The 57,671-nt window shown below is 65.1% G+C and carries 49 protein-coding genes, 1 tRNA gene and 2 pseudogenes (2 of these 52 only partly in view); 34 read left to right on the forward strand and 18 right to left on the reverse strand.

Annotation, left to right across the window (positions count from 1 at the left end; all coding sequences use genetic code 11):
• The 4 genes from QW887_RS28015 to QW887_RS28030 all read left to right on the forward strand — a co-directional run.
• Positions 1 to 54 carry the 3' end of a DUF2855 family protein gene (locus tag QW887_RS28015; RefSeq protein WP_316195526.1) on the forward strand. 1,038 nt of this gene lie to the left of the window's left edge, so the window shows 54 of its 1,092 coding nt (coding positions 1,039-1,092); its start codon lies beyond the left edge, outside the window; its stop codon occupies positions 52 to 54.
• A gap of 75 nt (positions 55 to 129) precedes the next feature.
• Positions 130 to 1,101: a peptidyl-alpha-hydroxyglycine alpha-amidating lyase family protein gene (locus QW887_RS28020; RefSeq protein WP_316176016.1), complete on the forward strand. Its 972-nt coding sequence runs from the start codon at positions 130 to 132 to the stop codon at positions 1,099 to 1,101.
• A gap of 222 nt (positions 1,102 to 1,323) precedes the next feature.
• Positions 1,324 to 1,881 (forward strand): HNH endonuclease, encoded by a 558-nt coding sequence (locus QW887_RS28025; protein WP_006610584.1) that lies wholly within the window; start codon positions 1,324 to 1,326, stop codon positions 1,879 to 1,881.
• A gap of 248 nt (positions 1,882 to 2,129) precedes the next feature.
• Positions 2,130 to 4,091 carry a putative bifunctional diguanylate cyclase/phosphodiesterase gene (locus tag QW887_RS28030; protein WP_316195528.1) on the forward strand — a complete coding sequence of 654 codons (1,962 nt, stop codon included), beginning with the start codon at positions 2,130 to 2,132 and terminating at the stop codon, positions 4,089 to 4,091.
• Between the two features lie 20 nt (positions 4,092 to 4,111).
• Here QW887_RS28030 and QW887_RS28035 read toward each other — a convergent pair whose 3' ends face one another.
• Entirely contained in the window at positions 4,112 to 5,407 is a 1,296-nt protein-coding gene (locus QW887_RS28035) for an MgtC/SapB family protein (protein ID WP_316195529.1), read from the reverse strand.
• An 82-nt stretch (positions 5,408 to 5,489) separates the two neighbouring features.
• Positions 5,490 to 6,701 (reverse strand): APC family permease, encoded by a 1,212-nt coding sequence (locus tag QW887_RS28040; protein ID WP_316171819.1) that lies wholly within the window; start codon positions 6,699 to 6,701, stop codon positions 5,490 to 5,492.
• 863 nt (positions 6,702 to 7,564) lie between these two features.
• On the opposite strand from QW887_RS28040, the gene QW887_RS28045 reads away from it, so the two are divergent.
• The 5 genes from QW887_RS28045 to QW887_RS28065 all read left to right on the forward strand — a co-directional run bounded on the left by QW887_RS28045 (position 7,565) and on the right by QW887_RS28065 (position 12,811).
• Positions 7,565 to 8,548 (forward strand): phosphotransferase enzyme family protein, encoded by a 984-nt coding sequence (locus QW887_RS28045; RefSeq protein ID WP_316195531.1) that lies wholly within the window; start codon positions 7,565 to 7,567, stop codon positions 8,546 to 8,548.
• A gap of 177 nt (positions 8,549 to 8,725) precedes the next feature.
• Positions 8,726 to 9,178, forward strand: coding sequence for a hypothetical protein (locus tag QW887_RS28050; protein WP_316187765.1), 453 nt, complete (start codon positions 8,726 to 8,728; stop codon positions 9,176 to 9,178).
• Between the two features lie 448 nt (positions 9,179 to 9,626).
• Positions 9,627 to 10,766, forward strand: a complete 1,140-nt coding sequence (locus tag QW887_RS28055) for an RNA ligase RtcB family protein (protein ID WP_316195533.1) — start codon at positions 9,627 to 9,629, stop codon at positions 10,764 to 10,766.
• Positions 10,763 to 11,386 (forward strand): peptide chain release factor H, encoded by a 624-nt coding sequence (prfH, locus tag QW887_RS28060; protein ID WP_316195534.1) that lies wholly within the window; start codon positions 10,763 to 10,765, stop codon positions 11,384 to 11,386. Before QW887_RS28055 ends, prfH begins: the two co-directional genes overlap by 4 nt.
• Before the next feature lie 165 nt (positions 11,387 to 11,551).
• A complete protein-coding gene (locus QW887_RS28065; RefSeq protein WP_316176291.1) occupies positions 11,552 to 12,811 on the forward strand; it encodes an Hsp70 family protein in 1,260 nt (419 codons plus the stop codon).
• Positions 12,812 to 12,817: 6 nt separating this feature from the next.
• Here the strand turns inward: QW887_RS28065 and QW887_RS28070 are convergent, their stop codons facing one another.
• Both QW887_RS28070 and QW887_RS28075 read right to left on the reverse strand, forming a co-directional pair.
• Positions 12,818 to 14,314 (reverse strand): hypothetical protein, encoded by a 1,497-nt coding sequence (locus QW887_RS28070; RefSeq protein ID WP_315716207.1) that lies wholly within the window; start codon positions 14,312 to 14,314, stop codon positions 12,818 to 12,820.
• The gene (locus tag QW887_RS28075) at positions 14,311 to 15,822 is read right to left on the reverse strand and encodes a hypothetical protein (RefSeq protein ID WP_316176292.1); all 1,512 of its coding nucleotides are present in this window, start codon (positions 15,820 to 15,822) and stop codon (positions 14,311 to 14,313) included. The genes QW887_RS28070 and QW887_RS28075 overlap by 4 nt, the downstream gene beginning before the upstream one ends.
• Positions 15,823 to 16,146: 324 nt before the next feature.
• Between QW887_RS28075 and QW887_RS28080 the strand changes: the two genes are divergently transcribed.
• The gene (locus tag QW887_RS28080) at positions 16,147 to 16,719 is read left to right on the forward strand and encodes a GNAT family N-acetyltransferase (RefSeq protein ID WP_315754349.1); all 573 of its coding nucleotides are present in this window, start codon (positions 16,147 to 16,149) and stop codon (positions 16,717 to 16,719) included.
• Between the two features lie 11 nt (positions 16,720 to 16,730).
• Here the strand turns inward: QW887_RS28080 and QW887_RS28085 are convergent, their stop codons facing one another.
• On the reverse strand, positions 16,731 to 17,780 hold the full coding sequence (locus tag QW887_RS28085; protein WP_316171823.1) for an alpha/beta hydrolase: 1,050 nt from the start codon (positions 17,778 to 17,780) through the stop codon (positions 16,731 to 16,733).
• A gap of 146 nt (positions 17,781 to 17,926) precedes the next feature.
• On the opposite strand from QW887_RS28085, the gene QW887_RS28090 reads away from it, so the two are divergent.
• Both QW887_RS28090 and QW887_RS28095 read left to right on the forward strand, forming a co-directional pair.
• Positions 17,927 to 19,474, forward strand: coding sequence for a winged helix-turn-helix domain-containing protein (locus QW887_RS28090; protein ID WP_316195579.1), 1,548 nt, complete (start codon positions 17,927 to 17,929; stop codon positions 19,472 to 19,474).
• Positions 19,475 to 19,634: 160 nt separating this feature from the next.
• On the forward strand, positions 19,635 to 19,805 hold the full coding sequence (locus tag QW887_RS28095) for a Flp family type IVb pilin (protein WP_284418181.1): 171 nt from the start codon (positions 19,635 to 19,637) through the stop codon (positions 19,803 to 19,805).
• 136 nt (positions 19,806 to 19,941) lie between these two features.
• Here the strand turns inward: QW887_RS28095 and QW887_RS28100 are convergent, their stop codons facing one another.
• Positions 19,942 to 20,346: a four-helix bundle copper-binding protein gene (locus QW887_RS28100; protein ID WP_316176293.1), complete on the reverse strand. Its 405-nt coding sequence runs from the start codon at positions 20,344 to 20,346 to the stop codon at positions 19,942 to 19,944.
• Positions 20,347 to 20,696: 350 nt separating this feature from the next.
• Between QW887_RS28100 and QW887_RS28105 the strand changes: the two genes are divergently transcribed.
• From QW887_RS28105 to QW887_RS28130, 6 genes are all read left to right on the forward strand, one after another.
• Positions 20,697 to 22,214, forward strand: a complete 1,518-nt coding sequence (locus QW887_RS28105; RefSeq protein WP_315754342.1) for an AMP-binding protein — start codon at positions 20,697 to 20,699, stop codon at positions 22,212 to 22,214.
• Positions 22,215 to 22,283: 69 nt separating this feature from the next.
• Positions 22,284 to 23,729: an FAD-binding oxidoreductase gene (locus QW887_RS28110; protein WP_316176294.1), complete on the forward strand. Its 1,446-nt coding sequence runs from the start codon at positions 22,284 to 22,286 to the stop codon at positions 23,727 to 23,729.
• A complete protein-coding gene (locus tag QW887_RS28115; protein WP_315716214.1) occupies positions 23,726 to 24,169 on the forward strand; it encodes a DUF4383 domain-containing protein in 444 nt (147 codons plus the stop codon). Before QW887_RS28110 ends, QW887_RS28115 begins: the two co-directional genes overlap by 4 nt.
• Positions 24,166 to 25,269, forward strand: coding sequence for a hypothetical protein (locus QW887_RS28120; RefSeq protein ID WP_315754338.1), 1,104 nt, complete (start codon positions 24,166 to 24,168; stop codon positions 25,267 to 25,269). The genes QW887_RS28115 and QW887_RS28120 overlap by 4 nt, the downstream gene beginning before the upstream one ends.
• On the forward strand, positions 25,253 to 25,558 hold the full coding sequence (locus QW887_RS28125; protein ID WP_315754336.1) for a hypothetical protein: 306 nt from the start codon (positions 25,253 to 25,255) through the stop codon (positions 25,556 to 25,558). Before QW887_RS28120 ends, QW887_RS28125 begins: the two co-directional genes overlap by 17 nt.
• Before the next feature lie 157 nt (positions 25,559 to 25,715).
• Positions 25,716 to 26,687 carry a S1C family serine protease gene (locus QW887_RS28130; protein WP_315716217.1) on the forward strand — a complete coding sequence of 324 codons (972 nt, stop codon included), beginning with the start codon at positions 25,716 to 25,718 and terminating at the stop codon, positions 26,685 to 26,687.
• Positions 26,688 to 26,706: 19 nt separating this feature from the next.
• On the opposite strand, the gene QW887_RS28135 is transcribed toward QW887_RS28130, so the two are convergent.
• The gene (locus QW887_RS28135) at positions 26,707 to 28,638 is read right to left on the reverse strand and encodes a calcium-binding protein (RefSeq protein WP_316176295.1); all 1,932 of its coding nucleotides are present in this window, start codon (positions 28,636 to 28,638) and stop codon (positions 26,707 to 26,709) included.
• A 343-nt stretch (positions 28,639 to 28,981) separates the two neighbouring features.
• Here QW887_RS28135 and QW887_RS28140 point away from each other — a divergent pair, with 343 nt between their 5' ends.
• The 4 genes from QW887_RS28140 (at position 28,982) to QW887_RS28155 (ending at position 32,678) form a co-directional block, all read left to right on the forward strand.
• Positions 28,982 to 30,049, forward strand: a complete 1,068-nt coding sequence (locus tag QW887_RS28140) for a phospholipase (protein WP_315716219.1) — start codon at positions 28,982 to 28,984, stop codon at positions 30,047 to 30,049.
• 140 nt (positions 30,050 to 30,189) lie between these two features.
• Positions 30,190 to 31,554, forward strand: coding sequence for a hypothetical protein (locus QW887_RS28145; RefSeq protein ID WP_410052236.1), 1,365 nt, complete (start codon positions 30,190 to 30,192; stop codon positions 31,552 to 31,554).
• Positions 31,555 to 31,558: 4 nt separating this feature from the next.
• Positions 31,559 to 32,380 (forward strand): hypothetical protein, encoded by an 822-nt coding sequence (locus tag QW887_RS28150; RefSeq protein ID WP_315754330.1) that lies wholly within the window; start codon positions 31,559 to 31,561, stop codon positions 32,378 to 32,380.
• A 91-nt stretch (positions 32,381 to 32,471) separates the two neighbouring features.
• A complete protein-coding gene (locus QW887_RS28155) occupies positions 32,472 to 32,678 on the forward strand; it encodes a hypothetical protein (RefSeq protein WP_172111383.1) in 207 nt (68 codons plus the stop codon).
• A gap of 64 nt (positions 32,679 to 32,742) precedes the next feature.
• On the opposite strand, the gene QW887_RS28160 is transcribed toward QW887_RS28155, so the two are convergent.
• The 3 genes from QW887_RS28160 to QW887_RS28170 all read right to left on the reverse strand — a co-directional run bounded on the left by QW887_RS28160 (position 32,743) and on the right by QW887_RS28170 (position 34,892).
• Positions 32,743 to 33,405 (reverse strand): DsbA family protein, encoded by a 663-nt coding sequence (locus tag QW887_RS28160; RefSeq protein ID WP_315716222.1) that lies wholly within the window; start codon positions 33,403 to 33,405, stop codon positions 32,743 to 32,745.
• A 5-nt stretch (positions 33,406 to 33,410) separates the two neighbouring features.
• On the reverse strand, positions 33,411 to 34,196 hold the full coding sequence (locus QW887_RS28165; RefSeq protein ID WP_315716223.1) for a sulfite exporter TauE/SafE family protein: 786 nt from the start codon (positions 34,194 to 34,196) through the stop codon (positions 33,411 to 33,413).
• A gap of 201 nt (positions 34,197 to 34,397) precedes the next feature.
• Positions 34,398 to 34,892: a hypothetical protein gene (locus QW887_RS28170; RefSeq protein ID WP_315716224.1), complete on the reverse strand. Its 495-nt coding sequence runs from the start codon at positions 34,890 to 34,892 to the stop codon at positions 34,398 to 34,400.
• Here QW887_RS28170 and QW887_RS28175 point away from each other — a divergent pair.
• Entirely contained in the window at positions 34,871 to 35,395 is a 525-nt protein-coding gene (locus tag QW887_RS28175) for a PsiF family protein (protein ID WP_315826595.1), read from the forward strand. The two genes, QW887_RS28170 and QW887_RS28175, sit on opposite strands and share 22 nt — an antisense overlap.
• A gap of 83 nt (positions 35,396 to 35,478) precedes the next feature.
• Positions 35,479 to 36,564 carry an AbrB family transcriptional regulator gene (locus QW887_RS28180; RefSeq protein ID WP_316195538.1) on the forward strand — a complete coding sequence of 362 codons (1,086 nt, stop codon included), beginning with the start codon at positions 35,479 to 35,481 and terminating at the stop codon, positions 36,562 to 36,564.
• Here the strand turns inward: QW887_RS28180 and QW887_RS28185 are convergent.
• A complete protein-coding gene (locus QW887_RS28185) occupies positions 36,561 to 37,094 on the reverse strand; it encodes a disulfide bond formation protein B (RefSeq protein WP_316195540.1) in 534 nt (177 codons plus the stop codon). The two genes, QW887_RS28180 and QW887_RS28185, sit on opposite strands and share 4 nt — an antisense overlap.
• 173 nt (positions 37,095 to 37,267) lie before the next feature.
• Between QW887_RS28185 and QW887_RS28190 the strand changes: the two genes are divergently transcribed.
• From QW887_RS28190 to QW887_RS28215, 5 genes and pseudogenes are all read left to right on the forward strand, one after another.
• A tRNA-Leu gene (locus QW887_RS28190) sits at positions 37,268 to 37,352 on the forward strand.
• Between the two features lie 222 nt (positions 37,353 to 37,574).
• A complete protein-coding gene (locus tag QW887_RS28195) occupies positions 37,575 to 38,945 on the forward strand; it encodes a tyrosine-type recombinase/integrase (protein ID WP_315754324.1) in 1,371 nt (456 codons plus the stop codon).
• A gap of 143 nt (positions 38,946 to 39,088) precedes the next feature.
• A complete protein-coding gene (locus QW887_RS28200; protein WP_316176300.1) occupies positions 39,089 to 39,556 on the forward strand; it encodes a hypothetical protein in 468 nt (155 codons plus the stop codon).
• A 563-nt stretch (positions 39,557 to 40,119) separates the two neighbouring features.
• Positions 40,120 to 40,632: a hypothetical protein gene (locus QW887_RS34965; RefSeq protein WP_410052625.1), complete on the forward strand. Its 513-nt coding sequence runs from the start codon at positions 40,120 to 40,122 to the stop codon at positions 40,630 to 40,632.
• Positions 40,629 to 42,039 (forward strand): annotated as a pseudogene (locus tag QW887_RS28215) (mannose-1-phosphate guanylyltransferase/mannose-6-phosphate isomerase). The gene QW887_RS34965 and the pseudogene QW887_RS28215 overlap by 4 nt, the downstream one beginning before the upstream one ends.
• A 319-nt stretch (positions 42,040 to 42,358) precedes the next feature.
• Here the strand turns inward: QW887_RS28215 and QW887_RS28220 are convergent.
• Positions 42,359 to 43,104, reverse strand: a protein-coding gene (locus QW887_RS28220; protein ID WP_316176301.1) for an IS5 family transposase whose coding sequence is annotated in 2 segments (ribosomal slippage) — positions 42,359 to 42,801 and positions 42,801 to 43,104 — 747 coding nt in all. Because the reading frame shifts where the segments join, the coding sequence is not laid out codon by codon here.
• Positions 43,105 to 43,164: 60 nt separating this feature from the next.
• Here QW887_RS28220 and QW887_RS28225 point away from each other — a divergent pair.
• Together QW887_RS28225 and QW887_RS28230 are read left to right on the forward strand one after the other, a co-directional pair.
• The gene (locus tag QW887_RS28225) at positions 43,165 to 43,410 is read left to right on the forward strand and encodes a hypothetical protein (protein ID WP_316165546.1); all 246 of its coding nucleotides are present in this window, start codon (positions 43,165 to 43,167) and stop codon (positions 43,408 to 43,410) included.
• A 60-nt stretch (positions 43,411 to 43,470) separates the two neighbouring features.
• Positions 43,471 to 43,953 (forward strand): A24 family peptidase, encoded by a 483-nt coding sequence (locus QW887_RS28230; RefSeq protein ID WP_316176302.1) that lies wholly within the window; start codon positions 43,471 to 43,473, stop codon positions 43,951 to 43,953.
• Between the two features lie 295 nt (positions 43,954 to 44,248).
• Here QW887_RS28230 and QW887_RS28235 read toward each other — a convergent pair whose 3' ends face one another.
• Positions 44,249 to 44,695, reverse strand: a complete 447-nt coding sequence (locus tag QW887_RS28235) for a hypothetical protein (RefSeq protein ID WP_316176303.1) — start codon at positions 44,693 to 44,695, stop codon at positions 44,249 to 44,251.
• A 1,235-nt stretch (positions 44,696 to 45,930) separates the two neighbouring features.
• On the opposite strand from QW887_RS28235, the gene QW887_RS28240 reads away from it, so the two are divergent.
• From QW887_RS28240 to QW887_RS28250, 3 genes and pseudogenes are all read left to right on the forward strand, one after another.
• Positions 45,931 to 50,406, forward strand: a complete 4,476-nt coding sequence (locus QW887_RS28240) for an RHS repeat-associated core domain-containing protein (protein WP_316195544.1) — start codon at positions 45,931 to 45,933, stop codon at positions 50,404 to 50,406.
• Positions 50,393 to 50,875 (forward strand): hypothetical protein, encoded by a 483-nt coding sequence (locus tag QW887_RS28245; protein WP_316176305.1) that lies wholly within the window; start codon positions 50,393 to 50,395, stop codon positions 50,873 to 50,875. Before QW887_RS28240 ends, QW887_RS28245 begins: the two co-directional genes overlap by 14 nt.
• A gap of 142 nt (positions 50,876 to 51,017) precedes the next feature.
• Positions 51,018 to 52,206: pseudogene (locus tag QW887_RS28250) on the forward strand (IS3 family transposase).
• Positions 52,207 to 52,705: 499 nt separating this feature from the next.
• Here the strand turns inward: QW887_RS28250 and QW887_RS28255 are convergent.
• The 5 genes from QW887_RS28255 to QW887_RS28275 form a co-directional block, all read right to left on the reverse strand.
• Complete coding sequence (locus QW887_RS28255; protein WP_316176019.1) at positions 52,706 to 53,485, reverse strand: type II secretion system protein GspK; 780 nt, start codon at positions 53,483 to 53,485, stop codon at positions 52,706 to 52,708.
• Between the two features lie 279 nt (positions 53,486 to 53,764).
• Positions 53,765 to 54,121, reverse strand: coding sequence for a hypothetical protein (locus tag QW887_RS28260; protein ID WP_316195547.1), 357 nt, complete (start codon positions 54,119 to 54,121; stop codon positions 53,765 to 53,767).
• Positions 54,122 to 54,279: 158 nt separating this feature from the next.
• Positions 54,280 to 54,849, reverse strand: a complete 570-nt coding sequence (gene gspM / locus QW887_RS28265) for a type II secretion system protein GspM (protein WP_315759577.1) — start codon at positions 54,847 to 54,849, stop codon at positions 54,280 to 54,282.
• Positions 54,846 to 55,961, reverse strand: coding sequence for a PilN domain-containing protein (locus QW887_RS28270; RefSeq protein ID WP_315759576.1), 1,116 nt, complete (start codon positions 55,959 to 55,961; stop codon positions 54,846 to 54,848). Before QW887_RS28270 ends, gspM begins: the two co-directional genes overlap by 4 nt.
• Positions 55,962 to 56,004: 43 nt before the next feature.
• Positions 56,005 to 57,671 carry the 3' portion of a GspE/PulE family protein gene (locus QW887_RS28275; protein ID WP_315759584.1) on the reverse strand. The gene runs 100 nt beyond the window's last position, so the window shows 1,667 of its 1,767 coding nt (coding positions 101-1,767); its start codon lies beyond the right edge, outside the window; it ends in the stop codon at positions 56,005 to 56,007.

Consider the following 57,671-nt stretch of genomic DNA (forward strand, 5'->3'; position numbering starts at 1 on the left):
TTGCAAGGTCATATTCCGCCGCATGAGGGCCACATGCTGACGATGGCGACGTAAGCAGGTTTTCACCCGCGACCAAACCCGTGTAGCGTTGCCCGGACCGAGGTTGCGCAGAGGCAGGGAGGCGAGGCGATGTCCATTCTCGGAACGGGCAACTACAGCTATCGCGTCGTCAAGGACTGGGCCAAGCTGCCCGAGGGCTGGGCGCTCACCGACGTCGCCTCGGTTGCCGTTGACAGCAAGGATCGCGTCTACGCCTTCAATCGCGGCGCCCATCCGATGATCGTGTTCGACCGCGACGGCAATTTCATCCAGAGCTGGGGCGAGGGCCTGTTCAGCCGCGCCCACGGCTTGTCGATCGACAGCGAGGACAATCTCTACTGCACCGACGATGGCGACCACACCGTGCGCAAATGCACGGATGACGGCAAGGTGCTGCTGACCATCGGCCTGCCCGAGCGTCCGACGCCGTTCATGAGCGGCGAGCCGTTCAACCGCTGCACCCACACCGCGCTGTCGCCCTCGGGCGAGATCTACGTTTCCGACGGCTACGGCAATGCGCGGGTCCACAAATACACACCCGACGGCCGGCTGATCCGCAGCTGGGGCGAGCCCGGCTCCGATCCCGGCCAGTTCAACATCGTTCACAACATCGCGACCGATGCCGACGGTTTTGTCTACGTCGCCGATCGCGAGAACCACCGCATCCAGATCTTCGACGGCGACGGCCGCTACGAGACGCAGTGGAACAATCTGCATCGGCCCTGCGCGCTGTGCGCCTGCGGCGCGGGGCGCAAGACCTTCATCATCGGCGAGCTCGGCCCCGGCATGCCGGTCAACCTCAACGTTCCCAATCTCGGACCGCGGCTGACCATCACCGACGCCACCGGCCAGCGCATCGCCCGGCTCGGCGGCGAGCACGGTCCGGGCCTGGAAACCGGCCGCTTCCTGGCCCCGCACGGCCTCGCCATCGACAGCCGCGGCGACATCTATGTCGGCGAGGTCGGCGTCACCAACTGGAGCACGAGCTTCCCGGACCGCCCGATGCCGGACGAGGTCAGGATCCACCGCTGCCTGCAGAAGCTGGAGCGGGTCCCGGGCTGACCTTGGTCGTCCTGCTGGTCGTCGTCGCGCCGGAAGACATGCAACTGATTTGCAGTGCGGCGATCGGGCGCTCTGCCACGGTTCTGACGCGCTTTGGACGGCAGCTCCAAAGGCGGGAGAAGCCATGTCAAGCCATTCTTGGGGCTTCACAATCCCGTCACGCTGCATGTAGTATGTCAGGGCATGCTGCTTCGCAGCCGTTATGGAGGCCAGGAGCGTTACTTGAACGCACATGTCTCGCAAGGCGGTTGGCCGGTGTTGGTGCTGAACGCGGACTTCCGGCCGCTGAGTTACTACCCGCTGTCTCTCTGGTCGTGGCAAGACGCGATCAAGGCGGTGTTTCTCGATCGCGTCAACATTGTCGAATACTACGACCGCGCGATCCGAAGTCCGTCCTTCGAAATCCAGCTGCCCAGCGTGGTTTCGCTGAAATCCTTCGTAAAGCCGTCGACGCATCCGGCCTTCACCCGCTTCAACGTCTTCCTCCGCGACCGCTTCGCCTGCCAGTACTGCCACTCCGGCGACGACCTGACCTTCGATCACGTCATCCCCCGCAGCAAGGGTGGCCAGACCACCTGGGAGAACGTCGTGGCCGCCTGCTCGCCCTGCAATCTGAAGAAGGGCAATCTGACGCCACAGCAGGCCAAGATGTTCCCCAAGCAGGCGCCCTATGCGCCAACCGTCCACCAGCTCCATCGCAACGGCCGGCTGTTCCCGCCGAACTACCTGCACGACAGCTGGCTCGACTATCTCTATTGGGACACCGAGCTCGATCCGTAGCGGATCGGCCCGTTGTCGGTGTTGATGCTGGACATCGCCCCGGCGGCGGCGACATGCTGCTCTCGCTGGAGTCTGCGAACGCCCGGCCGCCAGATCCGCAGGCCGAATGGCCCGGCCGTCCGGCCATATATCGGACTGGATTAACTCCACTTTAGGTCCCTGTTCAGCATGCTCGCGCGTTGCCGCATGGGCCGCCGCCATGGCTGCCCGCTTCCGTCACCGATCCAGCAGGGCCGTCCGTTCCGCGCATGCAGACCGCAACCACCGAGTGCAAAGCGGCGGCGCTCGCGAAAGCCCAGGCAGCCAGCTCGCTGCAGAACATTTCCCTCACGATGTTCGCCAATGTGGCGATCGCAACGTCGCTGGCGCTGCTGCTGTATCTCAGGGAGGGCGGCACCCTCATCTTCTGGTGGCTGGGCGCAGCCATCGTCTTCGCCGCGTTCCGCGCCGGATGGGTGTCGTACCTGAAATCGTCCGGACGGATCGAGCGCGATCCACAGCGCGTGCTGCGCAATCTCACCATCATGGCTTTCGCCAGCGGCGTGCTGTGGGCGATCGTCCCGATCGCGCTGCCGGCCTTCTCCCACGCGCACAACGTCAACGACGTCGTCTTCATCATGGCCGGCACCACCACCGGAGCCATCATCCAGAGTCTCGCCTATTCGAGGATGGCGATCGCGTTCGGCGCGCCGCTGATGGGCGCGACCGTGCTGCGGATGCTGATCTCGGGCAGCGACGTCGACTACATCGTCGCGGTCGACGTCGCCTTCCTGACCTTCATGCTGTTCCGCGCAGCGCGGCTCGGCGAGCGCAACTTCATCGCGAGCCAGAAGACCGCCATCGAGGCGACCGTGCTGGCGGAATCCGTCGCCGAGGCCAACCACGCTTTGGAGCGTCTGGTTCGCACGGACTCGCTCACCGGGCTCGCCAATCGCAGCCATTTCCGCACCGTGGCCGCCGCGGCGTGCCGTTCCGGACGCGGGGTCGCATTCCTCCTGATCGACGTCGACAACTTCAAGACCATCAACGACGCGCGCGGCCACGATGCCGGCGACCGGGTCATTCAGGCCATCGCCGCGCTGCTGCAATCCGCCTGCCGCGGCGACGATCTGCCGGTCCGCCTGGGCGGCGACGAGTTCGTCGTCGTCATGCAGGGCGACGACGTGGCGAGCCGGTCCGTCGCACTCGCCGAATGGCTGATGGCCGCCCTCGCGCAGCCGCTCGCGATCGCGGGCCAGGTGCTGCCCGCGAGCTGCTCGATCGGCATCGCGGCGCATGCGGAAGGCCCGATCGATCTGGAAGAGCTCTCCGCCCGCGCCGACGTCGCGCTCTATCGCGCCAAGGACGACGGCCGCGCCTGCATGCGCGTGTTCGACGCCAAGATGCAGTCCGAGCTGACGCAGCAGCGCCGGCTCGATGCCGAGCTCCCCGCCGCGCTGGCCCGCCGCGAGCTCCACGTCGAATTCCAGCCCCAGGTCGCGATGGCCACGCAGGAGGTCATCGGCTTCGAGGCGCTGCTGCGCTGGAAGCACCCGAGCGCCGGACTGATCCCGCCGCCGGACATCGTGTCCGCGGCGATCCGATTGCGCCTGTCCGGCCAGCTCACGGAGTTCGTGGGCGAGCGCGTCTGCGCGTTCCTGCGCGCGCTCGACCGCAAGAAGGCGCACGGCATCCGGGTATCGATCAACGTCTCGCCGCGGGAATTCCCGCTTCACTCGCCGGCGCAGACCCTCAAGACCGTCTCCGAGCGCTACGGCGTCGATCCCCACCGGATCGAGATCGAGGTGACCGAAGAGGCGATGTTCGATCCCAAGCGCTGCGCCGACGAATTGAAGCTGATCGACCAATACGGCTTTGGTCTTGCGATCGACGATTTCGGCGTCGGCCATTCCTCGATCGCCAACCTGATGGCGGTCGAGATCGACACCATCAAGATCGACCGCTCCTTCATCCACGGCATCGCCGGCAACCGACGGGATCAGCAGCTCGTCGCCGCCATCACCGCGGTGGCGCTGCCGCTCGGCCACCGCATGATCGCCGAGGGCGTCGAGAGCGAGGCGGACGCCGAGTGCCTTCGCATGCTCGGCTGCTCCTACGGACAGGGCTGGCTGTATGGCAAGCCGATGAAGGAGGACGACGCCATCGCGTGGCTCGTCCAGCATCGCAGCGGTGCTGCTGCCGCGGTCGAGCGCTTGCCGCGCAGCGCGTAGGTGCTGCGCGGACGTCGCGCTCACGGATGGACCAGCACATCGGCAAGACCATGGGCAAGGCTCGGTCCGAAGGCGCCGGCCCAGGCGGCTGCGATGACGAGGACGAGGCCGGGGACGAGGCGCAGGGCGAAGGACGACCCGCCGCTGGTCCACGCCACCACGATCTTGCTGATCGTGTTCGCCGACAGCGCCGCGAGCACCGGAGCCACGGCATCGGCGGCGCCGATCTTGCCCGACGCGGCAAGCGCAGCCGCGGCCACCGCCGGCGCATGGGTATCGACGAGACCGGCGACGGCGGCGCTCGCCACCAGGCCGGCTTCGCCGAACGCCTCGCGCAACGCGGCCGAGAGCACCAGCACCGCAGAGATCGTCAGCGCCAGCAACAGCGCGCCCGGCAGGCTGAAGGCGTGTCCGGGCGGCAGGTCGGCGGAACCGCTCTGCCGCAACCCGACGATCGTGAAGATCGCGCCGTAGATCGTCGCCGCCGCGCCGGCGCAGAGCAGCGGGACCAGCAGCGCCTGCAGCGCGGGGAGGCTGGTGACGGCCAGCACCGCGGCGAGCTGGGCGATGGTCGCGACCGTCGACAATGCCGCGCCCGCGGCCGCGGCGCCGCCGAGCTCCGGCGCCTTGCGCGCCCGCGCGCCCATCGCGCCGATCGTGGCCGTGCTGGAGACGAAGCCCGAGGCGAAGCCGGACACGGCGAGCCCGCCGCGTGCGCCGAGCAGCCGCATCGAGACATGTCCGGCGGCACCGATCGCCATCATCAGGACGACGAGCGTCCAGATGCCGCGCAGGTTGAGCGCGCCGTACGGACCGATCGGCTGATCCGGGAGCAGAGGCAGCACGACCAGCGTGGCCGCGGCAAAGATCAGGCCGTCCTTGAGCTCGCTCTCGCTGAGCACCGAACGGACGAAGTCATGCAGCACCGGCCGGGCCGCCAACAGCACCGCCAGCACGACGGCGACGCCCGCCGCCAGAGCAGGTTGCTCGGTGGCGAGGCCGCCGAGCAGGACGGTCAGGATCAGCGCCGCCTCCGAGGTCAGTCCCGGATCGTCGCTGCGCGAACGCCAATAGGCGATCGCCGCGAGGACCATGATTCCAGCGGTGACGACGGCCAGCAGCAGCTTGCCGCCGATCAGCATGCTCACCGCGCCGGCCAGCGACGCGACGGCAAAGGTCCGCAAGCCCGCGGGCGAGCGCCCGGGCCCCTCGCCCTTGCGGCGCTCGCGCTCCAAGCCGATCAGCAACCCGATGCCGAGCGCGACGACGATCGCGATGATCGCGGGACTGAGGCTCATGAGATCCGGCATCGACATGGTCCTACGTCAAACCGCCAGGTCTGCGCCGGGGGACATCGGGCAACCCGGTACATCGCCGCACGGTTTCCCATCGGTCCGCTCAGGCCGCGACGAACGCGCTGACGATCATCAGCATACACGTGATGAGACCAAGTGCGGGGACCCATAGCGGCACCCGCACATGGGCGGCATCCGATCCGATGCGCCGGATACGGATACGGAGCAGGCACAGATTGACGATGGCGAAGATCGTCAGCGTCGCGAGCGAGGTGCCTTCCGCCAGCCGCTCCAGCGGGAAGGCCAGCGCGAGGATCGCGACCGCCAGCATGACGAGGCCGGTTGCGATCAGCGGCGTTCCGGTGCGCGGATCGACGCGGCCGGCGATGCGCGGCAGGTCGCCCTGCCCCGCCATGCCATAGACGACGCGCGCCGTCATCGTCATCTGAGCGAGAATGGTGTTGAGCGTGGACACGATCGCAATCGCGGTGAAGGTGGCGGGGCTGATGCCTGCGACGGCATTGAACACCAGGCTGAGCGGCGCCGGAGAGGCCGACAGCACGCCCGGCGCCACGGCGGTCACCGCGATCGCTGCAATCAGCACATACAAGACGGAGGTGATCAGCAGCGTGAGCGCCATCGCCCACGGAATGCTTCGCTGCGGGCTCTTGGCCTCCTCCACGACGTTGGCGAGGTCCTCGAAGCCGACGAAGGCGAAGAACGCAAGCAGGCCGGCGAAGGTGATGCCGGAAAGAACGCCGAGATCGAGCGGCGGCGGCGTCAGCAAGGCAGGGCCGAACGCGACGCCGGAGTGAACGGCCGAGACGACGATCCACACCAGTCCGCCGGTCTCGATCAAGGTCAGCAGTCCGGCGAGCATCACCGATTCGAGAATGCCCCAGGACGCCACGATGCCGAGCGCGACCACGATGGCCATCGCGATCAGCGGCGTCGGCAGATCGATCAGTTGCCGGATGTAGCCGGCGCCGCCGAGCGTCACCGCGGCCGCCGCGATGATGCCGGTGGCGAGCCGCAGCGTGCCGGCCGCCGTCGACAGCAGCCGCGACTTGAAGGCCGCGCGGACATAGGCGGCCTCGCCGGCGCTCACGGGATAGCGGGTCGCAAGCTCGGCATAGGAGGCCGCCGTAAACGCCATCACGAAGGCCGCCAGCGCAAAGGCCCAGGAGGAATGGACTCCTGCATGACCGGCGACCGCGCCGATCAGAACATAGATGCCGGCCCCGACGGTCACGCCCGTGCCGTAGAGGACCAGCAGCGGCAGTCCGAGCCGCCGCCGCAAGCCAGATGGAGGCACGATTGGATCTTGCGGCACCACGAATTCCATTCCTGATCACGACGAGCAACAGAGTTGTAGGGGCTTAGGGGAGCAAGCGCGAGTGCTCTTGATCCCGGTCAATCCGGAGCGCGCGCCCGCGGCCGGCTGCTGCGGCATTCGGCCGCCGGGCCTTCTTCGCGAGGCGCGTTCGCCTTCACGGCCATCGGCCAACTTGAGATGCGCCGCGTCGAGACATGACTTCGCGCTCTCGCGGCGCGATGGGCCCGAGCTGTGCTGATCGATCTCCTCTCGAAACGAGAGGGCGCAGGGAAGACCGAGCCTCGGCCGAGGCCCGTGGCCCCCGTGCGGAGAAAATGCACGGGGCAGGAACCACAGGTCCAGCCGGAGCGACCCGGCCTTCCCTGCGCGATGGTTTTCACGGCTGCTCCGCGCTCTCCCCGGGGACCGGCTTGTTTGCCCCCGTCGCTCGCAACCACGCACGAACGTGATCGCAAGCTTGGCGCCAGCTTCGGGGCGCCAGAACCACACGGCTTGACCGTCCGCCACGACATCAGTCGTCTTGCGCGCGAACGCGCCCGACCTCGCGACGGCCACCACTCCCCGCCCCCGCGTATCGTGACGACGCGTACGCCCCTCTCTGCATGAGGCGGGATGCGCGGGAGATAAGCATGATTTCCGGAAAAGCGAAACAGGAATATTTTTCGCAGGCGGACTGGACATCAGCGGCAGATTGCGCTCGCCACCTCGATCGATTTGCCCGACGGGCAGCCCGGTCCAACCTGCCTACGCCAATGCGATGGATTGCTCGTGCCCGTCCCGGCTTTCACTGCGGACGGCAGCCGCCTAGGATGCCATCGTCTCCACAATCCGGAACACGCGACGTGCCCGACTTCGAGCCGATCTACACCACGACCGGCGCCGAGAGCGTGGGCCGCTTCGTGGCAACACACTACGCGCTATCAGAGCCGCTCGCGTGCCGCCTGATGAACCGCGGCTTCAACGACGTCTATCTGATTACATCCGCCACGGGCGCACGCTACGTCTTCCGTCTGTCGCATCACCGCGCCCGCGGCCCGGCCGATGTCCGCACCGAGACCGACTTCCTCGCACATCTCGCGCGCTGCGGCGTGCCGGTGGCCGCGGCGGTTCCGGCGCGCGACGGCGCGCTGTTCGTACGCGGCGAGGCGGCGGAAGGCCGCCGCGAAGGCGTGCTGTTTCACGCCATCGAGGGACGGACCCCGGAGGTCGCATCGCAGAGCGACGCGCGCGCCAACGGCGTGACGCTTGCCCGAGTGCACGCGGCGGCGATGTCCTTTCGGCCCGAAGCGCCGCTCTATCTTCTGGACCTCGACCATCTGCTGCACCGGCCGCTCGCGCGCGTTCAACAGCTCTGCAGTCTGATCGATGCCGATGATGGCGGCTTTCTCCAGGACATCGCGGAGCGAACCGCCGCACGGATCGAGGCGATGGAGGGCCTGACATGGACGCATTGTCACGGCGACTGCCACGGCTTCAATGCGCGCATCGGCGCCGGCGGCGAGGCCGTGTTCTTCGACTTCGACGACGGCGGTCCCGGCTATCTGGCCTATGACCTGGCCGTGTTCCTGTGGGCCAAGCTGTCGTTCGGCCGGCGCTTTCATGCGGCGTGGCACGCCTTCGTCGACGGCTACCGCTCGGTCCGCCCGATCTCGGCCGCTGATTTCGAGGCCGCGCATGCCTTCGTGATCGTCAGGCACTTCTGGCTGATGGGCGAGCAGGCCAGCCGTTCGCGCGAATGGGGTAGCGAGAATGTCCGCTGGGTCACGCAGCAGCGGGAATTTCTCGAAGGCTGGGAGGCGCAGCACCTTGCGACGCGCTTGCTATGAGCTTGGGCGGATCGGAGGGATTGAACCGGAGAGCTCCGGCGGCCGACGCATGATCCAGGCGTTCAGGCTTGCGGGGGTTGGGTCCTTTCCGCGGTGACGATGACGAGATTAACGTTTCGCAATCCTTCCGCCGCGACCGAAGCAGACGCAGCACGCCCGCATCGGAGATTTTGAGCCATGACAGACACGATCGTTCAGTCACGTCGGCTGGGCATCATCGGTTGCGTGATCGGGCTTGTTGCTCTGGTCGCGGCGGTTCTGCCGCATTGGGTGCTGCCGGTGATCGATCCGCCGCCGCCGATCGACCAGGTCATCGTCGATGTCGGACATCGCGTGAAGGAGCGCCTGATGGCGCGCATCAAGGGCGTCGACTACCAGGCGCCGGCGCGCGAGACGTCCTGGACCGACCGCCTGCACCAGCAATTGCCGGTGGCCGCGGTCTCGCTCGGGTTGCTTGCGATCATTCTCGGCGTCGTGGGTCAGTTGCGTCGCGAGGAGCGGCACGTCGCGGCGATGGCGACGACCCTGGGCGGCTGCGCGATCGCCGTGCAGCTTTCCTTCCTGCTGATGGGCGCGCTGATCGTGGTGGCCATCATCTATTTCCTCGGCGATTTCCTCGCGCTGTTCTGATCGCGAGGATGCACGTGCCTGGATCTGCCGGCTGCGGGCAGATGCGCCGTCGTCCATCTTCGATGCCACCCATTCTTTGCGAGCGCAGCGAAGAATCCAGTGTGGTGCGCGGGGCCCTGGATTGCTTCGTCGCTGCGCTCCTCGCAATGACGGAGAGAAAGCGAGCTGCTCGAAGACGACGGGGCATCCGTGTCCTGTACGTCACAGCGGGACATCGGTTGAATGACGTACATTGCCAATATGATCGGGATGTGATTACTACGCGCTCCGGCGTCGAGCATTCGGCTCCGCCGCACAGGAGAGAGACGATGACTGCGATCATCCGTTGCTCCGCCAGGAGCCGCCGGGACTGATCCTCGCGTGAGGCGAGGCTTGGTCTGGCATGCGTGCGTCCGCGCGCGCTGATCGTCCCTGACCAGTTCTCCCTATCTTTCTCCAAGGTATTTACATGGGCAATTCCCATCGCGTGGACGGCCGTGCGCCGGTCCACGGCTTCTACTCGTCCAGCTCCTGGATCGAGGGCGCCGCTGCGCGCCAGCTCGAAACCGTGGCTGACATCTGTGGCGTGCGTGCTGTCGCCGGCATGCCGGATCTGCATCCCGGCAAGTTCGGTCCCGTCGGCTGCGCCATCCTCGCCGACCATATCCACCCGGCCTTCGTCGGCTCCGATGCGGGCTGCGGCATGGCGCTGTATCAGCTCGACCTCGCTTCGCGCCGGATCCGCGTCGACAAGGCGGCCGACCGGCTGCGCGACGTCGCCACACCCTATGACGGCGACATCGTGAGCGAGCTCGCAGCTCGTCAGCTTGCGCCGTCCGACTTCGATGCGTCGCTCGGCACGATCGGCGGAGGCAATCACTTCTGTGAGCTGCAGGCGGTCGAGGAGGTGTTCGATCCGTCCTGCGGCATCGATCGCGACCGCGCTCATCTGCTGGTGCATTCGGGCTCGCGCGGCCTCGGCCATGCGCTGCTCGAACGGCAGATCGCCGACGGCCTCAAGCCGCTCGCGCCGGACAGCGAGGCTGGCCACGCCTATCTCGCAGCACATGATCACGCGCTGCGCTGGGCGGCGCTGAACCGGCAGGTCATCGCGCAGCGGGCCGCGACGGCCTTGCGCTGCGAGGCCGATCCGGTCTGTGCGTGCTCGCACAATTGCATCGAGCATCGCGCAGACGGCGTGTTGCACCGAAAGGGGGCGGCGCCGTCCGACCAGGGGCTCGTCGTCGTGCCGGGCTCGCGCGGCGCGCTGTCCTATCTGGTCGCGCCGCTCGCGTCGGCGCCAAAGGAGGCGTTGTGGTCGATCGCGCATGGCGCCGGTCGCAAGTTCGACCGGAGCTCGATGATCGGCCGTGTCGGCGCCACGCGATCGGATCGCGAGCGTCTCGCGCGCAATCCGTTCGGCGGCCGCGTGATCTGCGAGGACCGCGCGCTGCTCGCCGAGGAGGCGCCGGAGGCCTACAAGCCGATCGCCGGCGTGATCGCCGATCTCGAAGCGTTTGGGCTGGCGCGGGTCGTCGCCAGCTTCCGCCCGCTGGTGACGGTGAAGAAGATCGCCGTCGAGCGGCCGCGCAGGGAGGACCGGCGATGAGACGGCTGCTCCTCACGGCGGGCCGCGGTCCGGCCGAATGCCGGATCGCGGTCGCGCATGCGCTGCGGCGGCTCGCCGACGAGGCCGAGGCGGCGGACTGCGAATGCGCGATCGCGCGAGAGCAGACCGACCGGCATGGGCCGGCCAGCGCGATCGTCGTGCTGGACGGGCCGACGGCGGCCGACCTCGCGCGGCGCTGGACGCAGGGCTCGCTGCTCTGGGTGTGCCGCAGTCCGCTGCGGCCGCATCACGGCCGCAAGAACTGGTTCGTCGGCATCGTCGATCTGCCCCTGTCGGAGCAGGTGGTGGCGTTGGCGGCCACCGACGTCCGGTTCGAGAGTTTTCGCGCCGGCGGTCCCGGCGGCCAGCACCAGAACAAGACCGAGAGCGCGGTGCGCGCGGTTCACGTGCCGACGGGGCTGGTCGCGATCGCGCGCGACGGCCGCTCCCAGCATCGCAACAAGGCGCTGGCGCTCGCGCGTCTCGCCGCATTGCTGGACGGCCGCGGGCGCCTGGCGGACGCCGTCGAGGCGCGCCTCATCCACGCGGCGCATGACCGCATCGAACGTGGCGCAGCCGGGCTGCGCTTCGAGGGACCGGCGTTCAGACCGGCGGGATGATCGCCGGCGGGGGCATCAGCGCCCCCGGCTGCACCTTCGACAGGCAGGATGCACAGTCATCTCTCCGCCAGACGACTGCCATGCGCGCCGCTCCGCACATTGGCGGATGACATCGCGCCGCCGAACGGCTAAGCGGACCGCCCCCCGGACGGAAACGAGACGAGCATGGCGGCAGCGGCCCATTGTGGCATCGACTTCGGCACTTCGAACACCACGGTCGGCCTCAGCAATTCCGCCTCCGCAGAGCTCATCCCCCTGGAGGGCGAGCAGCGGACCTTGCCGAGTGCGATGTTCTTCGATTTCGAGGATCACGGCACCCAGTTCGGGCGCAGCGCGATCGAGCGCTATCTGACCGGCCACGACGGCCGCTTCATGCGCGCGCTGAAGAGCATCCTCGGCACCGCGCTGATCCACGAGAAGACCTATATTCGGCAGAAGGCGGTGCCGTTTGCAGGTATCCTCGGCTTCTTCTTCGCGCATCTGAAGACGCGGATCGAGACGCGGCTCGGCAGGGAGATCAATCAAGTCGTGCTCGGCCGTCCCGTCCGCTTCGTCGACAAGGATGATGCGGCCGACGCGGAGGCGCAGAGCGCGCTGGAGGGCATCGCGCGGGACCAGGGTTTCAAGCACATCGCGTTCCAATACGAGCCGATCGCCGCCGCGCTCGACTACGAGCAGCAGGTCGCCCGCGAGGAGCTGGTGCTGATCGTCGACATCGGCGGCGGCACCTCGGACTTCTCGATCGTGCGCGTCTCGCCCGAGCGGCGCGGCAAGGCGCAGCGCGAGGACGACATCCTCGCCAATGGCGGCATCCACATCGGCGGCACCGATTTCGACCGGCTGCTCAGCCTGAAAAGCGTCATGCCGCATCTCGGCTACGGCAGCCTGACCGCCGACGGCAAGCGCAACCTGCCGACGCTGTACTATCACGAGCTCGCCACCTGGCACCGCATCAACCAGCTCTACAAGAAGGGCGTGATCGGCGAGCTGCGCCAGATCCGCTACGAGGCCGAGCGGCGCGATCTGGTCGACCGCTTCATCAAGGTGGTGGAGGAGCATCGCGGCCATACGCTCGCGATCGGCGTCGAGCAGGCCAAGATCGCGCTGACCGCGGCGAAGTCGCTGACCTCGGTGCTGTCGGAGAAGGACGACTGGGCGCGCATCAAGTTCACGCGCAAGGATTTCGACCGCGCCATCGGCGATTCCGTCGAACGCGTCGTCGGCACGGTGACGAAGCTGCTCGACGATGCCGGCGTCGGGGCCGCTTCCATCAACACCATCTTCCTCACCGGCGGCTCGAGCATGGTGCCGGCGCTGCGTCAGGCAATCCTGGCGCTGTTTCCGGCGGCGCGTATCGCCGAGACCGACCTGCTCGGCAGCGTCGGCATCGGGCTCGCGCTCGACGCGCGGCGCAAGTTCGGCTGAGCCTGCTCAGCGCGGTTCCGACACCGAGGGCTGCGGATCCTCCACCCGGGGCGTCCGCGGCCGTGGCGCGGCGCGCGGCGGGGCCGGTACTGATCCGGGAACGCGGGCTTGGCTGCGCTTCGCCCGAGCCGGCGGCGAGCCGGTCGCCGCCGTTCCTGCACCCGCCTGCTGTCCGTCGCGGATGATGCGCCAGGGTTCGGGATCGATCGGACGCGATTGCGGAGCAACGACCGCGGGCCGGCTGGCGCGGCGCCGCCGCGGCGGCTCGCTTGGCGCCGGCCGCGCGACCGGACGGACTACGTCGGATGTCGTCTCGGCGGCCGGCGACGCATCGGCGGGCAATTCGATCGGGACTGCCGCCACGGCCGGCTCGGCCGCAACAGGCTCGGCTGGAACGGCGGGCTCAGGTTGAGGCGGCCTCTCCGCCTGCACGATCGATCCCGTGGTCTCCTCGACCGGCCCCGACTGGAACAAGTCATTCGGCAGCAGCACGCCCGCAATCGCGAGTGCGGCGGCGAGGCTTCTGCCGAGCGAGATCCGCGCAGGACGCTCGGGCGGCAGCGCGGCGCGGCTGATGATCCGGCGGCCAGCATCGACGCCGACCACCGCGACGAAGGCTGCGAAGCCGAGGCTGCCGCCGACGCTTGGCAGAACCGCCGCCGCCTGGACCAGCAACGCGGTCAGCGCCACCGCGGCGACCAGCGGCTGGACCACACCCCGCAAACGCTGCGGCGACGACATGCCGACGAAACAACCGGCAAAATACGCGTCGGACAGGCGGGCATCGTCCGGCGCGAGCTGCTGCAGGATGACGAGACCGGCACAGGCCAGTGCTGCCGAGACGAAGATGCGCGCCGGCCGCCCTGCGGCCGCAACCCGCGGCAGCCTCAGCGCCGCCATCGTTGCGACCATTCCGACGCCGCACAGCGCCAGCATGAGCACCGAATGATTGAGACCCCTGTCGAAGCCCTGAAGGCTGGCGACGCGCACCGGTGCGCCGTCGGCGCCGAGCAGCGGCGCGAGGCTGAGGAACAGAAACGAGCCGATCGCCGCGAGCGCGCCGAAGCGGCCGCCATAGCCGCGCAACAGCACGACGCGCAGCCGCATTTCGATCGCGCAGACGCTGCAGAACACGAGGCCGCAAAACAGCGACAGCAGCAGGAAGGATCTGTCGACCGGAAGCCCCGACCGCGCCACGCTCTCGCTCAACGCAACGATCGGCGTCATCCCGCTGAAGCTGCCGCCATAGACCGAGGAGGAGAAGGTCGTCGGCAGCAGATCTCTGGTTCTTGCCGTGATCAGGCCAGCGCAGAGCAGCAGGGTGGCGGTGACCGACGCGAGCGCCGGGGACAGGCCCGACGTGCACAGGTGCAGCGTCGCCAGACAACCGAGAAAAGCGCCGGCGAACGAGGCCAGCGGCACGACATTCAGCGACCGGCGCGGCCAGCGGTGAGAGCCGGGCTCGGACGGCCGGTCGAGCGCGTCATCGCGGTCCGCTGTCACGGCCCCGCCAATGTCGATGGGTCCGGCCGCCACTCCGGCGCGGGCTGCACCTCATGGCGGGCCACGATGCGCGGTCGCGCCGTCGCGTGCGGCACCACCCGTGCCTGTTGGCGCCTCAGCCGCGCAGCCAGCACGCCCGCTGGCCGACCATCGCGACCGATCCGCCGGGACGGCTCTGCGGACGCGGGCGACGCGGACTGCTGGACCGGCTCACTCGAGGGCCGCGGGGCGAGCGGATTGGCGCCCTCCGGATTCAGGATCTGAAGCGGCAGATCGGGCGCTGTGTCAGCGGCGAAGGCCGGCTCGCCGGGCGCCGTGCCGTCGCGCCGATCCTCGTCGTGTGAGGTCATCGTGGTCCGCGCCGGCGCAGCGGCTTTGTCCGCGTTCACCAACGGACCGTTGGGCTCCGCCACCGGCGGCTGAAACATCAGCTCGCTGGTGAGCAGCACCGCGAAGATAGCGAGTGTGGCGACGAGTCCCCGCGTCCAGGCGAGGACGGTCTGCCACGGCGATTCCCCTGCCTCGACGAACAGACGAACCGCAGCATCCACGAAAATGACCGAGACGAAGGCGATGTATCCGAGGCTGCCGCCGACGCTCGGCAGGATGGGACCGGTGAGGATCAGCAGGCACGTCAGCAGCACCACCGCGGCCATCGCCTGCGGCAGGCTGCGGAGCCGCCGCAACGACGACATACCGACGAAGCAACCGGCGGAATAGGCGTCGAGATCAGGGGCCTTGCTGGGCAGAAGCTGCAGCACCACGAGGCCGGCAAAGGCCACCGTCGCCGCAACGAAGATGCGTACCGCGCGGCGCGACCCAGCCACGGGCGCCCAGCGCAAGGCGGCCATCGTCGCCAGCATGCCGACCGTGCACAACGCGAAGGTGAGCGCGGTGCCGCCGAGCCCCTGCTCCAGCGCGCCGCGGCGCGCGATCGGAAACAGCTCGCCCTCGGCGCCGAGCAGCGGCGCGAGACCGACGAACAGGAACGAAGCGACCGCCGCCAGCGCGCCCAGTCGTCCGCCATAGCCGCGCGCGAGCCCCCCGCGCAGCCACATGTCGAGCGCACAGCCCAGACAGAACACCAGTCCACAGAACAGCGAGAGCAGAACGAAGGCGGCGTCGAGCGGCAGACCGGCGCGAATGACGCTTGCGTTCAACAGCGCCACGGGAGTCATGCCGACGAAGCTGCCGCCATAGGCCGATGAGAAGAACGTGCTCGGCACCAGATCCGCGGTCCGTGTCAGGATCAGCGAGGCGCACAGCAGCAAAGCCGCCGCGGCCGAGGCAATCAGCGGCGACAGCCCGGTTGCACTCAGATGCAGGGTCATCAGACAGCCGAGGAACGCGGCGATGAACGACGCCAGCGGCGGGCAGCCGAGCTGGAACAGCTCCGAGCCGTAGAACGGCGCGGCCCGGCCGAGCTGCCGATCGCGCCATGTGCGCGGATCGAAGCTCTGCTCTGCCTGCAGACGACGTAACTGACGATCCGCCGCTTTGCGGTTCATATCCACGACACCCCGAATCGCGCCAGCCCAAGATCTGCGTGATGATCTCGCGGCAAGCGAATGGTTGACGTTCGGGCGCAACCCTGAGCCCGAGCCGGCGCAGTTTCCTGCGACGGTTGTACGCGCGCTGCATTCGTGCAGGCCGCGTGTGCTCGATTCATGCACTGCAATGCAACGTTGTGGAAGTATCGGGCTCCAGTCCGGGCGTGAAAGTTCCTGGCAACCTTAATGGCGGAGCGCGATGCGAAGTATCAATGACATGCGAGTTAGACGGCGTAGCAACCCCGGCTTGCAAACGAGCTTGGTAAACGACAGCATGGCGTCATGCTCACGCCCACGTTGCATACCGCCCGTCTGATCCTGCGGCCGCTGGCCCTCGCCGATGCGCCGGCGATCCAGCGTCAGTTCGACAACTGGAACGTCATCCGCAACCTCGCGGCCGTCGTGCCGTGGCCCTATCCTCCCGACGGCGCCGAGACCTTCGTCAGGCTGCAGCTCGACAGGATCGCGGCCGGCGAGGAGCTGTATCAATGGGTGCTGGCGCTGCGCGACGGTGACGGCGAGGCCATCGGCAATATTCACTTCCGGCCGCGCATGGAGTCGATGAAGGGCCATCGCGGCTTCTGGCTCGCTGAGCCCTATTGGAATCGAGGGCTGATGAGCGAGGCGATCGCCGCCGTGAACGACTTCGCCTTCGGTCCGCTCGGGCTCGATCAGTTCACCGTCTGCAACGTCGCGAGCAACATCGCATCACGGCGGGTCAAGCAGAAGACGGGCGCCGAGTTCGTCGGCTTCATCGAGGTCGCGCACCACAATGGCGAGACCCGCTCCGAGCAATGGATCGTGCGGCGGGAGACGTGGCTGCAACGCCGAGAAAAGCAACGCGCTCCCGCCTGAGATCGTCGGCGCTACGCGCTCGCCGTCACGTCGAGCACCGCCTGCGCAAACGCCTGCGGCGCCTCCTGCGGCAGGTTGTGGCCGATGCCGCCAGTGATCAGCCGGTGCTCGTAGCGGCCGGTGAACTTCCTGGCGTAGGCCTCGGGCGCCGGATGCGGCGCGCCGTTGGCATCGCCCTCCATCGTGATGGTGGGCACGGTGATGTCGGGAAAGGTCGCGAGCCTCGCCTCCAGCGCATCGTATTTCGCCTCGCCCTGCGCGAGGCCGAGCCGCCAGCGATAGTTGTGCACGACGATGTCGACGTGATCGGGATTGTCGAAGGCGGCGGCGCTGCGCGCGAACGTGGCGTCGTCGAACGCCCATTTCGGCGAGGCCGTCTGCCAGATCAGCCTGGCGAAGTCGCGCCGGTTCTTGTCGTAGCCCTCGCGACCGCGCTCGGTCGCGAAGTAGAACTGGTACCACCATTGCAGCTCGGCGGCCGGCGGCAGCGGCATGCGGCCGGCCTGCTGGCTGCCGATCAGATAGCCGCTGACCGAGACCATCGCCTTGCACCGCTCCGGCCACAGCGCCGCGATGATGTTGGCGGTGCGCGCGCCCCAGTCATAGCCGGCGAGGGTCGCGGTCCTGATCGCGAGCGCGTCCATCAGCGCGACGATGTCGGCGGCGACGGCGACCGGCTGGCCGCTGCGCAACGCGGTCGGCGACAGCAGCCGCGTCGTGCCGTAGCCGCGCAGATGCGGAATGATGACGCGATGGCCGGACGCGGCCAGCGCCGGCGCGACGTCGGCGAAGCTGTGGATGTCGTACGGCCAGCCGTGCAGCAGGATGACGACGGGGCCGTCGGCCGGACCTGTCTCGGCATAGCCGATGCTGATCTCGCCGGCCTTGACCTGCTTGATCGGTCCGAGCGACGTCCCCGCCCCCGGCCGGATCGCCGGCAGCTTCGACGCCGACTTGAAGCTCTGCGCCTGCCCGGCGCTGGAGCCGAGTTGAAGGGCCGCAACGGCGGTTCCGGCAAGGGTGAGGAAACGGCGGCGGCTGGCGTGAAGGATGGTCGGCATGGCGGAGGCTCCTGGTTCCGAGGTGCGGTCGTTGTGCGCCTTGCGCCCGCGCGGCGCTTGGAGGAGGCATTGATTTTTCCTTGAGGCCGGCTTGATTTTGCGGATCGCGTGACGCGAAGGTGAAACCGGCGGCCAGGACGGTGCCTGTGGTATATTGCTTCGACGATTTCGTGCTCGATCCCGGCCGCCGCGAGCTGCGCCGCGGCGACGACCTGGTCGCGATGGAGCCGCAGGTGTTCGACCTGCTCGCGTTCCTGATCAGGACGCGCGACCGCGTCGTCAGCCGCGACGACATCCTCGCCGAGGTGTGGGGCGGCCGCATCGTCTCCGAGGCGACGCTGGCGAGCCGCATCAGCGCGGCGCGGAGCGCGATCGGCGACAGCGGCGAGGCGCAGCGCCTGATCCGCACCATTCCGCGCAAGGGCGTCCGCTTCGTCGGGGCGGTCCGTGAGCAGGCCGACGCGGTGCAGACGCCGGCCGTATCAGCCGCACCCGCCTTCGACGGCCCCGCCATCGCCGTGCTGCCCTTCACCAACATGAGCGGCGATCCCGAGCAGGACTATTTCGCCGATGGGATGGCCGAGGACATCATCACCGCGCTATCCCGTTGCAGCGGCCTCGCTGTGATCGCCCGCAACTCCTCCTTCATCTACAAGGGCAAGGCCGTCGATATCCGTACGGTCGGACGCGAGCTCGGCGTCGGCTACGTTCTCGAAGGCAGCGTGCGCCGCGCTGGGTCCCGCCTGCGCATCAACGGGCAGCTGATCGATGCGGCGTCCGGCGCGCATCTGTGGGCGGAGCGCTTCGACGGCCAGCTGGACGATGTGTTCGCGCTGCAGGACCGCATCACCGGGAGCATCGTGGCGGCGATCGAGCCGACGCTCGAGCTGGCGGAAGGCGAGCGGCGCCGCGCCACGCCGCCGCTGCATCCGGACGCCTACGATCTGCTGCTGCGCGCCGCCAGCCTGCGCGACGCCTTCACGTCCGACAGCCTCGCGGCGGCGACCGCGTGTCTGGACCAGGCGCTGGCGATCGATCCCGCCTGCGCGCCCGCGATGGCGGCTTGGGCCTATTGCCAGGCGCTGCGCCACTTCCAGGGCTGGAGCGCGCCGGACGAGACCTATCGCACGGCCGCCGTGGCGCGGGCGTGGCAGGCGTGCGAGCATGCGCCCGGTGACGCGCAGGTGCTGTGGATGGCGGCCTTCGCGATCTGGAACATGGCCGAGGACATCGCCCCAGCACGGGAGCTATTCCGCCGCTCGCTTGCCATCAACCCGAACTCGGCGATCGCGCTGACCTTGAGCGGCTGGATCGAGATCATGGCCGGACACACGGCTGCGGGACGCGCGATGATCGAACGGGCGCGGCGGCTGAACCCGCGCGATCCGCGGGGCTGGTTCGCAGCCGGAGCGCTGGCGATCTGTGCGGTGGCCGACGACGATCTCGCTGGCGCCGTTCAATGGGCGGAGATCGCGCTGGCGCAGAACCGGCGTTTCGCCGTCGCGCTCCGCGTCCTGATCGTGGCCCTGGTCAGGACCGGAGAGATGTCGCGCGCCGGCGAGGTCGCGCGCCAGCTTCTGAGCCTCGAGCCGCATCTCACCGTGTCCGAGTTCCTCGAACGGATCCCGTTTCCGGCCGGGACGCTCGCCACAACCTACGCGGAGGCACTGCGCGCAGCCGGTGTGCCGCCATGATCCCGTTCGCGTGCAGTGGACCGTGTTGCAACTGAGATTTTCGACATAAACGGCAAAGTTGCGAAACTTGGCTAGACCTCGTTCATACTACCTTAGGTTCCATTCCGTAGTTTCGCGGGCATCGTTCGGCGGTCATGTCGCCGGGCGGCGGAGGGAATTGATGAAGAAATTGCTTCTCAAATTTTACGAGGATGAATCGGGCGCAACCGCGATCGAGTACGGCCTGATTGCGGCCGGCATCGCGCTTGCGATCATCACCATACTCAACAAGCTCGGACTCACCCTGGAAGGCATCTTCACGACCCTGACCACGAAGCTGAACGGCGGCTGATCGATCGATTGTCTGCGATGGCGTTCTCAGGACCGGAGCAATCCGGTCGCCATGGTCGGACTGGCCGGGCCTCGCGCCCGGCCTTTGTCTCTTGATGAGCTCCATTCTTCGATGGAGCGGCGCCGCAACCGACCTATCAATGGGTCGTGCTGCGTCCAGCCTCCTCGCACGCGTTCATGCAGCGCCGGCAGGACTCGGCGCAGATCCGGCAATGGGCATGCATCTCGGCGTGCTTATCGCACTCCTCGGCACATAGCCGGCACGCTGCCGCGCAGGCCTCGAGCATGCGGCTGATCATCTCCTGGTCGGAGCCCGTGCGCCGCGTGGCAAGACGGCCGGTGACGTTGCAGACGTCGGCGCAATCGAGATTGAGCCGGATGCACTGCGTCAGCCTGGCGACGCTATTCTCTCCGAGACACGCATCGGCGCAGGAGGTGCAGATCTGAGCGCAGGAGTAGCACTCCTCGATGCAGCGGACGAGTGCGTCGTCAACTCGACCGCGGACGTGCGGGTGGGTTTCGATCATCTGTTGAGCGTGCATGGGAGCTCCTGTCCGTTGGCCCCCGCGAGCGACAATGAAGATCGGCTGCAAAGGTTCTTATCGCCGCGCCGTTCGGCGCCTGACCTGTTCCCGTGGCGCGACCCCGATCGTCTTACGATCCGCGTGACGGAATTATCAGTCCGCCTGGCGTCACGGCTTCCAGCCTTTCAGTCCTGCCTCAGGCTCATCAGCGCCATTTCGCAGAACTGCCATCCGAAACCTGGCGGCGCGCGCGTATGGACGACCCGGTTCGGTTGAGGCACAACACCTCTCATCACTGACGTCGGCGGCCAAAGCCGCGGACCAAGAATGGGCGCCCGTGCGAGGCAGCCGACGATACGGAGGAATGGATGCTGATTCCGATGGCCGACGTGCCGCGCTGGTATGCGGAGCGCAAACCCGGGGACAGCGTCGCGCTCCGGCACGGCACCGATGTCCTGACCTGGGAGCAGCTCGAGCGCCGCGCCAATGCGCGTGCGCGCGCCTTCGCGGCCAAGGGCGTCAAGCCCGGCGACTTCGTCGCGATCGGCCTGCCCAACGGCAATGCGCTGTTCGAGACCAGCTTCGCGGTGTGGAAATGCGGCGCGACGCCGACGTCGCTGTCGTGGCGGCTGCCGCGCGGCGAGGCCGCCGCGGTGCTCGAGATCCTCAAGCCGTCACTGGTGGTCGGCGGCGAGGCCGACTGGAATGCGCCGAACGCGCTGCCGGCCGATTTCACGCCCGAGGGCTTTTCCGACGCGCCGCTCGCCGCGCCGGTGTCGCGCTATTGGAAAGCAATGACCTCGGGCGGCTCGACCGGACGGCCGAAGGTGATCCTCGATCACCAGCCTGCGGTAACCGACACCGCCGCCGAGCCGCCGCTCGGCATTCCGAAGGGCGCATCGCTGCTCAATCCCGGCCCACTCTATCACAACGCGCCCTTCATCGTGTCGCATTACGCGCTGTTCGCCGGCGGCAGCCTGACCGGGATGGTGAAGTTCGACGCCGAAGAGACGCTGCGGCTGATCCAGACGCAGCACATTCAGTGGGTCAACTTCGTGCCGACGATGATGCACCGGATCTGGGCGCTGCCGGAGGCGGTCCGCAACAGCTACGATCTGTCGAGCCTGAAGATGGTGTTCCACATGGCCGCGCCGATGCCGCCATGGCTCAAGGAAAGATGGATCGAGTGGCTCGGGCCCGAGCGCGTCTACGAGCTCTATGGCGGCACCGAGCGCCAGGGCCGCACCATCATCTCCGGCACCGAATGGCTGCAGCACAAGGGCTCGGTCGGCAAGATCGACGAGTCCTGCAAACTGCGCATCCTCGATCCCCAAGGCAATGACGTCGCGCCGGGCGAAAGTGGCGAGATCTACTTCCTGCCTGCGGATGGTCCCGGCAGCACCTATCACTATCTCGGCGCCGAGCCGAAGCGCCGCGCCGACGGCTGGGAGTCGCTCGGTGACATCGGCCGGCTCGATGCCGACGGCTATCTCTATCTCGGCGATCGCCTCGCCGACATGATCCTGCGCGGCGGCGCCAACATCTATCCGGCCGAGGTCGAGGCGGCGCTGATGGCGCATCCCGACATCCGCTCCTGCGTCGTGGTCGGCCTGCCCGATCCAGAGCTTGGCCAGCGCGTGCATGCGATCGTGGAGATCGACCGCTCCAGGAATGCGCAGGGAATCGTCGACGGCATGAGCGCGTTCCTTGCCGACCGGCTCAGCCGCTACAAGCACCCCGAAAGCTACGAGCTGGTCGACGTCATGCTGCGCGACGATTCCGGCAAGGTGCGCCGCACCTTGCTGCGCGACGAGCGCGCGGAGTGGGTGAAGGATGGCCGCGACTTCCGTCTCGTGCCCACGCGGGCGCGCCCGGCGGCAGACTGACGGCACGGAAATTTTTCGAACGTTTACGATGCTGGCGTAGACTCCGTGAAGGGAAGGAGAGTCCGCGCCATGATGTCGAGACGACGGTTTCTGCGCGCCGCGGGTACGGCCGCGGCGCTGCCCTTGGCGCGGATGCCGCGGGCGCGGGCCGAGCTGCGCACCATCCTCAACGACGCCAGCCGGCTCAACCCGACGCCGGTCGCCAGGCATGTGGTGATCAGCAAGCCCACGACCGACGACCTGATCGCGCGGCTGCGCGCCGAGCTCAAGGAGGCGGCCGCGGCGAAACGCCCGGTGACCGCGGCCGTGGCCCGGCATTCGATGGGCGGCCAGAGCCTGCCGCGCGACGGCACGGCGATCACGCTCGACGGCGGCGCGATCGAGCTCGACACGGCGGCGAAGACCTATCGCACCGCGGCCGGCAACCGCTGGTGGGACGTGATCGCCGCGCTCGATCCCAAAGGCTTCTCGCCGGCCGTGATGCAGTCCAACAGCGATTTCGGCGTCGGCAGCACGTTCTGCGTCAATGCCCATGGCTGGCCGGTGCCGTATGGCCCGTTCGGCTCCACGGTGAAATCGATCCGCATGCTGCTCGCCGACGGCACCTTGGTGCAGTGCTCGCGCAACGAGAATGCCGAGCTGTTCGGGCTCGCGATGGGTGGCTACGGCCTGTTCGGCATCGTCGTCGATCTCGAGGTCGAGATGGTGCCGAACCTGCTGCTCGAGCCGCGCTTCGAGCGCATGGCGCCGGAGAAATTCGCCGAGCAGTTCACACGCAACATCGACGGCGACGCCAATGTGAAGATGGCCTATGGCCGGATGTCGGTGTCCCGCAAGGCGTTCTTCGACGACGCCCTGCTCGTCACCTTCCGCCCCGCCCCCGATGCTCCGGCGACCCTGCCCGCGGCAGTCAGCTCCGGCAAGCTCACCGGCGTCGCCAACACGATCTATCGCGCCCAGACCGGATGGGAGGTCGCCAAGGGCCTGCGGTGGTTCATGGAGACCCGGCTCGGCCCCGCCATCTCCGACAGTCGCTACACCCGCAACTCGCTGATGGCCGAGCCGGTCGCCAATCTGGCGCAGAAGGACATGCACCGCACCGACATCCTGCACGAATATTTCGTCGCGCCGGAGCGGTTCGGCGAGTTCCTCAGCGCCTGCCGCGACATCATTCCCAAGGCGCGCGCCGAATTCCTCAACGTCACCCTGCGCTACGTCGCCGAGGACAAGACACCCGCGCTCACGATCGCACCGGTGCGCCGGATCGCGGCCGTCATGTCGTTCTCGCAGGCGACCTCGCCCGAAGGCGAGATCGACATGCTGCGGACGACGGAAGCGCTGATCGACCGCATCACGGCGATTGGCGGCGCGTTCTATCTGCCCTATCGTCTGCACGCGCGCCGCGACCAGGTCGAGAAGGCCTATCCGGCGGCCGCGCGTTTCGTCGCCGCCAAGCGGCAGTATGATCCGAACCTCCTGTTCCGCAACGCGATGTGGGACGCCTATTTCGCATGAATACATCAGCAGCAGATGGCTTCGCATTGGACCGCTATCGCATCGCCGCGCTGGCGCTCGCCATGGCGCTCCTGTTCGCCGCCGCGACCGACTACATCCCGACCTTTATCGATGCGCAGGGCCGCGTGTTCGGCCTGTTCCAGCTCGACATCTACAAGGATGCGCTGCATGTCGCCTCCGGCCTGTGGGCGCTGGCGGCGATGCTGACCCGCCGCAGCGCGGTGTTCTTCCTGCGCGTGTTCGGCTCGCTGTATTTCCTCGACGGCGTGATGGGCGTGTTCACCGGCTCGGGCTATCTCGACCTCTCGATCGTCATCGACGGCATCCGCGACACCTCGTGGCTGGTGAAGGTCCTCTCCAGCCTGCCGCATCTCGCACTCGGCGCGATCGGCATCGCGGTCGGCTGGTCGCCGTGGCGTAGACAGGCTGCCCTCGCATGAGCCTGCGTCGTAAAGCGCTGTATCTTCTCGGCGTCGTTTTGGCAGCCGCGGCGATCGGCGTTGCCGCCACCGTGATCAGCGTCGAGACGGTCTGCGTGGCCGACGTCCCGACCCCGATGGTGACCTCCTACTTCGGCATCACCGATCCCGCATATGCGCGATCACAGGGTGACAGCTTCCTGACCTTTCCTGAATGGTACATCGTCCACGCCTATGCCGACCTCGCTGCGGTGACCGGGCAGGCCTCGGAGTCCGACTTCCACTATCTATCGAGCGTCTCCGGCTTCTGGCGCAGCCTGTGCCGGGCCACGCGCCAGGCCGCAGGCTCCGGTCCCGCTACCTCGGAGCAGAAGCTGACGAACTACATCATCGGCTTCAGCTTCACCGCCGAGATGGCGCTCCAGGGCGCTTACGAGAAGAGCATCGGGGCGATCAGCTGGGAGACCACGGACGGCGTCAAGACCGCGGAGGACGCCTTCAACCTTGCCCTGCTGAAGGACTACGCTGCGTTCCTGTATCAGACACCCTGGTATCGGTATCCCTTCGTCGCCAAGCTCGATCAGTTCTGGCGCGAGACGCCCTTCGTGCCATCGTTCCGCGCCGTGGAGCGGCGCGTCTCGCTCAGCCTGCAATATGCCGGGCGCGCCGCCTATGCGGCCGTCATCGGCTATGTGGCGGGCTACGATCCGGCCGTGCTGACCATCCAGAGCGTCGTCACCGGCCTGCCTGCCGCCGAGCTTGCAGCCATTCCGGGCGTGAAGGTGATCCGCGAGGTCACGGACTCCAAAGGCATGAAGGGCGTGCTGGTGGAGACCGAGCGCTACGCCAAGTTCGATTCCTTCGCCAAGGAGCTCGGCCGTCATGACGGCGCCGCGTTCGGCGAAATCGCAGGCAATCATCGTATCCTGGTCACGATCGTGGTCCCTCCGGGCGACGGACGGCTGGCAGCTTTCGATGGGCTGCCTATATTCAGTGTCCCGATCCAGTCGCGCCCCGGTGCCCGTCGCATCGGCGTCGACGTACCGGTCCGGTCTTTGGTTCAGGACATCGGCCGTTTCGAAGCCGCGGGATATACGTTCGAGCATGCCTACGACTATTGACCGGCATCCCCCGTCCCGCGCCCTTCCCTTGAAGGGCGTGCTGGCCGTTGCCCTCGTCTGGTTTGCGGGCATGGCTGCCATGGCCCTGGTGATCAAGCCGGATGCGGTGGTCGTGTTCGGCCCGTCCGACCGTATGATCTCGGCGATCGTCGCCTCCGATGGAGCCTTGCTCGATGCCGGACGTTTCCACATCGCGGCCAAAACCGGAGCCACGACTGTCGGCAGCCTGTATGCTGCCGGAGCGTGGCTGGTCTGGCCCGTGATCGGCAGGGGCTGCGGCCGCGGGTAGTTGGGAAGCCAGTTCCTCCCGACGCCGATGCGGAGCCGGCGGAACTGGCGCAGCCGGCCAAAGATGTTAAGCTCGCGTTCACGCTGTGGCCGTCACGCGACACGAAGCAGAAGCTTGGTCGATGCACCCGGGGGTATCGACAGAGCAGGAGAACGAAATGCCTTCTTTGACCGAATGGAAAGTGCCGTCCGCCTTCCAGCCTCGCGCCGAAGACTATCAATATGATCTCGATCAAGCCCTGTCCTCGATCGTGGGCCTGCATGCCATCATTCCGTCCGACGCCTTCAGCGCGGAAACGCTGGGGACCGAACGTGCCGGCAATGCCGTCGTCATCGACGACGGGCTGGTGCTGACCATCGGCTACCTGATCACCGAGGCCGAATCCGTCTGGCTGCACCCCAATGACGGACGCGTGGTCGAGGGCCATGTGCTCGGGTTCGACTTCACGACCGGCTTCGGCCTGGTGCAGGCGCTCGGATCGCTCGACCTGCCGGCGCTGCCGCTCGGCTCGTCGGCGGCAACCAAGGTCGGCGATCATGTCGTGCTCGGCGGCGCCGGCGGACGCACGCGATCGGTCGCGAGCCAGATCATCGCCAAGCAGGAATTCGCCGGCTATTGGGAATATCTGCTGGACGAGGCGATCTTCACCCACCCCGCCCATCCGAATTGGGGCGGCACCGGCCTGCTCTCGGCCAAGGGCGAACTGATCGGCATCGGGTCGCTGCAGTTGGAGCGCGAGCGCGACAGCAAGGACGAGCACGTCAACATGATCGTGCCGATCGACCTGTTGAAGCCGATCATCGATGATCTCAGGCGCTTCGGCCGTGTCAACAAGCCGGCACGCCCCTGGCTCGGCATGTACGCGACGGAGGTCGACGATCGCGTCGTCGTGATCGGCGTCTCCGACAACGGCCCGGCGGCCCGCGCCGAGCTCAAGGCGGGCGACGTGATCCTCGGCATCAACGGCGACAAGGTGACGAGCCAGAGCGAGTTCTATCGCAAGCTCTGGGCGCTCGGCGCAGCCGGCGTCGACGTGCCGCTGACGGTGCACCATGAGGGCGTCACCTTCGACGTCACCATCGCCTCGACCGACCGCGCCAAGCTGCTCAAGGCGCCGCGGCTGCACTGAGGCGGCCGCGGGCCTGCGTTCACGCGTTGACGTGCCAGGCCGCAGCGATCTGGTCGTGCAGTTGCGCATCCGTCGGCAACTGTGATGCCACCGTGGGATCGAAACCCGGATGCGCCTGGGCGTAGGTCGCCATGGCCTGCACGAGTTGCGAAACCTGGGTATCGATCTCGAGACCGCCGGCCTTGATCTCCTGCAGCTGATAGGAGCCGCCAAGGAACCAGTCGGCGACGGTGACCTGCTGATGGGTGCCGAGAATGTCGATCTCCAGATCGTTGCCCGATTTGACGAACCAGAAATTGTCGGCCGTGTAGGTCGTTCCGAAATCGAGCGTGCCGGTCGGCTTCGACAGCGACGCTACGCCGTTGATGATGACGTCGTTGCCGTCGCCTTGCGCATAGACGTAGGTGGCGCCGACGCCGCCGACCAGGATGTTGTCGCCGGCCCCGCCCTTGAGTACGTCGCTGCCGCCGCCGCCGATCAGCAGGTCGTCATTGGCGGTGCCGAACAGCGTGTCGTTGCCGCCGCCCGCGATCAGCAGCGCACCGTCGGACGCAGCAATGATCGCGCCCGGCACCGGATCGACCGCGACCGTGGTCGCCGCGTCGCTCAAGGCTGCGCTGAGCCAGTCGAGATTGTCGGTCTTGCCGCCCCAGAGCACGCCGATCGCCAGGTCGACCAGGCCAGCGTCCTCACTGTCGAAACTCGCGACAGCATCGATCAGCGCGAGCTTGCCCAGGACGTCGACAGCCGATCCGGTGTCGGCGCGCGACCACAGGTCGGACGACAGATCCGCGACCAGCAGGTTGTTGGCCGTGTCCTGATAAAGGATGCCGTGCTCATGGCCGATCACGCCCGGCGTCGCCGCGACCTCGTCGTGGTTCTGCGCCAGCAGTGCCGAATATTCCACCACGATCTCGGCCAGCGCCTTCTCGACCCCGCCGTTCTTCAGGTAGGTCGCCGCAGTGTCGGCGCTGACGCTGTTGCCGAGCACGCCACCGCCGTTGAACAGGGCCTGCACGGCGCTGTTGCCGTAGCCGCTGGCGTCGGTCACCGTCGAATAGGCGATCATGTCCTTCATCTTGTCGGACGGCGCGCCTTCGCCGCTCACACCGGCCGCGGGAATGCCGACGGCCGAAGCAATCGCGTCATCCTCCAGCGGCGCCAGCAGCACAGCCGCCGCCTTCTTCCAATCCTGGGCACCGTTGTCGCTCGCCCACTGCATCATCGTCAGCAGCGCGATCGAGTGCAGGCTGACCGGATCCAGACCGAGATCCGTGCCCGCGCCGAGCACGGTCTTCTGCTCGGACGAGATGCCGATCGCAGCATGGGCGATGGCGAGCGCGCCGGCGACCGGTCCGAGCTGCAGCAGCGCCAGCGGCGCTTCCAGCACCGGCGCCGCAGCCCGCACATATTGCAGGATCTCGCCGGACAGGGAGACCATGTGAATGTCGGAATAGCGGTCGACCGGGTGCGACATCAGCGCGCCCCAGAAGCCGTGCAACTGGTCGTAGCGGACCTCAGCCGCGAATTCGAACGGCATCGCGTCATACGCATAGGCCACCTTGTCGTTGAGCGCCGCGATGTAGCCGGCAAGTCCGCCGCCGAGCGAATGTCCGGTCAGCGAGACGTTCGATGTCGCCCATGTCTTGTAGTAGGACTCCGCATCCGGGAACTGCGTCGGCCAGCCGGCCAGACCGGCACCGCCAAGCCACGATGGCACGTCGGCGAGACTGTCGGTGCCGCGAAACGAAATGATCCGTGTCGATGGATCGCCCGCGAGCTGGTAGGTCGCGGCCTCGAAATTGTCGGCGGTCGAGGTCACGCTCGCCGCCACCAGCTCATAGCTCCCGATACGGTTGAAATTGACCACGAGCGTCGGGTTGACGCCCCTGTTGTAGACGTCCATGGCGAGCACCGCGTTGATCAACGCGGCCGACGGCGATTTGGTCATGATGCGAATCCCCCCTCGGCAACCGATCGGCAGTTTTGACCCAGGGCGGTGATCCACGAGGAACCCTCCGCCGCGCCGCCGGCTCTCACCAAGTGCGACATCGCGCCCGAATTTTGTCAATCAACTATCGTCTGCGCGTGTATTCGCGCGCGACTCACCTGCCGCGCGCGACGGCAGCGTCCGGACCGTGTTGACTTGCAGGAGCCGCATCGCGAGATTGCGGCTTCGCGGAGCGAACACGCGTTCGGAAAATGGTCATTGCCCGGACGCCCGATTTTGCGTTGCATGACCGGCAAGCAGACGAGACGGCCAGCCCCGCGTATCGCGTATCAAGGAGACCTGCATGACGGATGCCGTGGTGGATGACATTCTCATCGTGTTGCCGCCACTGCTGCAGACGCTCGAAGCCCTGTCCCACGTTGCACGCTACCTGAACCCGCCGGATTTCGATCGCGTGATGGCTGACGTCGGCGATCCCGAGCAGGTGCTGCACACGGCGCGGATTCATCTCACGTCGTGGCCGGCGGACTTCGCCCATATCCGTATCGCCTTCGACACCGCAGCGGACGCAGCGCTGATGTCGTTTGCCGGCCTGCGCGCCGTTCAGCGCGGCGAGGGCGACCTGGTCGACGTGTTCAGGGCCCTCCGTCAATTGCCCCGCGCACTCGAGGCGCTGTTTCCATTGGCCGCGACGCTGCCGCCGCTGAGCGAATTCTTCCTCGATCCCGCCGTCGACGGTGACGACGGGCTGCGCCAGCTGCTGGCCGCGTCCTCTGCAGGCAAGGACACCGTGTTTCACGACCATAACGAGATCGGCAATCGCGGCGGCTTTTCGCTGTATGTGCCGGAATACTACACGGCGGACCGAGACTGGCCGCTGGTCATGGCGCTGCATGGCGGCAGCGGCAACGGCCGCGACTTTCTCTGGAGCTGGCTGCGCGCCGCGCGCAGCCTCGGCGCGATCCTGGTTGCCCCCACCGCGGCAGGACCGACCTGGGCGCTGATGGGCGACGACGCCGATACGCCGAACCTCCTGCGCATTCTCGACCTCGTCCGCAGTCGCGTCGCGATCGATCCCGCCCGCATGCTCCTGACCGGGATGAGCGACGGCGGCACGTTCTGCTACGTCAGCGGACTGGCCGCAGGCTCGCCGTTCACGCATCTTGCGCCGGTGGCCGCGACGTTCCATCCGCTGATGGCCGAGATCGCCGACCGGGACCGTCTGCGCGGCCTGCCGATCCAGATCGTGCACGGCCGGCTCGACTGGATGTTTCCGGTCGAGATCGCGCGGCATACGGCGGACGCCCTGGCCAAGGCCGGCGCCAACGTCGCCTATCGCGAGATCGACGATCTCAGCCACTGCTATCCGCGCGAGGCGAATGTCGAGCTGCTGCGCTGGCTGATGCGCTGAGCTTGATTCCCTTGCTAAGAGATGGCTGATCGGCAATGCCGCCGACACAATGTCGGCGGATTTTGTCCGCATTGGTTCTGCTCGGTCATACAGCGGGGGCGCTGCACACGGGCGGCCATGACGCCGCCGAAGGTCTGCTCATGCCCTCGCCGCTGATGCCCTCGCCTGCCGCGTCCGTCGCGCAAGTCTCGTCCGCCCGCTCCTCCACCTCCGTCGTGCTCGCCAATGGCGTCAACCGTCTCGAGGTCACGCTGAAGCTCACGACCGCGATCCTGGCGCTGGCCGCCGGCGTCTACACCTATCTTGGCGTCCGCGAGCTGCTCAACGGCAGTCCGACCACGGTGTTCTTTGCGGCGGTCATCTACTCGGTCGCGGTCTCGGTCGGCATCTACGCCTTCTGGGTGTTCATGATGCAGTTCATGCCGCACGTCACCAGCGCGATCGGGCGCTTGATGATGGCCGGCTGCATGCTGCTGGGCTCGCTGATGATCGTCGCGATGTCGTCCTGGCTGAATGCGTCGGCCCTGGCCGGCGCCGCAGCGATCCAGCAGCATCTCGCCATCACCGTGCAGAACTACACGCGCGACCTCGACAGGGCCAACAGCCAGGCCATCGCTGCGCAAAGCCTGCTGCCGGACATCCAGCTCGCCTCCTCCCGCTTCGCCAAGCTGGCGGACGCCGAACGCGCGGGCTCGCTCACCGGCACCTCCGGATCGGGCACCGTGGTCCAGCTCCTCGCGCAGATGTCGACGCAGCTCGACGGACTGGGACAACAGGTCCAGGAGTCCGGCAAGCGCGTCTCTGCTCTCTACGAGCAGGGCGGCAAGAGCCTCGCCAAGATGCGCGAGCTGATCTCCGACCGCGGGCCGATCGCAACGCGTAGCGATGCCTTCGCCACGGAGTCGTTGAACCTGATGGGCGTGATCGCCAATCTGCAGCAGACCTCGGTGGCACCTGCGGTGAGGCGCGCCGCGACGTCGCTTTCGGCCGGATTCATCGCGCCTGCCGCAGGCGGACGCAGCGGCGACCTGGCCGAGCGCCAGACCGCCGTCGTCGGCAAGGTGGAGAGCGCGATCGCCACGCAGGCCGCCTCGCTCGCCGACGCCGCCGACAAGATCCTGGCGCTGCCGCGCATCGAGCCGACCCGGTTCCAGACGCTGTCGCCCGCTGAAGCCGTGCTGCGCTACGCTGGCGACTTCATCCCGAGCTGGGCCGGCGCAATCTCGATCGACCTGATGCCGGCGGTGCTGGTGCTGATCCTCTGCGTCGTCCATGCCGCCATCCGCCGCGAGGGCCTGCCCGCCGTGAGCGCCTCCAGCCTGACCGCCGCCGATCTCGTCACCGCATTGCAGATTGCGCGCGAGGTGGAGGACGCCAGGCGGGCGGCCGAGCGACGGCCAGCCGAAACGCCCACGGAGGAGCCTTCTGCACCGGCCATTGAGCCGGCGCCGGCCGCGGTGGATGAGAACGTGACGTCGCTGTCATCGGCTCGAATCGGAAAGTAGTCCCGTGGCTTCGGCGCTGAACCGACGCGTCCATGCCTGGCTCGCGGACAATCCCGATGAGAGCATTCTGCGTTGGGTCTTCCGCAGCATCCTCGTCGTCACCGTCGCAGTTCTCGCGGCGGACCTGCTCGAGTTGAATGCTCCGCAGGTGCCATCGGATGCGGCCCCGCCTCAGCTCGACATTCGGCGCGACGCGCCGGACTTGCCGGAGGAATCACCATCCGTGCTGGCGCCCCTGATGAAGCGGCTGATGCCGCTGCCGCAGGGCGATCGTGCCTTGCAGCGGCCGATTCAGTTCGAGCTGCGCGGCGGCGGCCGGCTGTTCGCGACCGGCACGATCACGCCCGGCAGCGCGCGCAGCTTTGCGGACGCAGTCGAACGTCATGGCGAATATATTAGGACGATCGTGCTGAACTCGCCCGGCGGCTCCGTCGCCGACGCGCTGGCGATGGGGCGACTGATCCGCGCGCGGAAATTCGCAACCGAAGTGGAGGCGGGAAAATATTGCGCCTCGTCGTGCCCGCTGGTGTTCGCCGGCGGTCTCGAGCGCCGGGCCGGCGAGCGGGCGATCATCGGCGTGCATCAGATCGCCGCAGTCCCCACGTCCGGGACCGCCGTGAGGTCCGGCGACGACATGAGCCTTGCGCAGAACATCTCGGCGCGATGCCAGCGCCATCTCGCCGAGATGGGCATCGATCTGAAGGTCTGGGTGCATGCGATGGAGACGCCGCATGACCAGCTGTTCACGTTCAAGCCCGACGAGATGAAAACACTCAATCTCGTCACCTCGCTGCCGGAATCGCGGCCTGAAAAATCGCGCAGTTAGGATGTTCTGATCGCGGTGGACCGGGACCGCGGCGGGCGTGGAACCAAGTTTCGACCGCGGCGTTATTGGCCGTCACACTGGAGAACATGACATGCGGACATTCGTGGGAATGATCCTGGGGGCTCTCATTCTGGGGTTCGGCGTCTACATCCATGATTCGATGCAGACCTCCGAGGTCGCCAACGGGCCGACCGCGCAGACGCGCCGGACGATCGTGAACTGGGACGTCGCGGCGGACAGCTGGAATTCACTCAAGACCCGCGCACATGACGACTGGGTTCGCATCTCGTCGAAGTAACGCGCACGACGCTGCTGTTTTCAGGGCGCCTCGGCCGTTGGTCGGGGCGCCTTTGCTTTGCCAATCAGTTGGCCGCCCTGGCCTTGCGCGCGTCGGCGATGACCTGCTCGAACTGCGCCATGGTCAGCACGCCGGGTACCCTGAACTTGCCGACGATGAAGGACGGCGTACCGCGGAAACGCAATCCCCGCGCCTGCTTGTCGTTGCGCGCCAGCATGTCATCGATGGCCTTGGCGTTTGCGGCGAGGTCGCGCTTGGCGCGGTCGACGTCGACTCCTGCTCCCGCGAGCAGCTCGTCGATGCGCGGTTCGGTGAGCTTCGAGCTGACGCCGATCAACGCCTCATGCGCCTTGGCATATTTGTCCTGATATTTGCAGGCCAGCGCCATCCGCGCGGCAACCACGGAAGTCGGCCCGAGAATCGGCCACTCCTTGAGAACCCAGCGCACCTTGCCATCATCATGGATGACCTGCTGCAGCTCGGGATCGAGCTTGCGGCAATACGGACAATTGTAGTCGAACCATTCGACGATCGCGATGTCGCCCGAAGGATTGCCGAGCACCGGCGCATCGGGGTCGCGCAGCACCGCGCCCTCGTCGGGCTCGTCGGCGTCCTCGGCGCGACTGTCGCGGGGCCACAAGGAAAGCGCCGCGCCTGCGCCAAAAAGCGTCAACACGTCACGCCGGCTGCTGGCGGAGGTGATCGCAGTCGAGGGGACGCGCTTCATTGAGGTCAGCTCCAGATATGCAGCAGGCTGCGTGTCAGCATATACAGCGCCACCACCGCGATCACGACGGAAAATACCACGTTCAATGCGCCGCGCCGTCCGGAGAGATGGCGCGCCAGGCGCGTGCCGGCAAGGCCACCCGCGATCCCGCCGGCGATGAAAAGGCCGGCGAGATCCCAGGCGACGAGCCCGGACCAGGCATAGCTCGCCGCGGTGGTGAGCCCGAAGGTCGTCACCGCGACCAGCGACGAGCTGACCGCATTCATGATCGGCATGCCCGTCGCAGCCATCAGCGCCGGCACGATCAGGAAGCCGCCACCGATGCCGAAGAAACCGGACAGCGTGCCGGTGGCGAGGCCGAAGCCGACGATCGCCGGGACGTTGGCCATGCTCATCTTCACATCGGGGGTGCCGATGCGGGCGCGCGTCTTCAGCATCAGCATGGCGATGACCATCATCACCAGCGCGAACAGCGCCAGCAGCTTCTGGCCGTCGACCATCTTGCCGAGCAGCGAGCCGGTGAAGGCGCCGACGATGCCCGCCGTTGCGAACAGCGCCGCGATCGGCCAGATCACGGTGCCGCCGCGCGCATGATTGGCGAGATTGATGGCCGCGTTGGTGGCGACCGCGATGGCGCTCGAGCCGATCGCGATGTGCGGCTCGGGCACGCCGACGACATAGACCATCAGCGGCACCGCCAGCACCGAGCCGCCGCCGCCGACGAGGCCGAGCGAGAACCCGACCATCGCGCCGCAAAACAGGCTGAGCACACCTTGGACAGCAGAGATCATGGCGAGAGCAGGGTCATTTCCCGCACGGGAAGGCAAGCCCCAAAATCACCGGAGCAGCAATTCCGCCGCCACCGGCGCGAACCGCCGCGCGACCGGCGCCGAGCCGAGTCCGGCCGGCGGTCTCGCGGCGATGCGGGGCGTCGAGAGCGGCGGCCGAACGCATGATGCCTCCGGCCGCCGGCAACGTCTCGTCAACCCGGATCAGGCAGCGCCCTTCAGCTTCTTGGTGCATTCGCTGTAGTAGCCGCCGCCCTTCTGGATCCACTTCAGGCCGCCATTGGCGTTGGTCGCCTTGTTGGCATTGTACTGATCGACGCAGGTCTGCAGACGCGCCTTGCCGGGCTTCTCCTTGGCGTATTTCGGGTCCACCGCGTTGGGGAACACGGCGGGACCAGTCGGCGCGGGAGCGGCCTCCTTGGCGTCGGATTTCGCCGCCTTGGCCGGCTTGGCCTCGGCCGCAGGCGCGGCCGGAGCCGCCGGTGCCGCGGCAGCGGTGGCATCGCTGCCGCACTGGGCCTTGCGGAAGTCGTTCCACTTCTGGCCGCCCAGCGTGCCGGCCTCCTTCGCCTGCTTGTACTTGGCGCTGCATTCCTGCGCGGTCAGCGCTTTCGCCGGCGCGGCGGCGAACGTCGCGAGCCCGATCACGGCCAGCGTAGCGAGTGACGAAGCAACCAATGATTTTGCGTGAAAACTCATCCTCGATCTCCCTGTGGAGCATGGTGGAATGGGACGGTAATTCTAGCGAGACGCCCGCGACCGACAAAGCAGGCGGGAGCATGGCCGCGCGAAAATATAATTTGCGTCGCGCGGCGATCCGGCTCATTCCATTCACTGCGGGTTCAGCATCGCCGGACATCGCAGCGTGCCTTTCGTTCGAGGACTTCAGCATGAGATTCACTGCCCGGGCGGCGATTGCGGCCATCGCAATGGCCACCCTGTCGGCCGCGGGCCCCGCCCGCTCGCAACCCGGATTGACGCTGCCGTCGCGGCCCGATGCCGCCACCGACAAGTTCGCTACCCTCGACAAGGCGGCGCGGCGGACGATTTCCATCGCCTGCTCCAAGGAGGCCGACGAGCAGGGGCTGAAGGGCAAGGCACGCGGCAAATTCCGCTCGGCCTGCAAGCGCGACAAGGCCGCGGCCGCCGCCGCGACCACACCCGTGCCCACTCCCTTGCCGACGCCCGACAAACCGAAATGACCGGCCCCTGCGGGCGCATGCGCGCATGGCGCCTGCGCAGCGGCGGGAATTGTTCGCGCAGGCAGGTTTTGGCATAAGGCGCCGTGCGCCAGATCATCTCCTCCCTCCCCTTTGACCTGCCGAGCCGCGCCAAGACCCTGAGCGCGATCGAGACCCTCGTGCTCGGCACCGCCGGCGGCCTGATCTTCCTCGTCGCCCATCTGCCCGGCGGGCTGATCTCCGGCGCGATGATCGCGACCGCGATCGCCGCAATCGCCGGCCGCCCGCTGGCGATGCCGCCGATCCTGACCCAGACCGTGCTGCTGCTGCTCGGCATCTCGATCGGCGCCGTGGTCTCGCGCGAGCTGATCAACCATGTCAGCGCCTATCCGGTGACCATCGGCCTCCTGGCGCTCGCGACGTTCTGCTCGACCTTCGGCTCCAGCCTCTATCTGCAGCGCGTCCATGGCTGGGACCGCACCTCGGCGCTGCTCGCCGGCAGTCCCGGTGCGCTGTCGCAGATCACGATGCTCGCGGTCGAGCGCGGTGCCGACCTGCCGGCGATCGCCGTGGTGCAGACGCTGCGGGTGATCATCCTGACGGCGGCGCTGCCGCTGGTGCTGGCAGTGGCCGGCGTCGCACCGGCGGCGCGGATCTCGCTCGGCCAGAGCGTCGCCTCACCGCTCGGCCTGCTCGCACTGCTGGTGGCCTCGCTGGTCGCGGCGATGCTGATGCAGCTGATCAGGTTTCCGGCGAGCTGGCTGTTCGGCGCGATGGTCGCCAGCGGCGTCCTGCACGGCACCGGCCTCGTCGAGGGCGGCCTGCCGGAATGGATGCGCGGCGTGGCGCTGGTCGGCATCGGCGCCCTGATCGGCAGCCGCTTCGCCCGGATGCGGGTGAAGACCCTGGTCGGCCATATCAGGGCGGCGCTGGGCTCGTTCGCGATCGCGGTGGCGATCTCGGCGCTGTTCGTCACCGTGATCGTGCTGGTGACGCATGTGCGCTTCTCCGACACCATCGTCGCGTTCGCGCCCGGCGCGATGGACGCGATGATGGCGCTGGCGTTGACGCTGCACATCGACCCGATCTTCGTCGGCGCGCATCACCTGTCGCGCTTCGTGTTCGTCACCATCGCCACCCCCGGCATCGTCCATCTGTTCGGACGGCCGCAGGAGGACGTCGACGACTAGGCGCTCTTCCGGGCGATGCCCCAGCCCGCGATGGCGGCGATCAGAAGCGAGATCAGCACGCTGTAGCCGGCGAGCGACAGGCCGAGGAAGCGGAATTGCACCTCGTCGCAGCGTACAACCTTGACGCTATCGAGCCGCTCCAAGAGGTTGCCCGCGCTGCCGAGATTGCCGATCGGCCCGGTGCATTCGGTCGGCCCCGGCCAGAAGCCCCATTCGACGCCGGAGTGATAGACGCCGAGCCCGGCATTGCCGAGCGCCACCAGCGCGACGACGCCGAGCCCCGCGAGCACCAGCGCGCGCGGCGCGCCGCCTTTGGCGGCGAGCGCGATGAGCAGCCCGAGCGGCACGATCGCATAATAGGCCCAGCGCTGCTTCAGGCAGAGCTCGCAGGGCTGCAGGCCCCAGACCAGCTGCATGTACCAGGCGCCGGCCAAGGCCGCCGCCGCGATGCCGGCCGCGAGCAGCGCCGCCGCCACCGCCGGGCTCATGGCTCCCGCCGCGGGGCGCGCCATCACAGAAGTATTGGTCATCGGTCCTCCCGAACGGGGCTGCATCCGGTCCCATGCCGGGCCGTTCCGGCTCCTACTCCGGCCCGCGAAAGCTGTCGAGATGCGCGCCCATCACGTCCGTGCGGGTTGACCCGGCCCGGCCGCCCGCTATAGTCCGCCCGCTTCGCTATGGTTCCTGCACAGGCCCGGCGAATGCCCCTGTGGCGGAACTGGTAGACGCGCTCGACTCAAAATCGAGTTCCGCAAGGAGTGCTGGTTCGATTCCGGCCAGGGGCACCAACTAGGCTGTTCAAGCCCGTTCTAAATCGTCCGCAACAGTTCGCGCTCTGCTCGGAACCCCTTGAAAAGTGGGCCTTTCCGCGCACATTGGCGTTCATCACCGTTTGTTCTCGCCCGATCCCAGCCGCCCGATTTGTTGGTATTTTTGTTGGTATCGTGTTGGTATCGGGAGAACAAACGTTCACGGCGACTTTCGCTATTCCGAACGAAGGAATGGAGCAGATGACCCGCAAGAACGATGTCGCGTGCGTCAATCCCAAGCAGATCAGAACCGACGTCGACTGCCGCGCTGCCCAACCGAGATTCGACAATGGCGCGTGGGGTGCCGCCAAGATTTCCGATGTAACCGGCGGCGGTCTCTACCTCTTCGTCACACCCGACGACAATAAACCCGGCCATGCTGCCTCCAAGCTCTGGCGGATGGCCTACCGCTTCTCCGGTCGCCAGAAAACCTACTCCATCGGGCCTTACGGCAACGGAAAGAACGGCACGTTCTCACTCGCCGACGCACGTCACGAGCGCGACAAGGCCAAGCACCTGCTCAAGGACGGCAAAGACCCGAGCACCGAGAAACAGCTCGATAAGCACAGGCAAGCGGCCGCTCGACCTTTCGGGCAATGGGCTGACGAGTGGCTCGCGAAGAAAAAGATGGAGAAAGTCAAGCGCGGCAGAATCGTTGCGGTGCGCGACCCAAAGACAATCGAGGTCCTTGAGCTGCGCGTCCGCTACGTCAAGGCCCGCTTTGGCAAGCTGTGCAGGCAGGACATCAAGCGTCCGGACGTGCTCGCTTTCCTGCGTTCATACGAAGCCAAGGGAAAGCTGGAAACCCGCGACCGCGTGCGCAGCATCGGTGCGCAAATCTGTGACTATGCCGACGTCGAAGGCGACGGCTACAATCCATTCCGCAATCTGAATGGGAAGCTGATTGCCAACATTTCGACGCCGCGTCCCGGCGTAACTGAGCCACGCGATGTGACGCGCGTCTTCAAGCTCATCAGCGCACCGTGGGCGAGAGGGAGGTTTGGCGACATTGTTGGCCTTGCCTTGCGCTTCGATGCGCTGACCATACCTCGCCCCGGCATGGTCAATGAAATGGAGTGGAGCGAGGTCGATTGGGACACTGAGCGCTGGACTATTCCAGCCACCAAGATGAAGACCGGGTGGGACCATGTCGTGCCCTTGTCACGACAGGCACTCGCAATCCTGCGCAGCGTCCAAAAGTTGACCGGCCATCGCCAGTATGTTTTTTCCTGCTCAAAGGATGCCCCGCTATCGAACAACACGCTCAACAAGCGCTTGCGGCTGCTTGGCATTGACACCAAGACTGATCATTGCGCCCACGGGTTCCGGACCACCTTCTCGACCCTGTCCCACCACGAAGAGATCAAGGAGGCCAAGGCATGGGATGGCGATGTCGTCGAACTGCAGCTCGCGCATCTCGATAGTTCGACCGTGGAAGGGCTCTACAAGAAACACGGACCGCTCGCGCTGATCGGCTCGCGCACGAAGCTGATGCAGCATTGGGCTGATCGTATCGACCACTGGCTCGATCCCAAGAAGGTGATGCCGATCAAGCGCGGGTCGCAGGGCTGAGTCACGTAGCTTCGTGCGCGGTTGATGCTGCCTGTTCGATCCCTGGCAAAGATCATGTGACAGTTTTCAGCAGACTGCTGGGTCAACGCTGGCCTGCTTTCCTCATAGCCGAGCTCTCCACCTGGCCAAAGGAAAGACCTCGAATGCCGGCTAGAGAACGACTGCCAAGCCGCAAGCAACCGGAAGAGGAATATTCTTTGGTTGCTCACGTGAAATCGGTCACTGCGAGCTACTACATCTCAACGCACGGTAGCGAGCGTGACGCCAGCACAGATGAAGCTATTGCTCATTTGCTTGCTGAAATCGTCATGACCAGACCCGAGTTGCCCAAGCACCTCGGCAGGGAAATCCGCTGCTCTCTGATGTGCTCGCGCGTTTATCATCGCAGCGATGCGAATGGTGCTCAGGCACAACCCTCGTTGCTGTACATGAGACTCAAGCCAGACCTCCGGCTTTTCTCTGCCTATCTTCCAGCAGACGTATTTTGGGCGCTGCAGACCGATCTGAGAAGTGGGCGGCTGCAGTATGTTGAGGCTCGGTTCAACAAGCCGCGATATGGCTCGGGCAAGCTCGTGAGTCTGTATTTCTCGGATACGCAGCCAGATGAATAGCCTCATCGGTCCGCAACCGCTGACGGCCTAATGTGCCCGATCCCAATAGACCGTCGGTGCGAGTGGTGTAGGTATGGCCCCCGGGGGCGGAATCGAAAATTTCTCTATCAGCATGAATAATATGATGTTTTTCGCGCACCAAAGGCATCGTGTACCTGCCAGTGTACCCGACGATCATCTCTCCTCCGCCACAGTTTACCCCCCGCTCTGGCCTGAGCGACGTGGAGAATCTCCACTGGCTGATCGATGTAGGCCCCCGCCAGTACGCGCCGAGAGAATGTTCTCGCGCTGGCCATGATGCGTCCTGCGAATTCGAGCTCATTGGCCCAAAAAGACGCGAGCGAGCCGCGATCCAAAGAGGGGATTCAGAATGCACCCACACGAGGGCGACTTTGGCTCTTAAGGTTCCGAAGTCGAGTGCGCGACGCGCAACTCCCCTCCTAGCGGGCCGGACCTTAGGCGATGCCGCGGCGGAGACCGCCCCCTTGCGGTACTGACGCCCCAGTGGCTAAACAGCCGCGGGGTGGCGTCAATGGCCTCGCAAACAACCGGAACACCAGTTTATGTCCCATGGACTGATGATCGCAGCGATAGGCGGTGCTTATGCCGGCTCGCCGGTCGCGGCAGCGTTCGTGCAAGCCGGCCACCCGGCGATCGGATTTGACATCGACGTCGTCCAAATGGCCAAGCTAGAAGACGGCAGGGACAGCAGCTATGAGATCCCGTCGGCCACTCTGAATCGGCCGGACTTGCACTTCACCACCGATCCGAGCGAGACGGCCGCGGCTGCTTGCGTCTTCGTCACCGTTCCGATTGACAGTGCCCACCAAGCCGATCTGGGCTCGATGCTCCCGGCCACGCGTGCCCTCGGGGAGGTGCTTGAGAAGGAGTTCGGCCGTCCGCCCATCATGAAGATGTTGCCGATGCAGCCGGAGACGTCGAGACCAACTATGCTGATGTCAGCGATCTTGAGCGCGACATCGGCTTCCGGCCGGCGACATCGATCGCCGACGGCATCGGACGTTTTGCAAAATGGTACCGCGACTACCATCGGATTTGACGGGTTGATTTCATGACCGGACGCATCATTCCTCTCATCATGTGCGGCGGCGCCGGGACCCGGCTCTGGCCGGCCTCGCGCGAGGTCAGGCCGAAGCAGTTCCTGCCGCTGTTCGGCGCCCGTTCCACGTTCCAGGACACGCTGCTGCGCGTCTCCGATGCCGATCTCTTCGAGCGGCCGATCATCATCACCAATCTGGCCTATCGCTTCATGGTGCTGGAGCAACTGGCCGAGATCGGCATCGAGGCAGACGTTTTGCTGGAGCCCATGCGGCGTGATTCAGGCCCGGCCATCGCCGCCGGAGCGGCCTTCGCCCAGTCGCGCCATCAGGACGCTGTCGTGCTGGCACTCGCGGCCGATCACGTCGTCCGCGACACCCCCGCTTTTCTCGCGGCGTGCCGCCAGGGGCTCGCTGCCGCCGAGGCCGGCCGCATCGTCACCTTCGGCGTCAATCCGGAGCGCGCGGCCACCGAATACGGCTATATCAGCCCGGGTGCACCGGTCCGGGGAAGTGCGGGCGGTCGCAAAATTCGTCGAGAAGCCGGATCAGCCGACCGCCGAGCGCTACATTCGCGAAGGCTATCTCTGGAACAGCGGCAACTTCATGTTCCGCGCATCGGTGCTGCTCGACGAATACCGCAAATACGATGCCGCCAGCGTGCAGACGGTGGTCGATGCGGTGACCAAAGCGGTCCGCGACCTCAGCTTCATCATCCTGAATTCCGATGCATTCGCAGCGGCCAGGCCGATCTCGATCGATTATGCCGTGATGGAGAAGACCGAGCGCGCTGCGGTGGCGCCGGTGTCCTGCGGCTGGTCGGACGTCGGCTCTTGGCACGCGGTCTGGGAGCTGTCGGACAAGGACGCGCAGGGCAACGCCGCGCGCGGCACTGCCGTGTTCGAGGATTCCCGCAATTGCAACGTGGTCACCGACAAGGCGCTGGTCGCGCTCGAGGGCGTCGATGATCTCGTCGTGGTGGCGGCGCAGGATGCCGTGCTGGTGTCGCGTCAGCGCGATGCCAATGGCTTGAAGCGGCTGGTCGCCAGGCTCAAAATGGTGGCGCCGGAGGTCACCGAGGCGCACATCAAGGTACACCGGCCCTGGGGCAGCTATCAGTCGGTCGACAATGGCGAGCGCCACCAGGTCAAGCGCATCGTCGTCAAGCCGGGCCAGCGGCTGTCGCTGCAGAAGCACTATCACCGTTCCGAGCACTGGATCGTGGTCCGCGGGGCGGCGCGGGTCACCGTCAACGAGACCGTCAAGACCGTGCACGAGAACGAATCGATCTACATCCCGATGGGCGCGGTGCATCGGCTGGAAAACCCGGGCAAGATCCTGCTGGAACTGATCGAGGTCCAGACCGGATCCTATCTCGGCGAGGACGACATCATCCGAATCGAGGACGATTACCGCCGCGAGTAGGGTGGGGTCTCGCCGCGAATCACGCGAGCCGAGCTAGGGGCGATGTTCGGCAAGCCGCTGGCCTGCCTCCTGACTTTGATGCAGAACACGACCAAAACATCGGCCAGAAGCGAAGTCGTGACTTCCCGCATTGACACTTGAAATGAGGTAATAGCTTGAGTGTTTACTCAGGGTAATAGAGCACTCGAACGCGGAGATTTTGTGGGCAATATCAATCGCCTGCTTCACGCGCGGGGCGAGAAGGTGATTTTCGCAATCAAATGTGCACTGTGGGGATTCGGATTCGACTGCATCCAGCACTATCCCCGCGCGCAGCTCATTAGGCCGTAGACTCATTAGCCCGCAGCCATAGGCGCAGTGAGGCAAGCTGGACCATGGCGAGGAAGTTGGCGGCGTGCTTGTCGTAACGGGTGGCGACGCGGCGGAAGTGCTTGAGCTTGGAGAAGAACCGCTCGATGAGGTTACGCTCGCGATAGAGGCGCTTGCTGAAGCAGGGCTTCCAGCGCCGGTTGCTCTTGGGCGGGATGTTTGGCGTGGCGCCCTGGTCCTGGATCAGCGCGCGGATGCGGTCGGCGTCATAGGCCTTGTCCGCCAGCACGATGGTGCGCGGGCCGAGATGCTCGAGCAGCGTATCGGCGATCTGCCCATCGTGGGCCTGTCCTGCCGTCAGGCCGAGCCGGATCGGGAGACCCTGCGCGTCGACGACGACGTGGATCTTGGTCGTGAGCCCTCCGCGTGATCGACCGAGACAGTGATCTGCACCCCCCTTTTTGCCGTCGCGGCCTGCTGGTGGGCGCGAACGGAGGTGCTGTCGATCATCTGTATCGCGCCGTCGTGCGCGGCGGTGATGGCGTCCATCAACCGGTTCCACACACCTGCCTTTCGCCATCGCACAAAGCGGTCGTAGCAGGTGGTGCGCGGGCCATAGCGCTCGGGCAGGTCGCGCCATGGCGCACCGGATCGCAGCACCCGCCGGTCATCGACGCGGGGCACGCCTCGCGGTTTGTTGGGCAGCAGCGGCTCGATCATGCGCCACTCGAAGTCTGTCAGGTCGTATCGGCTCATGGTAAGCCTGAATCACAAACTGTCGCTTCGTGGAAGCCATTGCCTACGAACGGGTGACGAATGCAATACGATACGGGGCACGAGATCAGGGTCGGCGACAAGGTTATTGCCGATGGAATGAGGGGGGTGGTCGTCTGCGACTTTGACAGCCGCGAGTTCGCGGAGGGCTATGAGGGCTGGGATATGCCGACAACGGAACTGGTCGGTGGGGGCACCCTTTCGTCGGGTATTATGATCGATACCGTCGAGGCCGGCTTGATTCATTATGTCGAGGGAAGCGGCACGATTGCCCGTGTCTCCTCCTAAACGCCAGTGGCTGGTGAAACCCAGCTACGTACCGTTTATGAGTTTACAGCCTAGTACGCGATGACCGGACTTGGGGTAGCTACGGCTTGTCTGATCTTCCTACCATGCCTTTTGGTTTTGCTGGCTTGGATCGATTTCAAGCGCAGAACAATACCCAACGCGCTGAATGCGACGATCGCCCTAATTGGGGCGTTTCGGGCAGCTGCCCTGGGCGGATTGCCTGCCGTCGTCGAAACAATTCTCCAGGCAATGATCGTCGCTGCTGCCGTCTGGCTCCTACGCTGGCTCTATTTCGTCATCCGAAGGCAGCAGGGCCTGGGACTAGGCGACGTGAAGCTACTGACTGCGTCGACTTTTTGGGTTGGTATGGTCGGCATCCCTCTCCAGTTGTTGTCCGCCTCACTATCGGCGCTCGCGGTAGTCGCCACCCTACATGCGGCTGGCTACTCCGTCACACGGAGGAGCGCGGTCCCGTTTGGACCATTTCTGGCTTTTGGGCTGCTCGCCACCCTTGCTGCGCAGGAAAGTCGATGGCTCGTTTGATTCGTATACATCCGGGCACCCGCAGGGGGATTCTCCCAGCCCTGGGCGTTTGAACCATCAAGCTTAGAACGTCGTCAGTTTCGGGAATAGAGCTGAGGGTCGATCGCGCACCCGCCACTGGAGCAGTGGAGTGCTTGCTGCATGGCGCTTTGGTCATCCTCAGTGGCGCCGATGCGCAGCTGCCGTTCTCGGTCACAACATCGACCATTCGGTCAGCGTATCCGTCAACACTGTTGGCTACTCAACGGCTCGTATAACAATCGCACCCCGATGATGACATCCTGCCTGACACTCTTCAGGCAGCTAACAGATCGGCAGTCAAACCACAGCTGATCCTGAACCCAGGCAGGGGGTCCATACCGGCGGCTGCTTCCTCAAAGTCACCAACGCTTCCCTTATACTCGATCGAGAACATGAACCCATTGACGGACCAGACTGTTGCATCCAACGTCCCCAGGCCGTTCATCTCGATGCTTACCGTAGCCAAAGCCACCTCTCTCTTGTTGGGGAATGCGATACTCCCGTCGAAGCTCGGTCGTCCGTTTGACATCCTGTAGAAGTCCACCTCAACGCCGTTTGGCAGCCGTTGGACCTTGTTGATAGTCTGAACCTGACGATCCCACAAATATCGAATTCGATCATCCAGCCGCGCTCGCACACAATCGAGAACCTGCTTCTCAAGCCACGATAGGCGCGAATTGGCCCCAGATAGCCAGGCGAGAAAAGCTCTGATTACCTGCATGAGCAATCGCCCCCGCCACTTCCCGACTCAGCGGTCCCCACGCCGGCGCCTATGCCCTTGTAGACCTTTGGAATGCGATCCCACTGCTGCTTGAAGACGTTCGGCATAGGGTTCCGAGCCTTCCAATCTGCTAGAAATCGAGACATTTCCTCATTCGGACGTCCTGCAAAGTTTCGGTGCCACCGCGGCCCGTCGCGCCTCGCGTCCAAGCGAAGCATTAGCGTACGAGACGGTGATATCCGTCGGGAACCCTCGATAATTCTTGTCCTGAAACTGAAACATGCCACGTCTCCGATTTAGCGAGCGCCTCAGGCCGTGCAGGGAAATCCCGGGCTGACGGCATTCGATATCGACGCATATGACAACGATCTGCCGCGCCTGGGCGAACTAACCAGGGAGCTCATTGCGTCGCTGATGGACGGCACGAAGCTGATACAGAGCGTCCGGGGCATCGTATTAGAACGTCGGCCGGACCTCACTCACACGGCGATCGAGGTACGTCGGCAGGCCGGCCTGCTTTCAACCGCGTGCCTCAGCGACGGCTTGGGCCATGCGGTGAACCGATTTGACCCTGCGAACCTGCACCCCCAAGCGATCTGCGTCCTCCTGATCCATCGACGACTCTTTGATCGACTTGATCACGAGGGCCTTGCCTCCTCAAGGGTTAGGACCCGCGAATTGAACAACTGTAGCCGCACAACCAAAAGAATCGATAGGGTCAGCCACCCCAGCACCAGAACCAGGACATAAGAGAATATGGGAGTGCCGAGAGTTCGTGGCCCGGCGATTCCAATAGGTACCACCTCTTCGATCTCCGATAGCTCCGACGATGAACTCAGAAGCCGAGCGCCCCCGCAGCCTGCGCACCACCAACTCCCCCAGCGAAATCACACCTTGCCTCGGCCTGGTCTCAATGATCCGCTCAAGCCTTTGGCCCCGCAGCCTTCCGATGCCGCCTTCGGACTCCCGCCGTCACCAACTTTCGGCGATAGCTCCTGCAATCATTCAGACCAATTCTAGCGGCTCACCCTAAAGTTGTTGATAAAGCCGCACCACCGTTGAAGGTATAATGCGACTTCTATCTTATGCCCCCGTAAATCTACGGGGAAGCAGGCGAGGGGCATGGGATGTCGTCAGCGATCGGAGCGGCGGGACAAAGAGCGATCGAGCACTCTACAATCCAATATTTCGTATCCTCTTGGATTAGAAATACTGATTCTGGCTGTACTTTTGGCTTGAAGGTTCTTGCTCCAATTTTCCAGATGTTTCTCGGGGCGGCGCGTCATTTTCGTTGCCTGGGGCGAGCCTGTTTCATTCTCGCGTGCGCCGCAACCGCAGCCGATGCAAACCCGCAATTGGGATATCCGATCGTCGTCAACAATATCCCTCTGACTACCCAGTACGTCACCGAGCCAGCTGCCGCTTGTCAGCTCGCAGCTTTGTACCCGCAATATATCATCATCGGCTTTTACGATTATGACGTTCATTTGCCGTTGAAATTCAACGGCGTCGAAGTTCGCCCGAACGGCAGCCTTATTTGCTACGTTGCCGACGCCACCCGAGTGGCGTACGAGATCAACATCACATCGCCCGACTGCGTCTCCGGCTACGCGCTGCAGAGAGGAGTGTGCACAAAGGATCCGAGCCGCGGCCCCCCGAACAGCCACGCACCCGCGCCGCAGAACAACCCCGATCCGTGCACAACTGATCCGAGCGTTGGCAATCCGATCTCACTCTCGGGATCTTCGAAGTCTGAGGATGCCGTCGACTTCGTGTCGGGAGGAGCGCGGCCGCTAGGGCTTGTACGCCACTATCGAAGCCGCGGAACGCCGGGACAGCGGCTAGGCACGACACGGTGGCACTTCGATTTCGAGTACGAGATACTCGTTGGCAACACCGTTGCCGTGTTCTCGCCAGACGGCGTCGAATACGATTTCAACCAGACGACGCCGGGGGTCTACGCGAGCGCCTATAGCGACTCAAAAGTATCGCTGACGAGCTTCGACAATGGCGGCACGAAGCTCTTCTCGTTCAAGGACGAGAATGATCGAACGGTCATTTTCATACAGAGCGGGAATACCTATTGGCCCAAATCGATCACGGAAAGGAACGGCGTCAGCAAGGACATCATCGCCAACACAGCCGTGCATCCAACGCGGATCGATGCCGTAAGTTTCGGTGATTCGCGATCCATCGATTTCCACTACGAGACGAGCGCATCGGGGGCCCCTCTTCACGTCTCAACCGCAACATTCTACACTTATGCGCAGAGCGTGGGCAGAACGGAATACTTCAAGATCGACTACGGATATACGAACGGCAACCTGACGACTGTCACGAGGTCGGAAAAGAACAACGGAGTATGGCAGCAGCTCGATGTGACGACGTATCACTACGAGAACACGACCTTTCCGGACCTTCTCACCGGGGTGACTGACGCCCGAGGCGTACGTTACGCAACTTGGGCATACGATCCGGATGGGCGACCGATCTCCAGCTCGCACGCGGGTGGCGCAGACCTGACCACGGTTGTTTATGACGATGCTGCCGTGACCCGTACGGTCACCAATGCTCTTGGAAAGCAGGCCACCTACTCGTTTGCAAAGCGAGAGGGAACGATGAAGTCAGCAGGAGTGGCCGGCCAGGCGACCACCAATTGCCCCGCTTCGGCCCGATCTGTCAGCTACAATACGCTTGGGCAGGTCAGTCAGGTCATCGATGACGAGGGACGCGTCACAGCCTATACGAGGGATTCGTACGGACGCCCGACCTCGATCGTACGCGGAAGTGGCACCGCAGCGGCGACTACCACGGGTTTCGTGTACGACAACACCTTTAATGTGGTCGCGCAACAGGTCGAACCTGGCCTAACCACGACATACACCTGGAGCGCGGCCGGTCAGCTGTCGCAAGTGACCCAGACCGACACGACGTCGCAGACGGCGCCGTATTCGACCAATGGACAGACGCGGACCTGGACGTTCAACTATACCGGGACGCTGCTGTCGAGCGTTGACGGCCCCCTCCCCGGCCCAGGCGATACGGTCTCTTTCTCGTACGATGCCAACGGCTATCCTGCCTCCTACACAAACGAGATCGGACAGGTCACGATCATCAACTCGGTCAATTACCGCGGACAGCCGACGCTCGTCACCGATCCCAACGGCGTCACCACCAGCCTTACCTACGACGCGCTCGGCCGACTACTGACTGTCACCGTCGACCCGTCGGGATTGGCCGCGACGATGTCGCTGACATACAATGCAGTTGGCGATGTCACCAGAGTGACGCGCGCGAACGGCGCCTATCTGTCTTATACCTATGATGATGCGCGGCGGGTGGTCCAGATCCAGGACAATACTGGCGCATCCATCTCACTGACGCGCGATGCGATGGGCAACGTCACAGCGCGGCAGATCAAGGGATCCGACGGAACCATCCAGTTGGCGCAGACGGCCGTATTCGACGAACTCGGCCGACTGTTGAAGTTCATCGGGGCTTCAAAGCAGACTTGGGTTCACGGCTACGACAAGACCAACAATCGCGTCTCGATCACCGACCCGCGCTCGAATGTCTTCGGCTGGTCATTCGATTCGCTGAACAGGTTGATCAATTCGAAAGACGAGGAGGGCAACAGCGAGACGGTCACCCTCGATGGCAGAGATGAAGTAACCAGCTATAGCGATCCCCGCTCTCTCAACACCACTTTCGTGCGGAACGGCTTCGGCGACGTAATCCAGCGAACGAGCCCCGATACGGGCACGACCACCTATGTCTACGATGCCGCCGGCCGACCGACGCAAATGACTGACGGGCGTGGCGTCGTTACCAATCTGACCTATGACGCAGCAGGGCGCTTGTTGAGCAAGCAATATCCGGCTGCACCGGGGGAGAACGTCACATTTTCCTGGGATGGGACATCTGGCGGAAACAAGGGCGTTGGGCGCCTGACACGGATCGACGACGCCTCCGGGAGCATCGAGTGGACCTTCAATTCGCTGGGACAGGCCATTCAGGAGAAGAAGACAACAGCCGGGATCGTCTACCTCGTTGGCTATTCCTATGATCTCGACGGCAATCTGACCCGCATCACCTATCCATCCGGCCGGATCGTCAACTATTACCGCGGTGCAACGGGGCTCGTGAACACCGTGACGCAGCAGCCGGGCGCCGCAACTGCCGAAATGTTGCTCGCTAAGTGGGTGACGTACCAACCCTTCGGTCCATTGCAGTCGCTCTCGTACGGCAACGACCTAATCCTGTGGAAGACATTCACGCAGGACTACAATTTGAGCACCTTCATGGTCGAGCAGGGATCGAATTCGGTCATCAACCGCGCCTATACCTATTGGTACGATGATTTCGACATCACCAATGTCTGGGACAACAATGTCGCCGGTCGGACCGACAACTATGTCTTCACTCCGGGTCATCGGCTGCAGAATGTCTACGGGGACTGGGGGACGCAGACCTATTGGCAGGACCCGGTCGGCAATCGGACCGGCGACGTCTTTACAAATGGCACAACCACCACGACAAGAGTTTTAGGCTATCCGTACAACAGCAATCTCTACGTCGGCACCACTGAGGGCACGAATACGCTGCGGAGCGTCACGAATGACGGAGCCGGCAATATCGTCACTGATGTCAGGGGCACTACGACCTACAACTACCGCTATAATAATCGTAATCGGCTCGATCAGCTCACAATCGGCACGACGGTGACCGCGAGCTACGTCTATGACGGGCTCGAGCGGATGGCCGTTCGGACCACCCAGAATATGACGCCATCGACTACGACCCACTATATCTATGACAGCTCTGGGCGGCTATTGGCCGAGGCAGGCGCGAACGGCACGACGCAGCGGGAATACGTCTGGCTGGATGATACACCCCTTGCGCTTTTTGCAGATCTGGACACGGCAACGCCCAAACAATGGTACGTGCATCCTGATCATCTCGATCGCCCGAGCAAGATGACCGACGCAAACCAGACCGTGGTTTGGGACGCATGGTACTGGCCTTACGGTGAGGTCCGCTCGATCACCGGAACCGCAAGCAACAACCTGCGATATCCGGGTCAGTATTTTCTCGTCGAGTCAGGGCTTCACTACAACTGGCATCGGCATTACGATGCATCGATTGGGAGATACACGCAGGCAGATCCGCTTGGGCTCGTCGCAGGGCCGAGCCTCTATGTTTACGCTGGCGGGAATCCTGTCTCTTTTACAGATCCGACAGGAGAATTCGCGTGGGGCCTCGCTTTTGCCGCAGCAGATATTGGACTTCAGCTCTACGAGAACGGCGGAAACTGGCGGTGCATTAACCTCGGAGAGGTTGGACTCAGCCTCGTCGGGGGGGGCCTCGCTGGCGCCTTGGAGAAGGGAGCGTTCCGATTTAAGGATTTTGGGAGTCATACTTGGAACGCGACACGCAAATGGATGAACAGGGAAGGCATTCAGCTGCTCGGGGAAGGGCAGGTAAGACATCATTGGCTATTGGAGCGGAACCAAGGCATAGGACGGATGGTACCGGATTGGATTAAGAACCAGCCCTGGAACACCAATCCCATCTCCGCGTCCCTCAATTCGACGCTCGCGCAGTATCCCGAGCTGGCTTGGGTGGCTGGCCCCGGATGGTCTAAGAGCCTAACGATCGGCGCAATTTTAGCGGGCACTTCACCCCGGGGAGGCGGATGTGACTGCAGATAGTGGGCCACGTACCTTGCTGTTCTTTGATGAGAGAAGAGAAACGATCCTGCCATATAGCAGCGATGCGTTCAAAGTCTCGACGGGTCCGAGAGAACGGGTCCTTGAGCGCTATCTCGGGGTAACTGTTTTGGATCGTGACGGGACAATCTGGCGGATTGATGAGATTCGCTTCGAGCATCTTTGGGGTGAAAGCCGTTGGCGAAGAATATTCAGCTTTTTGAATGGTGGGACTAGGAAGATATCGGTAACTCTGCGCCAGGCGCCTGAAATTCGCTTTAGTGAGATGCGGCAGCGCGCCGTCGACTATATAACAAAACGTCCCGCACTCATTGAGCAGTACTTTGACAAGACGGATCCTGAACAGGCTGTAAGTCAAGCGACCCGGTCGTCAACGGCGTCAGAGCTCTTTGACGCCCTGGGAGCACCGGCGCCGTTAGACTGCCTCGACGCGCTCATTGCTGGGTCCTGATTCCTCGAAAGAACCAACATGACTTCACCACTACATTGCAGTGATCCGGCGGTTAGCGGATGGACCGGCTCATACCAATTGACCTTGCCCCTCGGGCTTAATCCAGCTTGAAGTTCGTTCTGGCCCCAACGAGGACCAGAGCATGAAGCGCAGCCGCTTTACGGAAGAGCAGATCATCGGGATTTTGAAGGAGCACGAGGCTGGCGTTCCGGTCGCCGATCTGTGCCGCAAGCATGGCGTGAGCGACGCCAGCATTTACAAGTGGAAGGCCAAGTTCGGCGGAATGGACGTCTCGGAGGCCAAGCGGCTGAAGACGCTGGAGGACGAGAACACGCGGCTCAAGCGGCTGCTGGCGGACGCCATGCTGGACAATGCCGCCCTGAAGGATCTCCTGGGAAAGAAGTGGTGACGCCCGCTGCGAAGCGGAAAGCTGTCGCACATCTCATGGGTGTTCACGGGATGAGCGAACGGCGGGCGTGTAAAGCCATCGGATGTTGCCGCATGACGGTCAGATATCAGACGAGCCGAGCCGATGATGCCGGGCTGCGGCAGCGCATGAGGGCGATCGCCCATGAGCGCCGCCGCTTCGGCTATCGTCGCCTGCACGTCCTGCTCAAGCGGGAGGGCTATGCGGTCAATCACAAGAAGCTGTTCCGGCTGTACCGGGAGGAACGGCTCACGGTGCGCCGCAGAGGTGGCCGCAAGCGGGCCCTCGGCACACGAGCTCCGATGACGGTGCCGCTGCTCCCGAATGATCGCTGGTCGCTCGACTTCGTGTCGGATCAGATGACCGACGGCCGGCGACTCCGCGTCCTGACCGTGGTCGACGACTGCACCCGCGAGTGCCTGGCGCTGGTGGCCGACACCTCACTCTCGGGCGCCCGGGTCGCTCGAGAGTTGGACCGGCTGGTCGCCAAGCGCGGCAAGCCCAAGATGGTCGTGAGCGACAACGGCAGCGAGCTCACCAGCAATGCCATCCTGACATGGGCCGATCAGAGCCCATCGCCTGGCACTACATCGCACCGGGGAAGCCCATGCAGAACGCCTTCATCGAGAGCTTCAACGGCCGCCTGCGGGATGAGCTGCTGAACGAGACGCTGTTCACCTCGCTCGCCCAGGCCCGCGTTGCGCTCCGATGCTGGCAGGCCGACTATAACGACGCTCGACCGCACTCCCAGCTCGGATGGAAGACGCCATCCGAGTTCGCCGCCACCTGCAATCCGCGTCGGGATCTGGCGCTGCGCTATGCCGAGAGCTCCGCCCCAGCTCCCGCCGCTACGACCGCCCGGACGGGCACATCCAACGGCCCGAACGAACTCAGATCTGGATAAAACTTGGGGGCAAGGTCACAATGATGTTGATACTTGTCGGCGATCGAATCGATGGCTAATGACGGAGAAGGTTAGGCATGCGCTGAGACGAAGCCCTCATTTGAGACTTGTCCTAGCGTTTGAGCAGGATGATCCCGCTTACGGGCGGTGATGCGCGGAGCCGGGAGATTCGTTCCGCATTCCTGTTTGGGAGACTGCGGCGAAGGCATTCAAGGATTTCAGACCGTCGAAATCCAGCTCGACAAGCGCGACCGCTCCGCGTTTCGCCGCTCCAACAACGACGGCGGGCCTCCACCGGTGAACACCTGCAACGTGCCGGCTCCATGATAACACTACGCGTCAGGATCCATTCTAAGCCCTACGATCCACAACAACAGACCACAGACCTCGCAGATCAATCAGCGGCCGAAGGGTGGGAACTGGACAACGCTTACGAATGGACACGGCCAGGAAGGTGTTCCACAGACACTACGTCTCTGACAGAGCGCCGGTAGCGAGCTTACGTCATCTTCCAGCTGAGAAGGAAATAGGGATGTACCGGATCGTCTGTCATTCGAATAACAGCTCGATATCGAGAAACATGGCCTGACTTTGCGACTTCGATACAGATCATGAAGGCGCGACCGCGCAAGGATGACGTTGGCTCTTCGTTTGCGCCGATCGGAAATGGAGGCGGGCGATCTGAGGCCACCCCTTGCTTACTGATCATCTCGGGCATCGCCGCCAGAGCTTCAGGTGTGGCACGTCGTGGATCAACGAACTGGCTTCCGGAATACACGGTCACGGCTGGTTCGATCCGCTGAAAGAGAGCAGGCGTCATGTCCATTACGAGAAGAAGCTCGTCGACGCTCTGAAACGGACCGTTGCGCGGCCGGTGGGGACTATTCGCCGCGCGATAGTCGAACTCCTTGGCGCCATTAAGATGCTTCAGTTCGCTCGCGGTTCGCCAGTCCACGATCTTGTCTGCAAGCCCACTTGCCGCATCGGCGTTTAGCCCCGCCGACCGCAGCAAACTGGCAAGCAAGGCGGGGTCGGCCTGGTTGATGTCGATCTTGCCGAGCTCGTCCCGGATCACGATCCGGATCTCGGCTTCGCCAAAGTGGAGCAGGTGAACCTCGCCTACACCTGGACGCAAGAGGCGATCAGATTTTTGATCAAACAATCCCGACACGGCGTAGTCCAGCGCCCCGTCTGCAGTCGCACTCAGAATCGCAAGTTCACAATCGTTGCGGGCGAGGCGGTACGACACCTCGCTGCCCCAGAGCAGCGACAGTGACAACGTTGTCAATAATCCTAGGATCCACAGGACCGCTATGACTGGCATTTCTGATCTCTGGGACTGCCATGGTCCGAAGATCGCTTGGCGGACGACGGTTTCGAGAAGACATGTAAGAGACCTAGCTCATATGAGAGCACCGAGAAGCTGAGCCAAGCAGGAACGAACAATTCGCGCTCCTCCTCTACGAGCGGCTGTCTGCGGATTGGCCCTTGATCTTTCGTCTGTGCGAACAAGGCTATTCTACTCCGGCTCGAGGGGCCGCAGCGCGGCCTGTATTCTTCAATTCTTGGGGTAGAGCTGCAATTCGATCGCGCGCCCCGCCTGCTCGATCCGAACACCTGACGCGTCGATCGACGTCACCCGCCAGCCCTGAAACGTCTCGTTTTCGTTGATCCAGGAGCCTGCGCCCCCGCCAACCTTGCTGAGCAGATAGGCCTTGCTCGTGCCGCCGTTGATCATGACACCGCCGACCAGGAGGCCCGGGTCAGTGGCCACCGGGGGCGGAGCGGCCACCGGCATCGGCGGTGGCGGCGCGGGTGGGGGCGGAACGAACGGCTCGCGCGACTTCTGGAACACCGGATGGGCCAGGATCTCGGCATATGTCTGCAGCGGCTGCCGTCCAGCCACGCCCGCCATGGTCCGGGGCACCGGCGCTTCCCAAGCCGCGCGGCGGGCGCCGGACGCTTCTCCGCCTCCGACCGACGTCGCGAGCCAGGCGCCGAGCACTAGATCAAGACCCGCCAGGAGCGCCAGAACTCCGGCAAGCGGCGTCCCCCGCCATCGCACGAGGCTCCTCATTGCACCGCACCGTAGATGTCGAGCTGCGCCTGAAGCACTGGCTCCTCGGCCGTTCCCGGGCGCATCGCAGGCGCACTCTTCAGCACCGCATTGGCAATGAACAAATATGGCCTTGCGCTCTCGACCGCGTGGACCGCACGCATGACGGCGGGCAACGGCCCGGACAGATCGATCCGCGCGCCGCTGTACTTGATCTGATCGACGGTCCGGCCCGGCAGCGATTGAATCGCGCGGGACTGGGCGCCGGCATTGCCCATGATCGTCTTCAGCTTCGTCTGCAGGTCGGCGGCGATCACGTTCTCATTCGCACCCGTCAGAAACTCCCCGTTCTGGAGCTGCGACTCGGTTTCGGAGGCAAGGCCCTCGATGGCCGATGCCTGGGCTGCGATCGCGCTCAACCGTGCCAGCAGCGCCTGCTGTTGCTGGATCCGCGCCTCCCGCTCGGCGAACATCGCCGCGATCGGCGCCACGAAGCCCCAGAACAACAGCGCAAGAAGCGCGAGGTTGACGACGATGAAAAGGCCGCGGCGTCCGAGCGCGTCCCTGCGCTTCGTCCATTCGCTCATGGCGCCACCTCCTTGATGGCATCGGGCACACGAATCCTGGCCTGCAATGAAAAGCGTTCCCGGTTCTCGATCGGATCCATCGCGACCGGCGACGTCAGGGCAGCGTCCACGAACAGTCTCGATCCACCGAGCGTGTTGATCAGGCTCGGCGCCGCGGCCGAGAATCCGGTCATCGTGACCGTTGCGCTCCGCGGGTTCGCTCCCTCCACGAGCCGCAATTCGGTCAGCCAGGAATGCTTCGGCAGAATGCGCGAGGCTTCATCCCAGACGTCGATCAATCCCGGCACTTCGCTGCGCTGCAGACGAAGGCGCGACAGCGCCGTCCGCCGCTCCCGCAATTGATCCACCAGGACGCGAACGCGCTCGGCGCCCTTGCGGGCCACAACGATCTCGGCATCGAGCCGATCGAGCGTGGCCTGTTGCCGGGCGAAGGTCAGGACCGCGATGCTGGACCCAAGAAGCACGGCGAGCGCGCCGAGCACTGCGATCGCAACGGTGGAGGTCTTGCGGGCAGCCGCAGGACGCGCCAGTCGGATCGACGGCGAGGTTTGATCGTCGCCGAACACGACAAAGTCGATGTGCGCGACGGCAAGCCCGAGCTGATCTGCGGCCTGCTGCACGTGATGGCGCCGCGTGACCCATTGCCGAACCGCGATCCGACCGTCAGGCGATGTGGCGGTCAAGTGGTCGCAATAGATGTCCTCCGCCTTGAACGGCGTCCGGCGCAACAGGTCCTGCGGCACGATCGTATCGATCGCGCCCTTCGCCTCGGGTGGAAGCATGAGCTCGCGGCGAAAAACACTCTCTTCCGGCAGACGCAAGCCCAGATCCACGTCGCGCCGATCCAGACCATGACGCTGCAGGATGGATGCGATCGCCGCCGTCACCTCACCTGCATGGGTCGTTTCACCAGCCTGCACTCCTGATCGGGGATCGTTCAACTGAAGCCGGATCCCCGTGTCGTCGCGATCGACCAGAAGTCTCGGCCGGCCGGCCGGCGCCAGCGCGGCTACGAACCGTTGCGGCAGCAGATCGACCGCTTCCCTGCACCACCAGGCGGCCGCCGATTGCGCCCAGTCGCGCGGACGCGCCGCACGAACCGTGGCCAGCAACGCGCCTCTATCCTTGCTCTCATGCATCGCCCGTCCCGCCGCCCTATCCCATGCGCGTCGCGCGCAGAACTTCGTCGATCGTGGTCTCGCCGCGCCAGACCTTCCGGACTCCGGTCTCGTACATGCTCTGCATGCCCTGCTCGCGGGCGGCGCGCTCGATCGCAGTGTCCGACGCCTTGGCCAGGATCAGGCTCTGACATGCCTCGTCGATGACCAGCATCTCCGCGATGGTCGAACGTCCGGAGAAGCCGGCATTGCCGCAATCGGAGCAGCCTTGCGGCTGGCGAATGTCTGGCTGCCCCAACGCACGGAGTCCGGTCACGGACCGCTCGAAGCTCTCCGCCCAATAGCTCGCCTGCGGATGACCATGGGAACAACGGGAACAGAGCCTGCGTACCAGGCGCTGCGCAATCACGCCCTTCAGCGTCGAGGCCAACAGATAGTTCTCGACGCCGATGTCGATCAGCCGCGTGATCGCAGACGCCGCATCGTTGGTGTGGAGCGTCGAGAGCACGAGGTGACCGGTCAGCGAGGCCTGGATGGCGATGCGCGCCGTCTCGAGATCGCGGATTTCACCGATCATGATGATATCCGGATCCTGCCGGAGCATCGAGCGCAGCGCGTGAGGAAACGTCAGCCCGATCTCCGACTGGACCTGCACCTGATTGATCCCCGGCATCTGATATTCGATCGGGTCCTCCACCGAGAAGATCTTGCGCTCGGTGCTGTTGAGCGTCTTCAGCGCCGTATACAGCGTCGTGGTCTTGCCGCTGCCGGTCGGTCCTGTGACCAGGATGATCCCATTGGGCTGCTGCAGCAGCGCCTGCAGCGTCGCGATATGCTCCGCGGAGAAGCCGAGCTCGACAAAATCGAGGCTGATGCGATTGCGGTCGAGCACGCGCAGCACGACGCTTTCGCCGAAGGCCGTGGGGATCGTGGAGACGCGGAAGTCGATGTCGATGCCACGGACCGCGATCTTGATGCGCCCGTCCTGCGGCAGGCGCCGCTCCGCAATGTCGAGCTTCGACATGATCTTCACGCGGGACGTGATCGCGGCACGCAGGTCCGCCGCGAGCACCTGGACCGAGCGCAAGGCGCCGTCGATGCGATAGCGGACGAGCACCTGGTCCACATTGGGCTCGATATGGATGTCCGACGCCCTCGCCTCGACGGCGTTGGTGATGATCTGGTTGACGAGGCGAATGATCGGCGCCTCGCTCGCAAGATCGCGCAGCCGCTGCACGTCGGCTTCGTTGGCCTCGGCGCCGCCGGTGGCGCGGGTCTCGTCGCTGCGCGACATGGCGGGATAGAGCCCCGCGCAGGCCTTGTCGAAATCCGCCGCCGTGAACAGCCGCATGTCGACCGAAAGGCCCGTGAGGAATGCAAGGGCCCGGATCGGATCGTGGTTGAACGGATCGGTCACTCCGACGGCAAGCCGGCCATCGCTGCAGCCGAGCGGCAGCACATGATTGTGACGCACGAACTCCGCTTCGACCAGTTCGGGCAACACAGGGTCGATCGGAATCTGATCCGGACGCACCAGATCGAGTGCCAGGAATTTCGACAACGCCGCGACCAGACCGGCCTCCGACACCAGACCGAGCTTGGTCAGCACGGTGTCGAGCCTGTCTCCGGTGGTTTGCGCCGCGCGTCCGGCACGGTCGAGGCTCATGCGATCGACGATGCCTTCCTCGCGCAGGAAGTCGCCAA

This window comes from Bradyrhizobium sp. SZCCHNRI3052 (assembly GCF_032484895.1).
Lineage (GTDB): Bacteria > Pseudomonadota > Alphaproteobacteria > Rhizobiales > Xanthobacteraceae > Bradyrhizobium.

Excerpts from the sequence above, each read along its gene's own strand:
- QW887_RS28020 (WP_316176016.1), top strand. The coding sequence starts at position 130 with ATGTCCATTCTCGGAACGGGCAACTACAGCTATCGCGTCGTCAAGGAC.
- QW887_RS28030 (WP_316195528.1), top strand. The coding sequence starts at position 2,130 with ATGCAGACCGCAACCACCGAGTGCAAAGCGGCGGCGCTCGCGAAAGCC.
- QW887_RS28035 (WP_316195529.1), bottom strand. The coding sequence starts at position 5,407 with ATGTCGATGCCGGATCTCATGAGCCTCAGTCCCGCGATCATCGCGATC.
- QW887_RS28050 (WP_316187765.1), top strand. The coding sequence starts at position 8,726 with ATGACAGACACGATCGTTCAGTCACGTCGGCTGGGCATCATCGGTTGC.
- QW887_RS28055 (WP_316195533.1), top strand. The coding sequence starts at position 9,627 with ATGGGCAATTCCCATCGCGTGGACGGCCGTGCGCCGGTCCACGGCTTC.
- prfH (WP_316195534.1), top strand. The coding sequence starts at position 10,763 with ATGAGACGGCTGCTCCTCACGGCGGGCCGCGGTCCGGCCGAATGCCGG.
- QW887_RS28065 (WP_316176291.1), top strand. The coding sequence starts at position 11,552 with ATGGCGGCAGCGGCCCATTGTGGCATCGACTTCGGCACTTCGAACACC.
- QW887_RS28075 (WP_316176292.1), bottom strand. The coding sequence starts at position 15,822 with ATGAACCGCAAAGCGGCGGATCGTCAGTTACGTCGTCTGCAGGCAGAG.
- QW887_RS28080 (WP_315754349.1), top strand. The coding sequence starts at position 16,147 with ATGCTCACGCCCACGTTGCATACCGCCCGTCTGATCCTGCGGCCGCTG.
- QW887_RS28085 (WP_316171823.1), bottom strand. The coding sequence starts at position 17,780 with ATGCCGACCATCCTTCACGCCAGCCGCCGCCGTTTCCTCACCCTTGCC.
- QW887_RS28095 (WP_284418181.1), top strand. The coding sequence starts at position 19,635 with ATGAAGAAATTGCTTCTCAAATTTTACGAGGATGAATCGGGCGCAACC.
- QW887_RS28100 (WP_316176293.1), bottom strand. The coding sequence starts at position 20,346 with ATGCACGCTCAACAGATGATCGAAACCCACCCGCACGTCCGCGGTCGA.
- QW887_RS28105 (WP_315754342.1), top strand. The coding sequence starts at position 20,697 with ATGCTGATTCCGATGGCCGACGTGCCGCGCTGGTATGCGGAGCGCAAA.
- QW887_RS28110 (WP_316176294.1), top strand. The coding sequence starts at position 22,284 with ATGATGTCGAGACGACGGTTTCTGCGCGCCGCGGGTACGGCCGCGGCG.
- QW887_RS28115 (WP_315716214.1), top strand. The coding sequence starts at position 23,726 with ATGAATACATCAGCAGCAGATGGCTTCGCATTGGACCGCTATCGCATC.
- QW887_RS28120 (WP_315754338.1), top strand. The coding sequence starts at position 24,166 with ATGAGCCTGCGTCGTAAAGCGCTGTATCTTCTCGGCGTCGTTTTGGCA.
- QW887_RS28125 (WP_315754336.1), top strand. The coding sequence starts at position 25,253 with ATGCCTACGACTATTGACCGGCATCCCCCGTCCCGCGCCCTTCCCTTG.
- QW887_RS28130 (WP_315716217.1), top strand. The coding sequence starts at position 25,716 with ATGCCTTCTTTGACCGAATGGAAAGTGCCGTCCGCCTTCCAGCCTCGC.
- QW887_RS28135 (WP_316176295.1), bottom strand. The coding sequence starts at position 28,638 with ATGACCAAATCGCCGTCGGCCGCGTTGATCAACGCGGTGCTCGCCATG.
- QW887_RS28140 (WP_315716219.1), top strand. The coding sequence starts at position 28,982 with ATGACGGATGCCGTGGTGGATGACATTCTCATCGTGTTGCCGCCACTG.
- QW887_RS28145 (WP_410052236.1), top strand. The coding sequence starts at position 30,190 with ATGCCCTCGCCGCTGATGCCCTCGCCTGCCGCGTCCGTCGCGCAAGTC.
- QW887_RS28155 (WP_172111383.1), top strand. The coding sequence starts at position 32,472 with ATGCGGACATTCGTGGGAATGATCCTGGGGGCTCTCATTCTGGGGTTC.
- QW887_RS28160 (WP_315716222.1), bottom strand. The coding sequence starts at position 33,405 with ATGAAGCGCGTCCCCTCGACTGCGATCACCTCCGCCAGCAGCCGGCGT.
- QW887_RS28165 (WP_315716223.1), bottom strand. The coding sequence starts at position 34,196 with ATGATCTCTGCTGTCCAAGGTGTGCTCAGCCTGTTTTGCGGCGCGATG.
- QW887_RS28175 (WP_315826595.1), top strand. The coding sequence starts at position 34,871 with ATGATTTTGCGTGAAAACTCATCCTCGATCTCCCTGTGGAGCATGGTG.
- QW887_RS28170 (WP_315716224.1), bottom strand. The coding sequence starts at position 34,892 with ATGAGTTTTCACGCAAAATCATTGGTTGCTTCGTCACTCGCTACGCTG.
- QW887_RS28185 (WP_316195540.1), bottom strand. The coding sequence starts at position 37,094 with ATGACCAATACTTCTGTGATGGCGCGCCCCGCGGCGGGAGCCATGAGC.
- QW887_RS28195 (WP_315754324.1), top strand. The coding sequence starts at position 37,575 with ATGACCCGCAAGAACGATGTCGCGTGCGTCAATCCCAAGCAGATCAGA.
- QW887_RS28200 (WP_316176300.1), top strand. The coding sequence starts at position 39,089 with ATGCCGGCTAGAGAACGACTGCCAAGCCGCAAGCAACCGGAAGAGGAA.
- QW887_RS34965 (WP_410052625.1), top strand. The coding sequence starts at position 40,120 with ATGTCCCATGGACTGATGATCGCAGCGATAGGCGGTGCTTATGCCGGC.
- QW887_RS28225 (WP_316165546.1), top strand. The coding sequence starts at position 43,165 with ATGCAATACGATACGGGGCACGAGATCAGGGTCGGCGACAAGGTTATT.
- QW887_RS28230 (WP_316176302.1), top strand. The coding sequence starts at position 43,471 with ATGACCGGACTTGGGGTAGCTACGGCTTGTCTGATCTTCCTACCATGC.
- QW887_RS28235 (WP_316176303.1), bottom strand. The coding sequence starts at position 44,695 with ATGCAGGTAATCAGAGCTTTTCTCGCCTGGCTATCTGGGGCCAATTCG.
- QW887_RS28260 (WP_316195547.1), bottom strand. The coding sequence starts at position 54,121 with ATGGCGGGCGTGGCTGGACGGCAGCCGCTGCAGACATATGCCGAGATC.
- gspM (WP_315759577.1), bottom strand. The coding sequence starts at position 54,849 with ATGAGCGAATGGACGAAGCGCAGGGACGCGCTCGGACGCCGCGGCCTT.